We start from the raw sequence: 56,412 nt of genomic DNA, 5'->3' as shown, positions 1-56,412 counted from the left end.
GATCCGCTGGGCGGCCTCGGCGCGACTGGTGGCCTCGAGCTCCTCCATGGCACGGGTCAGCTTGGTGCGCCGATCGTTCATGGTGGCTTCGAAGTCCTGCTGGGTGGCCTTACGCTTGGCCTCGGCCTCCTTGCCCAGACGTTCGACATCGGCCTGGGCGGCCTCGATGATCTTGGCGGAATCGGTGCGCGCGTTGGCGAGGGTCTGCTCGTATTCGATCTCGAGCGCCTCGCGCTTCTCCTTGGTCTCCGCGAGCAGCGACTCGTACTTGCCACGCATCTCGGTGGCCTGCTGCTCGGCGATCGACACCATCTCGGCGGCCTCGGCCTGGGCCAGCGCGCGGACCTCGGACGCCTCGTCCGAGGCGAGGCGCAGCATGCGCGAGATACGGTCGGACATGCCTTCGGCGGTGGTCGGCGGCACGGACAGCCGGTCGACCTCCTTGCGGAGCTCGTCGATCTCGTCCCGCGCGTCTTCCAGCTGGCTGGCGAGATTCCGGGCCTGCGCGGCGGCAGCGTCCCGGTCGGTGGCGGTGACGCGAAGCTCCGCGTCGAAGCGGTCGAAGTAGTTGCGCACCTCGTCTTGCGCATAACCCTTGCGCACAACAGTGAAGGGCAGCGCAACGAAGCGATTGCGATCGGACTCAGGTGACGACATGGCACACAAAATACAGCCTCGAGCGACCGTGTGGAGACTCGACCGTGATTGTGATCTCGCCGAGATTTACCGATCGTATCTCCGTACTAGTGCGTAACATTCGGGTTCGGCTCCACGAGCTCCACCAGCACACCGCCAGCATCCTTCGGATGGATGAAATTGATGCGCGAATCGGCGGTGCCGTGACGCGGGGCGTCGTACAGCAAACGCAGCCCACGCTCGCGCAGGAAGCCCGAAACGGCCTCGATGTCGGTGACCCGGTAGGCCAGCTGCTGCAGGCCCGGTCCACCGCGCTCGATGAACTTGGCGATGGTCGACTCGGGGGTCAGCGGGGCCAGCAACTGCAGGGCGGTCGCGCGGTCGGCGGCGGCGGGGCAGGAGAGCATCGCCTCGACGACGCCCTGGGCCTCGTTCACCTCGCGATGGGTCTCGACCATGCCCAGATTGTCGGTGTACCAGGCGACGGCGGCGTCGAGGTCGGGCACGGCGATGCCCACATGGTCGACGGCGATGACGTAGTCGGCGGGGATGAAGTTCACGTTGGTCACCCCACGAAGTTAGCGCCCACCTGGGTGTGGGGTGTGCGGCCGTGCAAGTTACCGTGGAGTCGCAACCCTTGATGCGTGTCGATGTCCGGATGTGCATCACGGTGAGGTTCGACTCTATGAATGCGAGGCTTTCGTGACGACTTCTGTCATCGTGTCCGGTGCGCGTACCCCGGTCGGTCGGCTCCTGGGCGGTCTGAAGGACTTCAAGGCCTCGGATCTGGCCGGTGTGGCCATCAAGGCGGCGCTGGAGAAGGGTGGCGTGGCCCCCGAACAGGTCGACTACGTCATCCTCGGCCAGGTGCTGCAGGCCGGTGCCGGGCAGCTGCCCGCGCGCCAGGCCGCCATCGCCGGTGGCATTCCGATGGACGTGCCCTCGCTGTTGATCAACAAGGTCTGTCTGTCGGGCATCAACGCCATCGCGCTGGCCGACCAGCTGATCCGCGCCGGGGAGCACGAGATCATCGTGGCCGGTGGCATGGAGTCGATGAGCCAGACCCCGCACCTGCTGCCCAAGAGCCGCGAGGGCTTCAAGTACGGCAACACCACCCTGGTCGACCACATGGCCTACGACGGCCTGCACGACGTGATCACCGACCAGGCCATGGGCCTGCTGACCGAGGACCGCAACGACCTGGACAAGGTGAGCCGCGAGGAGCAGGACGCGCTGGCCGCGGCCTCGCACCAGCGCGCCGCCGCCGCGTGGAAGAACGGGCTCTTCGCCGAGGAGGTCGTGCCGGTGGCCGTGCCGCAGCGCAAGGGCGACCCGGTCTACGTCAGCGAGGACGAGGGCATCCGCGCCGACACCACCGTCGAGTCGCTGGGCAGGCTGCGCCCGGCCTTCCGCAAGGACGGCACCGTCACCGCCGGTACCGCCTCGCAGATCTCCGACGGCGCGGCCGCGGTGATCGTGATGAGCAAGGCCAAGGCCGAGGAGCTCGGGCTGGAGTGGATCGCCGAGATCGGCGCCGCCGGTCAGGTCGCCGGTCCGGACTCGACCCTGCAGGACCAGCCCGCCAACGCCATTCTCGCCGCGTGCGCCAAGGAGGGCATCACCCCGGCGGATCTGGATCTGATCGAGATCAACGAGGCGTTCGCGGCCGTGGGCGTCTCCTCGACCAAGAAGCTGGGTTACGACCCGGAGAAGGTGAACGTCAACGGTGGCGCCATCTCCATCGGTCACCCGCTGGGCATGTCCGGCGCGCGCATCCTGCTGCACCTGGCGCTGGAGCTGAAGCGTCGCGGTGGTGGCGTGGGTGCTGCCGCCCTGTGCGGCGGTGGCGGCCAGGGCGACGCGCTGATCATCCGCGTTCCCGCCTGATTTTCTGTGCCGAAGGGCCCCGGTACCGCTGTGCGGTGTCGGGGCCCTTGGTGTGACCGGTCCAACTACGAGGTGTCGTAGTGAATCCGGCACAATGGGGGCCATGGGTTTCTTCGATCTGCGGTCCACTGCCAGTCGTTTCCGGTTCTTCGCGGTGCTCGAGGCGCTGTCCTGGATCGGTCTGCTGACCGGTATGGCGTTCAAGTACCTGCCCGCGGAGGGCAACGAGATCGGTGTGAAGATCTTCGGGCCGGTGCACGGTGCGATCTTCGTGCTGTTCGTGATCACCGCGCTGCTGACCGCGCGGGAGCTGAAGTGGTCGATCACCACCACGTTGCTGGCGCTGGCGTCGAGCATTCCGCCGCTGTTCACCGTGCTGTTCGAGGTGTGGGCGGTGCGGACCGGTCAGCTCGGTGAGCTGAGCACGGAGGCGAGCAAGACCTCGCCGAGCGCTTCGTGACAAACTGGAAACCGTGACTCGACCCGCTGCCCGTCGTCCTTCGCCCGCCGTCGCCGCCGCTATGTCCGGCGCGGTGGATCTGTCCGCGCTGAAGCAGCCCCCCGCCGCCTCCGGTGGAGGGGCCGCCGCCCCGGGGAACCACACGGTCACCGAGGCGGATTTCGAGGCCAAGGTGATCCGGCGCTCGATGCAGGTGCCCGTGGTGGTCGCGCTGTTCTCGCAGCGCAGCCCGGGCAGCGTCGAGCTGGTCCGCACGCTCGAGCGGTTCGCCGCCGACGACCGCGGCGCCTGGGATCTGGCCGCTGTCGAAGCCGAACCCAATATGAACATCGTCCAGGCGCTGCGTGTGCAGGGCATCCCGACGGTGATCGCGGTGGCGGGCGGACAGCCGCTGGCCGACTTCGAGGGAGCCCAGCCGGAGGCGCAGGTGCGCCAGTGGCTCGACGCGGTGCTCGACGCGACCGCGGGCAAGCTCGAGGGTGACAGCGGCACCGCCGCCGAGCCCGAGGTCGAGGACCCGCGCTTCGTCGCCGCCGAGGACAAGCTGGCCGAGGGCGACATCGCCGGGGCCGAGGCGGCCTACGAGGCGATCCTGGCCGAGGAGCCCGGCAACGAGGAGGCCAAGGCGGCGCTGCGTCAGCTGCGCTTCCTGACCAGGGCCCAGCAGGTCGACCCGGCCTCGGTCGCCACCGCCGACGCCGACCCGTCCAACCTCGACGCCGCGCTCGACGCCGCCGACGTGGAACTGCTCGAGCAGCGTCCCGAGGCGGCCTTCGACCGCATCATCGCGATCGTCAAGCGCACCGCGGGCGACGATCGCACCAGGGCGCGCACCCGACTGCTCGAACTGTTCGAGCTGTTCGACCAGGCCGAGCCCTTCGTGGTCGCGGCCCGGCGCAAGCTGGCCACCGCCCTGTACTGACCCCACCCACCTTCTCGGGCCCGTCTCGGCTGAACCGCCGGGGCGGGCCCGACGTATGTCCTCACCAGACCCCGCGGCACCGGGCCGCGCGCTGACCCGAGGAGTACGTCATGACAGCACTCGACCAGTCGGCCGAGCTCGATCCGGCCGCCGTGGAAGCCTTCGCCGGACGCATGGTCGAGGTGCTCGACCACGCCAGCACGGCCCTGATGATCAGCATGGGCCACCAGGTGGGCCTGTTCGACACCATGGCCGCCCATCCCGGCGCGACCAGCGACCAGCTCGCCGCGACGGCGGGCCTGGACGAGCGGTATGTGCGCGAATGGCTCGGCGCGATCACCACCGCGGGCATCGTCACCTACGACCCGGTCGCCGCCACCTACACGTTGCCGCCCGCGCACGCCGCCGCGCTGACCAGGGCGGCGGGTCCGGACAACCTGGCCAGGGTCATGCAGTTCATCGGGCAGCTCGGTGAGGTGGAGCCGAAGATCGTCGAGCGGTTCCGCACCGGGGGCGGCCTGTCCTACGAGGACTACGGACGGTTCCACGCGCTGATGGCCGAGGAGAGCGCCGAGGTGTTCGACGCCGCGCTGCTCGAGGTGATCCTGCCGATGGCGCCGGGCCTGCCGGATCGGTTGCGCGCGGGCATCGATGTCGCCGATATCGCCTGCGGCAGTGGACATGCCGTGAATCTCATGGCGCGGGCGTTTCCGGCCAGCCGGTTCACCGGTTACGACTTCTCCGCCGACGCGGTGGCGGTGGGCCGGGCCGAGGCGGCGGAGTCGGGGCTGACCAACGCGCGGTTCGTGGAGCAGGATGTCGCGGAATGGGACGCGCCCGAATCCTGTGATCTGATCACGATCTTCGACGCCGTCCACGATCAGGCGCATCCGGCGCGGGTGCTGGCGAACATGGCGCGGGCGCTGCGGCCGGGCGGAGTGTTGCTGATGGTCGACATCCACGCGTCGAGCAAGCTCGAGGAGAATCTGGACCTGCCGCTGGGACCGTTCCTCTACACGGTGTCCACCATGCACTGCATGTCGGTCTCGCTGGGGCAGGGCGGGGACGGGCTGGGCACGGTGTGGGGTGAGCAGCGGGCGCTGTCGATGCTGGCCGACGCGGGGTTCACCGATGTGCGCACCGCGTATGTCGACGGTGATCCGCTCAACACCTATTACGTGGCGCACAAGGCGTGAGCCTCAGTGCGGGGCGGCCAGCCAGACCGCGCTGTTGGGCGCCAGGGTGACCGTGGCCGAGGCGGGGCGGCCGTGCCAGGGCGCCTCCTCGGCGCGGACCCCGCCGAGATTGCCCAGGCCGGAGCCGCCGTACTCCTGGGCGTCGGTATTGAGGACCTCGCGCCAGGAACCGGTGTGCGGCAGGCCGATCCGGTAGTTCTCGTGGGTGGTGCCGGAGAAGTTGAAGACACACGCCACCGCGCTGCCGTCGGAACCCCAACGGAGGAAGGCGAAGACCGAGGCGTGACTGTCGTCGGCCTCGATCCAGGAGTGGCCGCCGGGGGTGGTGTCCTGGCTCCACAGCGCCGGGTGGGCGACATAGGTGCGGTTGAGATCGCCGACCATGGTCGAGACGCCTTGGTGCAGGGGGTTTTCCAGTTCATGCCAGTCCAGGCCGCGGTCGTTGTCCCATTCGCGGAACTGGCCGAACTCCTGGCCCATGAAGAGCAGTTGCTTGCCGGGGTGGGCCCACATGTAGGCGAGCAGGGCGCGCACGCCGCTGGCCTTGGCGAAATCGTCGCCGGGCATGCGGGTCCACAGGGTGCCCTTGCCGTGCACCACCTCGTCGTGGCTGATCGGCAGCAGGTAGTGCTCGCTCCAGGCGTAGACCAGCGAGAAGGTCATCTCGTTGTGGTGCCAGGACCGGTGGATCGGGTCGCGGGCGAGGTAGCCGAGGGTGTCGTGCATCCAGCCCATGTTCCATTTCATGGTGAAACCCAGGCCGCCGACATCGGTGCCGCGGGTGACGCCGGGCCAGGTGGTGGACTCCTCGGCGATGGTGAGCACGCCGGGATGGGCGCGGTGCACGGTGTCATTGAGTTCCTGTAGGAATTCGACGGCCTCGAGATTCTCCCGGCCGCCGTAGATGTTGGGCTCCCAGCCGCCCTCCGGACGCGAGTAGTCCAGGTAGAGCATGGAGGCGACGGCGTCGACGCGCAGGCCGTCGATGTGGAACTCCTCGATCCAGTACGCCGCGTTGGCGACCAGGAAATTGCGCACCTCGTTGCGGCCGAAGTCGAAAACGTAGGTGCCCCAGTCGAGTTGCTCGCCCCGGCGCGGGTCGGGGTGTTCGTAGAGCGGGGTGCCGTCGAAGCGGGCCAGTGCCCATTCGTCGCGCGGGAAGTGCGCGGGCACCCAGTCCAGCAGGACGCCGATGCCCGCGTTATGCAGGTGGTCGACGAACCAGCGGAAGTCGTCGGGGGTGCCGAAGCGGGAGGTGGGGGCGTAGTAGGAGGTGACCTGGTAGCCCCAGGAACCGCCGAAGGGATGTTCGGCGACGGGCAGCAGTTCGACGTGGGTGAAGCCGGTGGCCCGCACGTAGTCGGCGAGCTGTTCGGCCAGTTCACGGTAGGTGAGGCCGGGGCGCCAGGAACCCAGGTGCACCTCGTAGACGCTCAGCGGCGAGTGGATGGCGTCGGTGCGGGCGCGGCGGTCCAGCCAGGCGCTGTCGGTCCACACGTGGTCGGCGCGGGTGACGACCGAGGCGGTGGCGGGCGGGACCTCGGTGGCGAAGGCGAGCGGGTCGGCGTGGTCGACGACGCGGCCGTCGGCACCGTGCACCCGGTACTTGTAGCGCGAACCCGGCTCGACGCCCGGTACGAACACCTCCCACACCCCGGAACCGCCGAGCGCGCGCATCGGCGCCGAGGTGCCGCTCCAGTGGTCGAAATCGCCGAAGACGGTGACGCCGCGGGCATTCGGTGCCCAGACCGCGAAGGAGGTGCCCGCCACCTCGCCGTCGAGGGTGGTGTAGCGGCGCGGATGCGCGCCGAGCACCTCCCACAGCCGGGTGTGGCGGCCCTCGCCGATCAGGTGCAGGTCGAATTCGCCGACAGTCGGCAGGAAGCGGTAGCCGTCGGCGGTGAGCACGGTCGGACCGCCCGGGTATGCCGCGCGCACGCGGTAGTCGTCGATCTCCGGATACGGCAGCACCGCGGCGAACACGCCGTGCCCCAACGACTTCAGCGGATGCTCGGTGCCGCCGACCAGCACGGTGACCGTCTCGGCGTGCGGGCGCAGCACGCGCACCGCGGTGCCGTCGGGGGCTGGGTGCGCGCCGAGCACGGTGTGCGGGTCGGTGTGCGTGCCCGCCGCCAGCAGCATCAGGTCGCGGCGGCGCATCAGAAGCTCCGGCGATAGGCCAGGGGAGCGCGGGCGGCGGCGGGGACGGCGGGCAGGGCCAGGATGTGCGCGACCGCCTTGGCCGGGTCGAGCTGGATGAAATTGCGCTGGCCCCAGTGGTATTCCTCGCCGGTGACCTCGTCGAAGACCACGGGGTGGTCGTGCCATTCGCGGCCGAGGGCGGGCAGGTCGAGAGAGACGTGGCCGTATTCGGTGGCGAAGGGATTCAGGTTGACGATCACCAGCACGGCGTCGCCGGTGGCCGGGTCGATCTTGGAGTAGGCCAGCAGGGCGTCGTTGTCGACGGCGTGGAAGTGGATGCAGCGCAGCTGCTGTAGCGCGGGGTGGTTGCGGCGGATCTCGTTGAGGCGGGTCAGCCACGGTTCCAGTGATTCGCCACGGGCCAGGGCACCGCCGAAATCGCGCGGGCGCAGTTCGTATTTCTCGGAGTCGAGGTATTCCTCGCTGCCGGGACGCACCGCCTCGTGCTCGTACAGCTCGAAACCGGAGTACACGCCCCAGGTGGGGCCGAGCGTGGCGGCGAGCGCGGCGCGGATGGCGAACATGCCCGGTCCGCCGTGCTGGAGGCTCTCGTGCAGGATGTCGGGGGTGTTCACGAACAGGTTGGGGCGGGCCTCGTCGGCCTTGGCGGCCAGCTCGAGACCGAACTCGGTGAGTTCCCACTTGTGCACGCGCCAGGTGAAATACGTGTAGGACTGGCTGAATCCGCGCCGCGCGAGGCCGTAGAGGCGGGCCGGGCGGGTGAACGCCTCGGACAGGAAGATCACGTCCGGGTCGGTGCGGCGCACCTGCGCCAGCAGCCACTCCCAGAAGTCGGCGGGCTTGGTGTGCGGGTTGTCGACGCGGAAGATGGTGACGCCCAACGAGATCCAGTGCCGGATCACCCGCAGCACCTCGGCGTAGATGCCGTCGGGATCGTTGTCGAAGTTGACCGGGTAGATGTCCTGGTACTTCTTGGGCGGGTTCTCGGCGAAGGCGATGGTGCCGTCGGGCAGGGTGGTGAACCACTCCGGATGCGCGGTGACCCAGGGGTGGTCGGGCGCGCACTGCAAGGCCAGATCGAGGGCGACCTCGAGGCCCAGACCGGCTGCGGTGGAGACGAATTCGGCGAAGTCGGCCTCGGTGCCCAGGGCGGGGTGGATGGCGTCGTGTCCACCCTCGGCCGAGCCGATCGCCCACGGCGAGCCGACATCGCCGGGCTCGGTGGTGAGCGCGTTGTTGCGGCCCTTGCGGTTGACCTCGCCGACCGGGTGGATCGGCGGCAGATAGACCACGTCGAAGCCCATACCCGCGATGCGGGGCAGTTCCCGCGCGGCGGTGGCGAAGGTGCCGTGCACGGGACGGCCCTCGGCGTCGCGGCCACCGGTGGACCGGGGGAAGAACTCGTACCAGGAGCCGACCAGCGCGCGGCGGCGTTCCACCAGCACGGTGTGCCCGGTGCCCCGGGTGACCATCTCGCGCAGCGGTGTGGCGCGCAGGATCTCGCCGACCTCGGCGCTGAAGGCGGGGGCGACGCGGGCGGGTAGCTGGTCGTCGGAGCGCAGGGCGGCCGCCGCCGCGCGCAGCCGCTCGAACTGCTTCTTCGGCACCGCCTGGGCGGCCCGGTCGAACAGCGTGGCGCCGATCTCGAGGTCGTTGGCCAGGTCGGCGGCGGACTGGCCGACGGCGAGCTTGGCCTCGACCGCCGAGCGCCAGGTCGCGATCGGGTCGCTCCAGCCCTCGACGCGGAAGGTCCACAGGCCGGGGGTGTGGGGGGTGAAGACGGCGTTGAAGACGTCCGGCTCGTATTCGGGCGCCATCCGGACGCGGGTGATGCGCGAGGAACCGGGCGCGCGCACGGCGAGAGTGGCGGCGACGGCGTCGTGACCCTCGCGCCAGACCACGGCGCGGACCGGGAAAACCTCCCCGACGACAGCTTTAGCCGGTCGCCCGCCGGGAATGGACGGTGCGATGTCATCGATGGCAATCCGGCCGCTCACCTCGCCAACCTACTGCATACCCCCACCGCCGGGCTCGGCGACGACACGCCGCGCACGCCCCGACCCGGTACTGTTCCGCCTGTGAAGGCACTCCGTCGGTTCACTGTCCGTGCCCATCTGCCGGAGCGGCTCGCCGCGCTGGGTGAGTTGTCGACGAACCTGCGCTGGTCGTGGCACGGCCCGACGCAGGATCTGTTCGCCGAGCTCGATCCGCGGCTGTGGCAGGTCGTCGGTCAGGACCCCGTCCGCATGCTGGGCGAGGTACCCGCCGAGCGGCTCGACGCGCTCGCCGCCGATCCCGACTACACCGCCAGGGTCGACGCGCAGGAACGCGGGCTGCGCGATTATCTGGCCCGGCCGCGCTGGTTCCAGGAGCGTGGCGGCGCCGAGGTGGCGGGGATCGCCTACTTCTCGATGGAGTTCGGTGTCACCGAGGTGCTGCCCAACTACTCCGGTGGCCTGGGCATTCTCGCCGGTGACCATCTCAAGGCGGCCTCGGATCTGGGTCTGCCGCTGATCGGGGTCGGGCTGCTGTACCGCTCGGGCTACTTCCGGCAGTCGCTGTCGGCCGACGGCTGGCAGCGCGAGCACTACCCGGCGCTGGACCCGCAGGGCCTGCCACTGAAATTGCTGACCAGCGACGGGTCGCCGGTGCTGATCCACGTGGGCATGCCGGAGGGCCGGGTGCTGCGCGCGCGGGTGTGGATCGCGCAGGTCGGCCGGATTCCGCTGCTGCTGCTGGACTCCGATATCGCCGAGAACGATCCGGAGCTGCGCGCGGTCACCGACCGGCTCTACGGCGGCGACCAGGACCACCGGATCAAGCAGGAGATCCTGGCCGGGATCGGCGGGGTGCGGGCGGTGCGCGCCTACACCCGCGCCCGGGGGCTGCCCGATCCCGATGTCTTCCACATGAACGAGGGCCACGCCGGTTTCCTCGGCGTCGAGCGGATCCGCGAATTCGTCGCGGGCGGACTGGATTTCGACACCGCGCTGGCGGCCGTACGCGCCGGGACAGTGTTCACCACGCACACCCCGGTGCCCGCCGGGATCGACCGGTTCCCGATGCCGTTGGTGCGCAGGTACTTCGGTGGCGCGCACGGTGAACCCGAGTCGGCGTTGCTGCCGGGCCTGTCGGTCGATCGGATCCTGGCCTTCGGGCGGGAGGCCGATCCGTCGGTGTTCAACATGGCGCACATGGGTTTGCGGCTGGCGCAGCGGGCCAATGGTGTCTCGAAGCTGCACGGGGAGGTCAGCCGGGAGATGTTCGCCGCGCTGTGGCCCGGCTTCGACGCGGCCGAGGTGCCGATCGGCTCGGTCACCAATGGCGTGCACGCGCCGACCTGGGCCGCGCGCGAATGGCTCGACAAGGCCCGCGAACTGGTCGGGCCCGAGCTGGTCGAGGAGGCGCGCGGCTGGGAGAAGCTCAGCGATGTCGACCTCGGACAGCTGTGGTCGACCCGCAATGTCCTGCGCGGCGTGCTGATCGAGGAGGTGCGCCGCAGGCTGCGCGCGTCCTGGTTGCAGCGCGGTGCCGTCGAGGCCGAGCTGGGCTGGATCGATGATGTCTTCGATCCCGACGTGCTCACCGTCGGCTTCGCCCGCCGCGTGCCCACCTACAAGCGCCTCACGCTGATGCTGCGCGATCCCGAGCGGCTGCGCGCGCTGCTGCTCGACCCGGAGCGGCCGGTGCAGCTGGTGGTGGCGGGCAAGAGCCACCCCGCCGACGACGGCGGCAAGGCGCTGATCCAACAGGTGGTGCGCTTCGCCGACGATCCCGCCGTGCGCCACCGCATCGTCTTCCTGCCCGACTACGACATGTCCATGGCCCGCTACCTGTACTGGGGGTGCGATGTGTGGCTGAACAATCCGCTGCGCCCGCTCGAGGCGTGCGGCACCTCCGGGATGAAGTCGGCGCTCAACGGCGGCCTGAACCTGTCGATCCGCGACGGCTGGTGGGACGAGCTGTTCGACGGCGAGAACGGCTGGGCCATCCCCACCGCCGACGGTGTGCGCGACGAGCACCGCCGCGACGATCTCGAGGCCGCGGCCCTCTACGAGCTGGTCGAGCGCACCGTCGCCCCTCGCTTCTACGATCGCGACACCGACGGTGTCCCGGTGCGCTGGACCGAGATGGTGCGCCACACCCTGCAGACCACCAGTCCCGAGGTATTGGCCTCGCGGATGGTGCGCGACTACACCGAGCAGTACTACGACCCGGCCGCCGCCGCGTTCGCCCGGGTGGCCGCCGACGACTTCGCCGGGGCCGCCCGGGTGGCCGAGTACCGGCGTCGGATCGAGACGGCCTGGCCGTCGGTGCGGGTGCTCCAGGTGGACAGCTCCGGCCTGCCCGACACCCCCGTGATCGGCGCGGAGCTGAGCCTGCGCGCGCGGGTCGACCTGGGCGGGCTCACCGCCGAGGACGTGGTGGTGCAGGCCGTGCTCGGGCGGGTCTCGCCGGAGGACGACCTGTCCGACACCGTCACCCTGGAGATGGGGCACACCGGCGGCGACGAGGGCGTCCAGCTCTACGACCTCACGGCGCCGGTGCCGCTGTCGGGCGCGGTCGGCTACACCGTGCGGGTACTGCCACGGCATCCGCTGCTGGCCTCGAACGCCGAGTTGGGCGCGGTGGCGGTCGCGGGCGGCTGATCGTGAGCGGGGACACGGGAGACGGGTTGTTCGGTTCAGTGAACTTTCCGCTACCGTTCCTGGGCATCCTTCTTCTCTGAACACCCCGGACTGGAGAGTCATGGCCAGCGATGTCCTCACCCGCGCCCGAGGGCGCGTCGACGGATACTTCGGTATCTCGTCGAGTGGGTCCACCTTCCGCCGCGAGGCGATGGCGGGGACGATCACGTTCCTGGCGATGTCCTATGTGCTGGCGGTGAATCCGTCGATCCTCGGTGACGAGGGCGCCCTGGGCGACAAGGGCATCCCGATGCAGGCGGTGTTCACCGCCACCGCCGTGGCCGCCGTCTTCGGCACGCTGGTCATGGGCATCTGGGCGCGCTACCCGATCGCGCTCGCGCCGGGCATGGGCCTCAACGCTTTCTTCGCCTACACGGTCGTGCTGAGCATGGGCATCCCGTGGCAGGTGGCGCTGTCGGGCACGCTGCTCTCGGGCATCATCTTCTTCATCCTCGCGGTGACCAAGGTCCGCGAGCGCATCCTCAACGCGATCCCGCTGCAGATGAAGTTCGCGGTGGGCGCGGGCATCGGCCTGTTCGTGGCGTTCCTCGGGTTGAAGAACGCGGGCATCGTGGTGAACAGCGAGGCGACGCTGGTCACCCTCGGCGACTTCACCAAGGGCACCACGCTGCTGGCGCTGTTCGGTCTGGTCGTGACCGTGGTGTTCCTGGTGATCGGCTGGCACGGCGCGGTGCTCTACGGCATCGTCGCGACCACCGTGCTCGGCATGGTGACCGGCCTGGTCGGCATTCCTGACGGCATCGCCGAACTGCCCAAGGGCCTGGACCAGACCTTCGGCCAGGCGATCATCCACCTGCCCGACGCCTTCACCGGGCAGATGATCGTCGTGGTGCTCACCATGCTGTTCGTCGACTTCTTCGACGCCTCGGGCACCCTCATCGGCGTCGCCAACCAGGCCGGGCTGCTCAACAAGGACGGCACGCTGCCCCGCGCGGCCAGCGCCCTGGCCGCCGACTCGGTGGGCACCACCGCGGGCGCGATCATCGGTACGTCGACGACCACCGCGTACGTGGAATCGACGGCGGGTGTGTCGGCCGGTGGCCGGACCGGATTGACGGCGGTGACCACGGCGGGCTGGTTCCTCATCGCGATGTTCTGCTATCCGGTGTTCTCGGTGATCGCCGGGTCCAGCGAGGTCACCGCGCCCGCGCTGATCGTGGTGGGCGTGCTGATGGCCCGCGCGCTCGGCGACATCGACTGGCAGCATCTCGAGTACTCGGTGCCCGCGTTCCTCACCGTGATCATGATGCCGCTGACGTACTCGATCGCCAACGGTCTGGCCATGGGCATGATCCTGTATCCGGTGGTCATGGTTGCCAGAGGCCGCGTCAAGGACGTGCATCCGGCCATGTGGGGCCTGATGGTGCTGTTCCTGGCGTACTTCTTCTTCCTCGTCGAATAGGTTAGGCTTACCTCTCCGAAAGTTCGAAGGAGAGATCTGTGAAGCGCTCGCTCGCCGCCGCGTCGATGGCTGTGGCCACTCTGTTCGCCCCGGTCGCCGTGGCCGTCGTCGCCACCGCCCCGGCCGCGATCGCCGCGCCCGCCACTCCGTCGGTCGGCGAGCTGCAGGGCAAACTGCAGGCCGCGCTGAACGGGTCGACCGCCGAGGTCGAGTCCGGTGACGCGAGCGGGCTGACGGTCGTGCGCGACCGGATCTCGGCCATCCCGGGCTACCACTGGGACGTCTCGGGCCCGGTGACGGTCGAGGGCGACACCCTCTCGGCCACCCTCAACAGCCGCCTGGGCGACTACACCTACCCGATTCCGGTGACCTGGAAGGACATCGACGGCACCTGGAAGCTGTCGAAGGAATCGGAGGACACGCTCGTCGGCTACGCGACGATGTCGTACTGATCCCGATGTAGAGAGCAGAGGCCGTCCGGTGGGGCGGCCTTTTGCTTTCGCTGTGACCAGCGACACGCATCCGGCGCCACGGACGTGAAATACCCGGGCCGACAACGAGGTTGACCGGAACAGGCAATCGGACCGCAGTCCGGTTGCGGGCATGTATCGAATCGCAGACGAGGACACGATGACCGACACCGCTACCCGCACCACCACTTCCGGCACGACCACCACCACCCCGGCCCCTGATGCCGCGCTCGCCAGCGATATCGGCCTGCTCGTACTCCGCGTCGGCTTCGGCGGCCTGATGGCCGCGCACGGCGCCCAGAAACTCTTCGGCTGGTGGGGCGGCAAGGGCTGGCGCGACACCGCCGACGGCTTCACCGCCATGGGCTACAACCCCGGCGAGATCTTCGGCACGCTGGCCGGACTCACCGAATTCGCGGGCGGTCTCGCGCTGGTGCTCGGCGTGCTGACCCCGCTGGCGGCGGCCGCGGTGCTGGGCACCATGGTCAACGCCATCAATGTCACCTTCAGCGGTGGTCTGCTCACCGGCAAGGGCTACGAGGTGGCGTTGCTGTTCGCCATTCCGGCGATCACCCTGGCCTTCACCGGCCCCGGCCGGTTCTCGCTGGATCACGGGCGGCCGTGGGCGCGTCAGGGTCTGGTGTGGGGTGTGGGCGCGGTCGCGCTCGGTGTCGGGTCCGGGCTGCTGACGCTGCTGCTGAAGGCCGTGCTCTGAGCTGAGGTTCCCGCGACGGCGGTGTGGTGACCATCGCCGCGCCGCCGTTGTCGTGTACCGGTTGCCGGGAGGTCGCCGCGGTGTCACCGGATGTCGGGGGGACGCACTACCCTCGTCGGCGTGCGGCCCGCGCGGGGCGGGCACGGCATCGTCCGCACAGGGAAAGGGACAGTCGCGATGAAGGCGTACGACCTGGGTTTCGGGGACTCGGCGGACAAGTTGGCGGAGACGCCGGGGGGTGAGCCGATGACGCTGGCCGCGCCGGTGCGGTCGGGGTGGATCGGGAGTGAGGGGCCCGGAATCGATGTGGCGTGTTGGCCGCGCGGTCCGGTCACCGGGCTGCCGATGATGCACGCGCTCACCCTGCGGCTGCCCACCGACTATCAGCGTCGTGGTCCCGGCTTTCCCGCCATCGCCTTCTTCCAGGGGGAGGGGCAGTTCGCCGATGCCACCGACCCCGTCGTTCCCGATGCCGCGTCCGAGGATCCGGTGGCCCGCGAGCTGGTGAGCACCCGGCTGCACCCGGAGCTGCGGATCCTGCACGACGAGATCGGCGGCGCCTTCGCCCTGATCTGGCTCACCGAGGACGAATTCGCCGCGGGTCCTGTCGCGCCGCCCGCCGATGTCCGTCCGGCCGGGTCGCCGGTGGCCAGTGACGAGGGCTGCAATGCCTGGGACGACGTGCATCCCACCGTCGGCATCTGGCTGGCCGAACGCACCGGTGATCCCAACGTGGGCATCCCGCCGGTCGAGTACGAGACCGAGACCCGCTACCAGGACCCGCTCACCGAGGACTCCGGCTGGAACCCGTGGGCCGAGCCACTGTTCGGGCGCTGCCACCTGGGCGGCACGGCCTTCCCCGTGCAGGCCCTGCCCGAGGGGCTGACCGCGTACTACCTGGAGATCGAGGAGATCTCCGGGATGAACTTCGGCGGCGGCAACGCCCAACTCGACCTGGAGTCAGGCGTTTTCGACTGGGCGTGCGGGTAGCGGCACCACCACCAGCGGATCGAGTCCGCGCGAATCCTGTTCGGCCACGGGCTGTTCGATGACGATCGGCTCGAGCGGTGGCGGGGTGCGCCGACGCAGGCCGACCGCGATGCTCACCAGCGTCACCAGATACAGCACCACGTAGATGTTCATCAGCACCTGCGACAGCGGCCACCACGGCGGCAGCAGGAAGGTGCCGACGCTGACCCAGCCCGGCATGTAGGTGTAGGTCCACGCGGCGATCGCGGGGTAGAGGACACCGGCGGCGAGCCACCAGCGTCGCCGGGTCTGGGCGCGGTGGATCAGGTAGACCAGCAGCGGCACGAACCAGACCCAGTGGTGTCCCCAGGAATACGGCGACACCGCGCAGGCGGTGAGCCCGCCCAGCGTCACCGACAGCAGCGGCTCACCCCGGTTCGCCAGCTGCGTGGCGAGCCACAGCGCCACCAGCGCGATCGGTACGGCGATCAGCAGCCACAGCCAGATCGGGGCCGGGCCGTGGATCAGGTGGGCGATCGCGCCGCGCAGGGACTGGTTGGCGGGGTGCACATCCGGGGCGATGCGGCCGGAGTGGAAGAACGTCGAGGTCCAGTACTGGAAGGAATCGCGCGGCAGGATCAGCGCGGTGCCGACGATGGTGGCCAGGAAGGTGAGCGCCGCCGTGGCCGCGGCCCGCCACTGCCGCTGGAACAGGTACTGGGCGATGAAGAAGAGCGGGGTCAGCTTGATGCCCGCGGCGACGCCGACGCCCAGCCCACGCAGACGGCTGTGCTCGCCGCGCGAGAAGTCCCACAGCACCAGCAGCATCAGCCACAGGTTGATCTGGCCGTAGTACAGGGTGGTGCGCACCGGCTCGGCGAAGACGCAGGCCAGCGCGATGAGCGCGCTGATCGTCGCCAGTCGCGGGGTCACCCGGTAGCCGAGCATCCGCCAGCTCTGCAGCACACAGGCGAACAGCACGAGCAGGTTGAGTGTCAGCCAGGTGGTGGTGACGAAGCTCCACGGCACCAGCAGCAGCGGCAGGAAGACCACCGCCGAGAACGGCGTGTAGGTGTAGAGCAGGCCGTAGTGCGTGGGTTCGAGATACAGCGCGCGGCCGTGCCACAGCCGCCAGCCGCCGTCGCGGTAGATGTGGACGTCCAGGCCACCGGCGAGGATGCCGCCGCTGTTCATCCAGGGGTCCATGGTGGTGAACAGCAGCGTCACACCTAGGACGGCGGAACCGAGTAGCAGGATGAGCGTCAGGGTCGTGCGCGGCAGCTCCACGCGTCGAGATCTCTCCGCCACGGCCGTGCTACCGGCCGACTCGCATCGTATGCACGACTAAGAACGTACAACGCCGGGTGGGGGGTGCGCGGCGGCGGCTCGCCTTCGGTAGCCGGAACATATGACTGGCACGGGCGTGCCCGAATGCCGGTCCGTGATAGCGGACCGGCATCGACCTGCGGTGATCAGGCGGCGGGCTGCAGGGTCAGCATGGTGTCGGCACCGTGGTGGAACTCATAGTGGGTTTTGCGCAGCGAGGTCTGAATTCCTTTGTCGTGCAGTTCGGTCCGCAGGTGGTCGATCAGGTCGTCGAGCGGGGCGCCGGTGTAGTCGAGCAGCGGATACACCCGCGCCTCGGTGGTGGCGACGCGGGCCAGCTCCACCAGGGCGGCCAGGTGGAAGTCGGCGTCGAGCCGGTCGGCGTAGCTGAACAGCAGGTGCGAGCTCAGTGCCAGATCGAACGAGTCGTCGGGGCAGGGCAGTGAGGGCAGCGCTCCGGCGAGGTAGCGGTCGGGTGTGCTGCGCACGTCCTGCGCGAAGCGGGCGGCGGCGCCGCGGCGGATCGCGGCGTGCTCGGCGGTGCCGCCGTACCAGTCCCAGCGGTACCGATCGGCGTGCTGGTGGGCCCAGGCCACCGCCCGTTCGGTCTCCGGGGTGGCGCGGGCGGCCAGGTCGTCGGGGGCGGTGGCGTAGATGGGGTCGATCGCGGTCACCTCGGCGCCCAGCGCGCTCGCCTCCGCGGCGAAACTGGCTGCGCCCCCGGGGCAATCGAGAATGCGTCGACCGGAAAGATCGTCGTCGGAGAGTTGGAACATCGCGCGGTACTCGGCCAAAGATCTTGCGCTGACCAGAAATTCACCGAGTACCTCGCCATCGGCGTGGTGCATCATCAGCACACGTTCTCACGAGTCGCGTTCGCCCGGTAGCCAATTCATGGTGCCAACGTTGCGAACCGCAAGGCTCGCCGTGCAAGCTCGCGGATTCAGGCCGACGCGGTGAGCCTGCGCAGCGCCTTGGCCACGACCTCCGGATCGGTGGTCTCCCAGTACGGCGGCAGCGAGGCGCGCAGGTAGCTGCCGTAGCGGGCGGTGGCCAGGCGCGAATCGAGCACGGCGACCACGCCGCGATCGTCGACACTGCGCAGCAACCGGCCGGTGCCCTGCGCGAGCAGCAGGGCCGCGTGATTGGCGGCCACGGTCATGAAGCCGTTGCCGCCGCGCGATTCCACCGCACGCTGTCGCGCGGTGAGCAGCGGGTCGTCGGGGCGCGGGAACGGAATGCGGTCCAGGATCACCAGACTCAGCGACGGGCCGGGCACGTCGACGCCCTGCCAGAGGGTGAGCGTGCCGAACAGCGAGGTCTCCGGATCGTCGGCGAACTTGCGAACCAGCGCGCCCATCGAATCGTCGCCCTGGCACAGCACGGGCGTGTCGAGGCGCTCACGCAGCGCCTCGGTGGCCGCCTTGGCGGCGCGCATCGAGGAGAACAGGCCCAGGGTGCGCCCACCGGCGGCGGTGATGAGCTGTTCGATCTCGTCGAGGTAGGTGGGCGAGAGGCCGTCGCGGCCGGGCGCGGGCAGATGCTTGGCGACGTAGAGGATGCCGGACTTGGCGTGGTCGAACGGCGAGCCCACGTCCAGCGAACTCCAGCGCATCGTCTCGGTGTCGGCGGGGGCGGTGGCGCCGTTGGCCAGCGCCGCGTCGACCTTGCCGCCGGACTGCGCGGGCAGGCCCCAGGTGATCGCCAGCCCGTCGAAGGACCCGCCGATCTGCAGGGTCGCCGAGGTGAGCACGACGGTGGCCGCGCCGAACAGCCTGCTGCGCAACAGCCCACCCACCGACAGCGGTGCCATCCGCAGGGTGCGCCGGGCCACGCCGCGCACCTCGTCGGCGGAGAGCCAGATGACATCGCGGCGCGCGGCCGGATCGGTTTCCTCGAAGGCGGTGAGCGCGCGCACCGCGGCATCGTGCACGTCGTCGAGCGCGGCCACGGCCATGGTGCGGGCGGCGGCGTTGTCGGGGTCGTCCTGGGTTTTCACGGAGCCCTGCGGGGCGAGCTCGGTGCGCGCGTTCCAGGCGGCGTCGCGCACCAGCGCCAGGACCGGGGCGATGCCGTCGGGCAGGTGGTCCCAGCGCGCGGCGGGCAGGTCCTCGATGGCCTGGTGGAAGGCCTCGGCGGCGCCCTCGAGCCGGTCGACCTCGCGTTCGTCGATGAGTTTGGCGCAGCGGCGGGCGGCGGCGCTGATGGCGGTGGCGGCCAGTTCGGCGGTGGCCACCCCGGTGACCCGGTCGACCAGTTCGTGCGCCTCGTCGATCACCACCACATCGTGTTCGGGCAGCACCTGGATGCCGCTGATGGCGTCGATGGCCAGCAGGGCGTGATTGGTGACCACCACGTCGGCCTGCGCCGATTCGGCGCGCGCCTTCTCGGCGAAGCAGTCCTGGCCGAACTGGCAGCGCGACTTGCCCAGGCACTCGCGCGAGGACACGCTCACCTGCCGCCAGGCACGATCGCTGACGCCGGGCGCGATCTCGTCGCGGTCGCCGGTCTCGGTGTCGGAGGCCCACTCGTTGAGGCGCTGCACCTCGCGGCCCAGGCGGGAGATGGCGAAGGCGTCGAAGAGTTCGGCCTCGCCGCCGGTGTCCTCCGGGATGACGCTGTTGATCTTGTTCAGGCACAGATAGTTGTTGCGGCCCTTGAGGATCGCGAACTGCGGCGCGCGCCCCAGCGGCTTCTTCAGCGCGTCGGCCAGGCGCGGCAGATCGCGGTCGACCAGCTGACGTTGCAGCGCGATCGTCGCGGTGGAGACCACCACCGTGCGGCCCGTGCGCACCGCGTGGCGCAGGCTCGGCACCAGATAGGCCAGCGACTTGCCGGTGCCGGTGCCCGCCTGCACGGCCAGGTGTTCCTTGGTGTCGATCGCGTGGTCGACCGCGGCGGCCATGGCGGTCTGACCGGTGCGTTCCTTCCCACCCAGGGCACGCACAGCGGTGACGAGCAGGTCGGTGACGGGAGGAAGTTCGGGCACGCAGGCAGCTTAGACCGCGCCGCCGACAGGTTTTTCCGGTCTTCAGTACTCGCGGACGAAGTCGTCCGGGTGGGCGCGGACGTAGTCCAGGACGCGCTGTTCGAAGTCTTCGGGCTCGTTGATGTCGTAGATCTCGTCGGGGTCCTCGGCGCGGTCGCCGGTGGGGCGGCGGATCTGGGCGGGGTTGGCCAGGACCTGGTGTTCGTCTTCCCAGAAGCGGTCCAGGGGGTCGTCGGGGGAACTGGGGGAGGTGTCGCGGGCGGCGAGGACGGCGGCGGCGGCCAGGCGGGGCATGCCCGCGGCGCGCAGACCTCGGGTGGCCCAGGGGAGTTCGGCGCGGCGGGTGCGCAGGTAGCCGCTGAAGCCGGAGTCCAGGACGGTGGTGTGCAGGCTGGTCAGGGCCAGCAGGTGGGTGAAGGCGGGCGGGAGCTGGGCGAAGGCGCCGACGCCGAGGCGCTGGAGGTCGTCGGTGGCGGGGTTGGACCAGAAGACGAGTTCGGCGGCGTCGTGGATGTTGTCGAGCCCGGCCAGCGCGGTGGTCAGGGTGGCGCGGGTGTGGGCCGGGAATCGATAGTCCATGGGGGAAGTATCGACTCCGGCGTGGTTCAGGACGCGGGCGCGTCCACGATGTCGACGCCCGCCGCGCGGAGCTTGTCCAGGGCCGTGCGGGTGGTGTCGGGGGCGACGCCCGCGGTGAGGTCGAGCAGGACGCGGGTGTCGAAGCCCGCGGCGCGGGCGTCCAGGGCGGTGGCGCGCACGCAGTGGTCGGTGGCGATGCCGACCACGTCGACGCTGTCCACGCCACGGGCGCGCAGCCAGTCGGTCAGCGTGGTGCCGTCGGGCGCGGCGCCCTCGAAGCCGGAGTAGGCGGCGGTGTACTCGCCCTTGTGGAAGGTCTCCTGGACGGCGGTGGTGTCCAGGTTCGGGTGGAAATCGGCGCCCGGTGTGCCGACACGGCAGTGCGGGGGCCAGGAGTCGACGTAGTCGGGAGTGTCGGAGAAATGCGCGCCCGGGTCGATGTGCCAGTCGCGGGTGGCGACCACCGCGGCGTAGTCGGTCGCCGCGAGATGTTCGCTGATCGCGGTCGCGATGGCGGCCCCGCCCGCGACGGCCAGCGCGCCACCCTCACAGAAATCGTTCTGCACGTCCACGATCACCAAGCCGCGCGTCATACCGGTCCCTCCACTGTCTCTCACTCCCATTGTCCTCAGCCCAGGAAGGTCGTGGGGATCGCGGGCTCGCCCGCCGAGAGCTTCAGGCCCTCCCACGGCAGGCTGACCAGCCCGCGCGCGACCAGCTCCCGGCTCTGCGCCAGCGTGGCCACCCCGTCGACGATCTCGCCCTTGCGCACCAGCGGCACCTGCAACTCGCGCACCTGGAATCCGGCGGTGTCGGGCGTTTCCCCGGCGGCGGGATAGACGATCTCCTCCACGACGGTGCCGGTGGCGCGCGCGAGCCGCACCGCCTTCTTGGTGCCCCCGCGCGACTCCTTGTGACTCGAGCGCTTGGCCACCGGGACGCCCTCGACCTCGACCAGCTTGTAGACCATGCCCGCGGTCGGCGCGCCCGAACCGGTGACCAGCGAGGTGCCCACGCCGTAGACGTCCACCGGCTCGGCGCGCAGCGCGGCGATGGCGTACTCGTCCAGGTCGCCGGAGACCACGATCCTGGTCCCGGTGGCGCCGAGCCCGTCGAGCTGGTCGCGGACCTGGCGGGCCAGCACACCGAGATCGCCGGAGTCGATGCGCACACCGCCCAGTTCGGGACCGGCCACCTCGATGGCGGTGGCCACGCCCCGGGTGATGTCGAAGGTGTCGACCAGCAGGGTGGTCGACACGCCGAGCGCCTCGACCTGGCTGCGGAAGGCGGCGGCCTCGTGTTCGCCGTCGGCGCCGGAGTGCAGCAGGGTGAACGCGTGCGCGCTGGTCCCCGCGCCCGGCACGCCGAAGCCGCGCACCGCCTCGAGATTGGAGGTGGCGTCGAAACCGGCCAGGTAGGCCGCGCGCGAACTCGACGGCGCGGCCAGCTCGTGGGTGCGCCGCGACCCCATCTCGATGGTCCGGCGTCCGGCGGCGGCGCTGACCATGCGGGCGGCCGCCGAGGCGATGGCGCTGTCGTGGTTGAAGATCGACAGGGCCAGCGTCTCGAGCAGGACGCACTCGGCGAAACTGCCGCGTACCGACAGGATCGGCGAGCCGGGGAAGTACAGCTCGCCCTCGGCGTAGCCGTCGATGTCGCCGGTGAAGCGATACTCGCGCAACCAGTCGACGGTGGCCGGGTCGAGGAATTTCGCGACCACCGCCAGCTCGTCGGGACCGAAGCGGAACTCGCGCAGCGCGTCGAGCAGCCTGCCCGTCCCCGCGACCACGCCGTAACGGCGGCCGTTGGGCAACCGCCGGGCGAACACCTCGAAGGTGCAGCGCCGGTGCGCGGAACCGTCGGCCAGGGCCGCGGCCAGCATGGTCAGCTCGTACTGGTCGGTCAGCAGCGCGGTGCTGGCGGACGCGTCACGGTGGGGCACACGAGAAACTGTAGTCACCGGGTGTTGTTTCCGGCGGCGCTCGTCGTACCCTGGGGTTTATGGCCGTGTGCAATTCCGTTCGAGCCGATCCCGTGAACGCCGTCCTCTCGGCGCCACAGGCTACGCCGGAGGCTGTCGAGCACGCCGAGATCCTGGAGGCCGAGGACCGGCCCTGGGTCACCGTCGTCTGGGACGATCCGGTCAACCTCATGCACTACGTCACCTACATCTTCCAGAAGCTGTTCGGCTACAGCAAAGCCAAGGCGACCGAGTTGATGCTGCAGGTGCACAACGAGGGCAAGGCGGTGGTGTCGTCGGGCTCGCGCGACAAGATGGAACAGGACGTGCGCAGACTCCACGCCGCGGGCCTCTGGGCAACCATGCAGCGCGACGACTGAGTACCGTGGCCCTGTGCGCAAGTGGAGCCGGAAGAACTCGCTGAGTGGCCTGAAGCTTCGATCCGAGATGGACGAGCACGAGGCCACGGTGTTGCGCTCGCTGATCGGGGCCGTCTCCGGCCTGCTCAGCGACCGGGCCAACGAGGCCCCCGAGGACGAACTCGCCGCCCTCACCGGGCTGCGCACCGGCAATTCCACCCCACCCGACGACCCGCAACTGCTGCGTCTGCTGCCCGATTTCCATCGCGCCGAGCCCGGCTCGCCCGACGCCAAGCGCGCCGATCTCAACAGCGCGCTGCGCAGCCTGCACGAGCCGGAGATCATCGACGCCAAGCTCGCCGCGGGCCGCACCGTGCTGGAGAGCTGTCCGGAGACCGGCGGCAAGATCGTGCTCACCCCCGAGCAGGCCGACGCCTGGCTGGCCGCGCTCACCGACGTGCGTCTGGCGCTGGGCACGCTGCTCGACATCGACGACGACACGCCCGAACATTTCGAGCCGGAAGATCCGCGCGCGCCGCATCTGGACGTCTACCACTGGCTCACCTGGATGCAGGACTCGCTGCTGCAGGCGCTGGCCCCCTGATGCGCAGCGCGCCGGGTCCCCGCAACGCGATCACCGATGTCGCGGGGGTGCTCGTCGGGCACTGTCAGCGCCTCGATCCCGCGGCCACCCTGGGCTCCGGCGCGGCGACGGGATGCACTGTGATCCGCGTGCCCGGCGGCGCGACGGCCGCGGTCGACGTGCGCGGCGGCGGTCCCGGCACCAGGGAGACCGACCTGCTCGACCCGGCCGCCACCGTTCGGCAACTGCACGCCATCCTGCTCACCGGCGGCAGCGCCTACGGCCTGGCCGCCGCCGACGGCGTCATGCGCTGGGCCGAGGAACACGGCGAGGGCATCCCGATGGACCCGGCCGATCCGAGCCGGGTGGTGCCGATCGTGCCCGCCGCGGTGATCTTCGACCTGCCGGTCGGGGACTGGACCATCCGACCCACCGCCGACGACGGTTTCCGCGCGGCCGAGGCGGCGTCGGTGGAGTTCGCGCGCGGGACCGCGGGCGCCGGGGTGGGCGCGCGGGCGGGGGCGCTCAAGGGGGGAATCGGTTCGGCGAGTGTGATTCTCGGCGAGGGGCCGGGGGAGGGGATGACGGTGGGCGCGGTGATCGTCGCCAATCCGGTCGGCTCGGTCGTCGACCCGCGTACCGGACTGCCCTGGGGCACCGGGACCGACGGGCCGGAGTTCTTCGGGCTCGCGCCGGGCACCCCCGAACAGATCGCGGCGCTCAACGCCCTGCCCGTGAAGGGCACCGTGCTCAACACGACCATCGGTGTGGTGGCCACCGACGCCGCCCTCGACCCGGCCGGGTGTCGACGCCTGGCCACCACCGCGCACGACGGGCTGGCGCGCGCGATCCGGCCGGTGCACTCGCCCCTCGACGGCGACACGCTGTTCGCCCTCGCCACCGGCGCGAAGCAGGCCCCCTCGGTCCCGCTGCCGCCCGCTTTTCCGTCGGATCTGCCGCTGCTCGACCAGCTGTGCACCGCCGCGGCCGTCGTGGTCGAACGCGCCGTGGTCGACGCGGTCCTGCGCGCCACCTCCCTCGCCGACATCCCCGCCTACCGCGACCTGTTCACCTCCTGAATCGGACCGGCGTGCGCGTCGCCCGGAATACCCGAATAGGGTGAGTGGTTGTCGGGACTGGTGCTCGACACCGCTGGAACAGGATGTGGAAAGGGCCGACAAGTGCTGGTGATCAGGGCCGACCTCGTGGACGCCATGGTGGCGCACGCCCGCGCCGACCACCCCGACGAGGCCTGCGGGATCATCGCCGGACCCGAGGGCAGCGACCGCCCGGAACGCTTCGTGGCCATGGTCAACGCCGAACGCTCGCCCACCTTCTACCGGTTCGATTCCGGCGAGCAGCTGAAGGTCTGGCGCGCGATGGACGACGCCGACGAGACCCCGGTCGTCATCTACCACTCGCACACCGCCACCGAGGCCTACCCCAGCCGCACCGACATCTCCTACGCCTCCGAGCCCGACGCGCACTACGTGCTGATCTCCACCCGCGATCCGGAGCGCCACGAGCTGCGCAGCTACCGCATCCTCGAGGGCGAGGTCACCGAGGAGCCGGTGCGCGTCGTCGAGTCCTACGACGCCTGAACCCCACCGAACCAAGACATCACCGAGGAGTCACCATGCCGGTCACCGTGTCCATCCCCACCATCATGCGTGGTCTCACCGGAGGCGAGAAGCGCGTCCAGGGCGAGGGCGCGACCCTGTCCGCGCTGATCGACGACCTCGAGGCCAACCACCCCGGCCTGGCCGAGCGTCTGCTCTCCGGCGGCAAGCTCAACCGCTACGTCAACATCTACGTCGACGACGAGGACGTGCGCTTCGCCGGTGGCCTCGACGCCGAGGTGCCCGCCGACGCGTCGGTCACCATCCTGCCCGCCGTGGCGGGCGGCGTCTGATCCCGTGGCCCGCTACGAATCGCTGATCGCGACCCTGGGCAACACGCCGCTGGTCGGGCTCAAGACGCTGTCGCCGCAGTGGGACGGCGAGAACCACGTGCGTCTGTGGGCCAAGCTCGAGGACCGCAACCCCACCGGCTCGGTCAAGGACCGGCCCGCGCTGCGGATGATCGAACAGGCCGAGGCCGACGGGCTGCTCACCCCCGGCTGCACCATCCTGGAGCCGACCAGCGGCAATACCGGGATCTCGCTGGCCATGGCCGCCAAGCTCAAGGGCTACCGGATCGTGTGCGTGATGCCGGAGAACACCTCGGTGGAGCGGCGTCAGCTGCTCACCATGTTCGGCGCCGAGATCATCGACTCGCCCGCCGCCGGTGGCTCCAACCAGGCCGTCGCACTGGCCAAGCAGATCGCCGCCGAGAACCCCGACTGGGTGATGCTCTACCAGTACGGCAACCCGGCCAACGCCCTGGCTCACTACGAGACCACCGGTCCCGAACTGCTGACCGACCTGCCCGAGATCACCCACTTCGTGGCCGGACTCGGCACCACCGGCACCCTCATGGGCACCGGCCGCTACCTGCGCGAACAGGTCCCCGACATCGAGATCGTGGCAGCCGAGCCGCGCTACGGCGAACTCGTCTACGGGCTGCGCAACATCGACGAGGGCTTCATTCCCGAGCTCTACGACGAGAAGGTCCTCACCACCCGGTTCTCCGTGGGGCCCTACGACGCGGTCAAGCGCACCAGGGAACTGGTCGGCGAGGAAGGCATCTTCGCCGGGATCTCCACCGGCGCGATCCTGCACGCGGCCCTGGGCATCGGTAAGAAGGCGCTGAAGGCGGGTAAGCGGGCCGATATCGCGTTCGTGGTGGCCGACGGCGGCTGGAAGTACCTGTCGACCGGCGCCTACGACGGGACCTTGGAAGACGCCGAGGAAAGGCTCGAAGGCCAGCTCTGGGCCTGAGCCGTTTCGGTACGCTCGGATCAGTGGGCTTGTTCGACGGTCCCCTGCCGGAGTGGAGGCGATGGCGTTGAGTGGTGGTGTCGGGGCGTCGTTCGATCCGGAGCGGATCGCGGGGTTGCAGGGGCGGTCGGCGGTGCCCGCGCGTCGCAGGGCGACGTGGGTGCAGGCGGCCGTGGTGATCCTCGGGTTCGTCGGGGCGCTGTATGTGATCGAGGGGATCGACGTGATCCTGTCGCACGATCAGCCGCCGGGGACGCTCAATCAGCTCGACGGGGCGGGGATCGAGCCGCGGGCGATCGGGGGGTTGGACGGGATTCTGTGGGCGCCGCTGTTGCACGGCGGGTGGGATCATCTGCTCGCCAATACGCTGCCGCTGCTGGTGCTCGGGTTCGTGGTGCTGCTGTCGGGGATCGGGCGGGGGATCGCGGCGACGGCGATCATCTGGGTGGTCGCGGGGGTGGGCACCTGGCTCACCGCGTCGTCGGGGAGTGTGCACCTGGGGGCGTCGTCGATCGTGTTCGGTTGGCTGACGTATCTGATCTGTCGCGGCTGGTTCGCGCGCGATGTGGGGCAGATCGTGGTGGGGCTGGTGATCTTCCTGATCTACGGCTCGATGCTGTGGGGTGTGCTGCCCAGCGACCCCCGAATTTCTTGGCAGGGACATCTTTTCGGGGCGGTGGGTGGAGTGCTGGCGGGCTGGGTACTCTCATCAGATGAACGTCGACGCCGCCGTGGAGCATCGGTCGGCCGCGCAGCACCAACGCGGTAGCCGGGGATCCGGTCTGGGAATTGGGGGGATCCTGCAGTGAGCACCAGCACGTCGTGGCAGCATGAGGGTATGCGCCTTACCGTCCTCGGGTGCTCGGGCAGCGTGTCCGGCCCGGACTCCCCAGCGTCGGGTTACCTGCTGACGGGCCCCGATATGCGGCCGACCGTCATCGACTTCGGCCCCGGGATCTTCGGCGCGCTGCAGAAGCATCTCAACCCGGGTGACGTCGACATCTTCCTCACCCACCTGCACGCCGACCACTGCCTCGACCTGCCCGCGCTGCTGGTCTGGCGCCGCTACCACCCCAACCCGCCCTCCGGCCGGGCCCTGGTGCGCGGCCCGTCCGACGCGGCCCTGCGCATCGGCAACGCCTCGGCCGAGATCGGCGGCGAGACCGACGACTGGTCCGACGTGATCGACTCGCAGGCGTGGGTGGAGAACACCCCGATCCCGTTCGGCCCCGGCCACACGGTCGAGGCGCGGCGCATGTACCACCCGCCGGAGTCCTACGGTCTGCGCATCACCGCCGCCGACGGCCGCGTGTTCGTCTACACCGGCGACACCGCCATGTGCGATGCCGTCGTCGAGCTGGCCCAGGGTGCCGATGTGCTCATGGCCGAGGCGTCGTGGACCCACGATCCGGCGAATCGTCCTCCCGGCATCCATCTTTCGGGGACCGAGGCCGGGGAGATCGCCACCCGCGCGGGCGCCAAGGAACTGCTGCTCACCCACATCCCGCCGTGGACCTCGCGCGAGGACGTCATCGCCGAGGCGAAGGCCGCCTTCGCCGGACCCGTGCACGCCGTGTCACCGGGCGAGAGCTTCGATCTCTAGACCACGTCCACGCCCGCGCCCCGTCGACGGGGCCGGTGCCCCTACACTATGCGCGTGTCGAGACGAGCCGATGGCAGAGCGGATGACGAACTCCGCGAAGTGAAGATCACCCGGGGATTCACCTCGCACCCGGCGGGGTCGGTCCTGGTGGAATTCGGGCAGACGCGGGTGATGTGCACCGCGAGCGTCACCGAGGGGGTGCCGCCGTGGCGCCGGGATTCCGGGCTGGGCTGGCTCACCGCCGAGTACGCCATGCTGCCCGCCGCCACCCACACGCGTAGCGGCCGCGAGTCGGTCAAGGGCAAGGTGGGTGGGCGCACCCAGGAGATCAGCAGGCTGATCGGGCGTTCGCTGCGGGCCTGTATCGACCTGGCCGCGCTCGGCGAGAACACCATCGCCCTGGACTGTGATGTCCTCCAGGCCGACGGCGGCACCCGCACCGCCGCCATCACCGGCGCCTACGTGGCCCTGCACGACGCGGTGACCTACCTGGCCGCCGCGGGCAAACTGGCCGACCCGCAACCGATCTCGTGCATGATCGCCGCGGTGAGCGTCGGCGTGGTGGACGGCCGGGTACGCCTGGACCTGCCCTACGAGGAGGACTCGCGCGCCGAGGTCGACATGAACGTGGTCGCCACCGACACCGGCACCCTGGTCGAGATCCAGGGCACCGGCGAGGGCGCCACCTTCCCGCGCTCGACCCTGGACAAGCTGCTGGACTCGGCCCTGGCGGGCTGCGAGCAGCTGTTCGCCGTGCAGAAACAAGCCCTGGCGCTGCCGTACCCGGGCACCCTGCCCGAGCCCGCGACCTCGAAGAAGTAGCCGTGGCCGTGCGTGTGCTGGTGGCCAGCCGAAATGCCAAGAAGCTGAAGGAACTGCGCCGCATCCTCGACGAGGCGGGCGTGGCCGGGATCGAGCTGGTGAGCCTGGCCGACGTGCCGCCCTACGAGGAGGCCCCCGAGACCGGCGCCACCTTCGAGGAGAACGCGATCGCCAAGGCCCGTGACGGTGCCGTGGCGACCGGATTGCCCTGCGTGGCCGACGATTCCGGCATCGAGGTGGACGCCCTCAACGGCATGCCGGGCGTGCTCTCGGCGCGCTGGTCGGGCAGCCACGGTGACGACGCCGCCAACAACGCCCTGCTCCTGGGCCAGCTCGGCGACGTCCCCGACGAGCGGCGCGGCGCCGCCTTCGTCTCCACCTGCGCCCTGGTGCTGCCCGACGGCACCACCACCGTGGTCCGCGGCGAATGGCCCGGCAGCATCGCTCGCGCCCCGCGCGGCGCGGGCGGCTTCGGCTACGACCCACTGTTCCTGCCCGAGGGCGGCACCGGTTCGGCCGCCGAACTCACCCCCGCCGAAAAGGACGCCGTCTCCCACCGGGGTCGCGCCCTCACCCAGCTCATCCCCGCGCTGGCGGCCCTGGCCTAGCGCCGGATCGAGATCACCACGCTCTGGTGGCGGGCCGATGTCGCCGCCGGGGCGTGGTGACCAGATGACGAACGCCGCCACTCCGGGAACGGAGGGCGGCGTTTCGGCGTGAGGGTCAGAGGTTGTAGCGGTTCTTCACGTCGTTGGCGTTGCGGTGCTCGACGAAGAAGGACAGGAACGGGATGGTGCCCGCGATGAGGGTGCCCACCGTGCGGCCGATCGGCCAGCGCACCTTCACCGCGAGATCGGCGGTGACGAGCAGGTAGGCGAAATACACCCAGCCGTGCACGACGGCGATCCAGCTCGGGGTGTCGACGCCGAAGCCGTACTTGGCGACCATCTCGAAGGTGAGCAGCAGCAGCCACAGGCCGGTGACCCAGGCCAGCACCCGGTAGCGCAGCAGCGCCGAGGCGATCTTGGCGGTGCTCGCGCCGCCCGCGGGCGCGCCGGAGTCCTTCTCCAGCGACGGGGCGGTGGTGTCGTTGTCGGTCACCCGGCGTTCCTCTCTGGGGCACGCAGACCGGCCGAGCGGACCTGCGCGTCGATGTCGCTGGCGTGCAACCCCGCCAGGTACTGGTTGTAGGCGACCGTCTCCGGGTCGTCGGCGGCGGCGGCGGTGGGCCGTTCGGGCAGGATCCCGGCGGGGATCTCGCGCGGTGCCTCGGCCGCGCGCTTGCGCGGTCGCTCGTCGGCGGGCGCTTCGGCCTCGCGTTCGAGCCGGACGAACCGCACATAGGCGAACACCGCGAAAGCCGCGAACAGCGGCCACTGCAGCGCGTAACCGAGATTCTGGCCGGTGCCCGAGGACGACTCGAACCGCTCCCACTGCCACCAGGCCAGCGCGAGGCACCCCAGCGCGACGACGATGACCAGCGCGATCAGAGCCGGTCGGTTGTGCGCCGGACGGGGCGAAGAAGCGGACACGCGCTCCACGGTACCCGCCTACTACAGGGTGCGTAGGACCAGGTAGGGCCTCAGAACTTGTAGGTGACGCCGGTCATCCGCTCGGATTCCTCCCACAGCCTGCGCTGTAGTTCGCGATCGCGGGAGATGGCGCTCGACGGGCACGCCTCGACCGGGCCCTGCGACTGCATCCACTTGTTGGGGCCCCAGTAGACGGTCGGGTCGGCGGCCGGTTCGGTGGCGGCGAAGAGGGTGGAGTGCGCGGCCCGGTGCGGCGGGTGGCCGATGAGCTTGATGAACGGCTTGCTCACCCGGTCCAGCGGGGTCTCGGTGCGGGCGAACAGGTCGGTCGCCGAGACGCCGGGGTGCACGGCGTAGGACTTCTTGGCCGAACCCGCCTCGGTGAGCCGGTGCTGCAGTTCGCGACCGAACATGAGGTTGGCCAGCTTGGCCTGGGCGTAGGCGAGATTGCGCTGGTAGCGGCGGTGCTCGTAGTTGAGGTCGTCGATCCAGAGCTTGGGAGTCTGCTTGTGGGCGATGGAGGCCAGGGTCACCACGCGGTCGCCGAGGCGGTCCAGCAGCAGGGCGGTGAGCGCGTAGTGGCCCAGGTGGTTGACGCCGAACTGGGTCTCGAAGCCGTCGGCGGTGCGCGAGAACGGGATGTTCATCAGGCCCGCGTTGTTGATGAGGACGTCGAACTCGCCCTGCTGTTCGGCGAAGGCGCGCACGGAAGCCAGGTCGGCCAGGTCGAGCGTGGCCACGCGGACGTCACCGGGGATGGCCTCGGCGATCGGCTGGGCCTTGGCCGCGTTGCGGCAGGCCATGATCACCGTGGCGCCCTTGCCCGCCAGTACACGGGTGGTTTCGGTACCGAGGCCGCCGTTGGCCCCGGTGATCACGAACGTGCGCCCGCTCTGGTCCGCGATATCAGTGGGTTTCCATGCCATGCACCGACCTTACTCTGGAGTAAGATAGGAGGGAAGGGGGGTCAGCCGAGCAGTCCGGCCAGTGCGCCCGCGCAGCGGGGCCTGCGCAGTTTGGTCATCGCCTTGGCCTCGATCTGCCTGGCCCGTTCCCGGGAGACGCCCAGCTCGGACCCTACCTCCTCCAGCGTGCGCGCCTCGCCGCGATCGAGGCCGAAGCGCAGCCGGATGACGGCGGATTCGCGGTCGGTCAGCCCGGCCATCGCGGCCTCGACATAGCCGCGCAGCATCTGCCCGGCCACCACGTCGGCGGGGGCGGGCGCGGTGTCGGGCAGCAGGGCGCCCAGTTCGGTGTCCTCGCCGATCGGGGCGTGCAGCGACACCGGCTCGGCTTCCAGGCGCAGCATCGTCTCCACCTGGGCGACGCTGATCTCCGCCGCCACCGCCAGCTCCTCGACGGTGGCGGGTCTGCCCAGTCGCTGGGCCAGCTCGCGGCGCACCCGGATCACCCGGTGCAGCACATCGGCGACATTGGCGGGCAGCCGGATGGTGCGGCCCTGGTCGGTGAGCGCGCGCCCGATCGACTGCCGGATCCAGTAGGTCGCGTAGGTCGAGAGCTTGAGCCCGCGCTCGTGATCGAACTTCTCCACCGCGCGGATCAGGCCGAGGGTGCCCTCCTGGATCAGATCCAGCAGCGACATGCCGGTATTGGTGGGAAAGCGCCGCGCGATGGAGACGACCAGGCGCAGATTCGCGCGCACCATCTGGTCCTTGGCCCGCAGACCCGCCCGCTCGGCGCGGTGCAGCTCCGCGCGCCGCGCGGCGGTGGGTTCGATGCCCGCGGCGGCGTTGTCGTCGAGTTCGGCACGCGCCGCGGCCCCGGCGGCGATGCGGGCGGCCAGCGCGTACTCCTGCTCGGGGGTGAGCAGGGGAGTGCGGGCGATCGCGGTGAGGTAGTCGCGGACGGAATCGGCGGTGACGTTCAAGGGAGCTCCGTTCGATACGGCGAGATCGTGGTGGGCCGGAAGGGCGGGCGGGACCGTGCGCGGTCCCGCCCGCCGGGTGTTCAGCGTCCCGGAATCCGCAGCGGGCGACGCACGGTCGTGGACCGGGTCTGCGCCCCGCGGATGACCGGCCCCGCGTTCCGGCGCCGTGTGCCCGGGAACTGCGGGGCGGCCTGGCGGCGCTGCTCGGTGGTGGGCCGCGCGCGGAAGGTCGTCTGTCCGGCCATATCGGCTGCTCCTTCGGTGGTGGTGCGGGTGTCGCTCGCGGCGACGAACACAAACTTAGAGTCGACATAAAAATATGTCAAGAACAATTTTGGGACGACTTCAGCTACGCTTGCTGGCATGACCACACAGGGGCTCAGAGCCAGGAAGAAACAGCAGACCAAGGAGCAGATCTCGCATCGGGCGACCGAACTGTTCCTCGAGCGGGGGTTCGACAAGGTGACCATCGCCGAGGTCGCCGCGGCCGCCGACGTCGCCAAGATGACCGTCACCAACTACTTCCCCCGCAAGGAGGACCTCGCGCTGGACCTCGGCCCGGTCTTCACCGGACAGCTCGCCGCCGTCGTGCGCGACCGGGCGCCGGGGGAGTCCGCGCTGACCGCGTTGCGCGCCGCCTACCTCTCCTCGGTCCAGGCCCAGGACCCGGTGATCGGCTTCAGCGGACGCCCCTTCGCCGCGATGATCACCGAGAGCCCCGCGCTGGTGGCGCGCCTGCGCGAATTCCACGACGTGCGCGAGGCCGCGCTCGCGCGGGCGCTCGCCGAGGAGACCGGCGCCGCCGACGACGACATCACGCCCCGGGTCGCGGCGGCGCAACTCGCCGGGGTGCACCGGGTGCTCTTCGAGGAGATCCTGCGCCGTCTGCTGGCCGGTGAATCCGGTGACGACATCGCCGCCGCGCTGCGTGACTACGCGCGCACCGCCTTCGACGCGCTCGAACCCGGCCTCGGTTCCTACGCCGTGCGCTGACATCGCGGCCGGATTGCTGCCGTGTCACTGGACTCCGTGACCGAGGGGGAAAGCCCATACTGGGGCAATGCCGGAGGGTGTTGCCGTAGCCGATCCCGTCGAGCCGATGAGCCGCGCCAAGATCAATGTCATCTTCGCGACGGTGGTGCTCGGCATGCTCATGGCGGCCCTCGACCAGACCATCGTCTCGGCCGCGCTGCCCAGCATCGTGGCCGATCTCGGCAGTGCCGGGCACATGGCGTGGGTCGTCACCGCGTACCTGCTCGCCGAGGCGGTGGCCACCGCCCTGGCGGGCAAGCTCGGTGACCTGTTCGGCCGCAAACTGCTCTTCCAGATCAGCGCGATCATCTTCATCGCCGGGTCGGCGCTGGCCGGTGTCGCGGGCGGGATGGCCGTGCTGGTCATCGCGCGTGGCATCCAGGGGGTGGGCGCGGGCGGTTTGATGGTCACCTCCATGGCGCTCATCGCCGACACCATTCCGCTGCGCGAACGCGGCAAGTACCAGGGCGCGCTCGGCGCGGTGTTCGGCGTGACCACCGTCGTGGGGCCCACTCTCGGTGGGCTGTTCACCGACCACGCGAGCTGGCGGTGGTGCTTCTACGTCAATGTGCCGATCGCCATCGTCATGGTGCTCATGGCGGCGCGCACGCTGCCGCGGCTCAAGGCCGTGCAGCGGCCGGTGGTCGACTATCTCGGTATCGGTCTGATCGCGCTGGGCGTCTCGTCGCTGATCCTGGCGCTCGAGTTCGGCGGCAACGAGTTCGCGTGGCTGTCCTGGCAGATCATCGGGCTGTTCGCGCTGGCCGCGGTGCTGATCTACTGGTTCGTCGCGGTGGAGAAGCGGGCCAGCGATCCCATGCTGCCCATGCGGTTGTTCCACAGCCGGGTGTTCACGGTGTCCTCGGTGCTCAGTTTCATCGTCGGCTTCGCCATGCTCGGCTCGATGACCTATCTGCCCGCCTACCTGCAATACGTCGACGGTGCCTCGGCCACCGAATCCGGCGTGCGCACCCTGCCGCTGGTCGTCGGCCTGTTCGTCACCTCGGTGTTCTCCGGGCAGGTGGTCGGGCGCACCGGGCAGTACCGGTATTTCCCGATCGTGGGCATGGCGGTGATGGCGATCGGGCTGGGGCTGATGTCGACGATGGGTCGCGACACCAGCGCCTGGCTGGAATCGCTGTACATGCTGATCCTCGGCTCCGGGCTCGGGCTCTCGATGCAGGTGCTCACGATCGTCGTGCAGAACACCGTGCCCTACGCCGACCTGGGCACCGCCACCTCCGGTGTCACCTTCTTCCGCACGCTGGGCAGCGCGTTCGGCACCGCGGTGTTCGGCACGCTCTACTCCAACCAGAGCCAGTCCGCGCTCGCCGAGGCGATGCGGGAGGCGCCGGGGGTGCCGCCGAACGCGGTGGCCGATCCGAAGGCGTTGCGCGAGCTGCCGTTGGCGCAGGCCAGGCCGATCATCGACGCGTACGCGGACTCGATCGACTACGTCTTCCGCTGGGTGGTGCCGGTGGCGCTGATCGGTTTCGTGGTGGCCTGGTTCCTGCCGCAGGTGCGATTACGCGACAGCGCCCGCCACGGTGCCGCCGATGTCGGCGAGGGTTTCTCGGTGCCCGACTCGCACGACCGGTTGGTCCAGCTGGAACGCTCGGTGGCCGCGACGGTGCGCCGGGCCAGGGCGAAGGGCCCGATCATGCCCGAGATCGTCGCCGCCTCCGGCAGCACCCTGGCCCCCGACACCGCCTGGGCGCTGGCCCAGATCTACCTCGCCGACAAACAGGGCCACCCCGCCGCCGTCCACGCCATCGCCTACCGCCACCGCGTCCCGGTCGAGATCCTGCTCCCCGTCTTCCGTGGCGCCGTCGACGACGGCCTGCTCACCGCCGACGGCGGCACCCTCACCCTCACCGAATCCGGCACCGCCGAGGTCGACGAACTGCGCGCGGGCTGGCGCCGCTGGCTCGGCGACCGCCTCGACGACTGGAACTCCGACGACCCCACCGACCGCGCCCTCCTCGACCAGGCCCTCACCAACATCGCCGCCAAACTCCTCGACCAGGGCGCCGACGACAACCTCACCGTCAAAACCTGACCCGTGCCACAGTGGATTCCCGTGGGACACAACGACAACGCCGCACACACCCTCCGCGCAATGGCCAGCCTGGCGACCCCGATGGCCCTGCGGGTCGCGGTGACACTCGGCCTCCCGGACCGCCTCGCTGACACCCCCGCCGCCGCGGCCGCCCTGGCCCCCGAACTCGCCGTCGACCCGATCGCCCTCGAACTCCTGCTCGGCCACCTCGCGACCCTCGGCATCGTGGAGCCGACCCCCGCGGGCTACCGCACCACCGCGTTCGGCGCGCACCTCGGCATCGCCGAGCCCTTCACGAACATCCTGCTGCGCCTGGACTCGGCCGCCGGACGCGCCGAGTTGGCCTTCGTCGAACTCGCGCACAGCATCGCCACCGGTCAGGCGGCCTATCCGCGCCGCTACGGGCAGGACTTCTGGGCCGATCTCGCCGACTCGGCCGACCTGCGGGCGTCCTTCGATCGGCAGATGGGTCTGCGGTTCCTGGATCAGGCGCCGCGACTGGCGGCCGGGTTCGACTGGTCGCGGTTCGCGACGGTGGTAGATGTCGGAGGGGGCCGGGGTGACCTGCTCGCCGCGATTCTGCGCGCGCATCCTCGGGTGCGCGGCCACCTGGTCGACCTCGCGCCCACCGCGGCGGCGGCCGGGAGCGGCGGATCGAGGAGTTCGCGGCGTTGGCCACCGCGCATGGGCTGGTCCTGGACGCGGTGGTGGATCTGACCGAGCAGCGCTGCCTGCTCGAATTCCGACCCGGCGTTGCTGATAACCCCGCTGGACACTCCTTGCCCGGCGATTACTCGTAGACGTATATTCGTAGACGAGTAAGGAGGTGGGTGTGGCGACCAAGCGCAAGGTGAGCAATCTGCTGGCGCTGGCCGTGCTGTCGGTGATCGTGCAGCGGCCGATGCATCGCTACGAGATCGCGGCGACGCTGCGGGCCCACGGCAAGGACCGGGACATGGACATCAAGTGGGGTTCGCTCTACACGGTGGTCCAGAACATGGCCAAGGCCGGATTCCTCGAAGTGGTGGGCAGTGAGCGGGAGGGCGCGCGGCCGGAGCGGGTGATCTACCGGATCACCGACGCGGGCCGGGCCGAGATGGCCGACTGGACCAGGGAACTGCTCTCCTCGCCCGAACCCGAACATCACCGGTTCACCGCCGGACTGTCCATCCTGGCGGTCCTGCCGCCCGACGAGGTGATCGACCTGCTCGGCACCCGGATCGCCACCCTGACCCGCACCATCGACACCACCAGAACCGAGCTGGACGCGCTCGCGGGCACCCTGCCCCGACTGTTCCTGGTCGAATCCGAATACGGCCTGGCGATGCTGGAGGCCGAGCGCGCCTGGGCCGATGCCCTGCGCGAGGAACTGCGCACCGGCACCTTCGACGGCCTCGACACCTGGCGGCAGTGGCACGCCGACGGCATGCCCACCGACCGGATCCCCGACCTCGGCGAAAGGGGGAGCGACTAGCGACGCCCCGAAGACCCCGGACCCGGTGGCGTGCGGCAACACCCCACCGAGCCCGGCGAAACCGTCCCGACACCGTGCTCGCACGGAAAAAACCACGCGCACCCGGCCTCGAGGCAGGCACCCCCAGGATAACCGGGTGACGCGGACCCAGATCTGGAGATCACCCATGTCCCGAACCCGCACCGCGCTGATCATCGGCGGTGGCATCGCCGGACCCGTCACCGCCACCGCCCTGCTCCGGGCAGGCATCGATGCCCACATCCACGAGGCCTATTCCGGCCCGTCGGAGGGCATCGGCTCCGGCCTGGCCCTCGCACCCAACGGGCTGGCCGCCCTGGACCTGCTCGACATGGGCGAGGCCGTGCGCCGCATCGCCCTGCCGGTCGCGCACATGCGCCTGGCCGTCGGCGGCCGCGAACACGTGCTGCCGACCCTCGCCGACCAACCCCCGCTCCAGGCCGTCGACCGGGGCGAACTGCACCGCACCCTGCACGACCACGCCGTCGCGGCCGGAGTGCCGTTCTCCTACGACAAGCGGCTGACCCACGTCGAGGAACACCCCGACGGCGTGACCGCCCACTTCACCGACGGCACCACCGCCACCGCCGACGTCCTCATCGGCGCCGACGGCATCCGTTCCACCGTGCGCGGCATCATCGACCCGAAGGCGCCCGGACCCGACTACACCGGCATGCTCGGCTTCGGCGCGCAGATCGACTGCGAGCTGGATCTGCCCGACGACACCATGGTCTTCGCCTTCGGCGCCCGCGCCTACTACCTCTACTGGAAGCACGCCGACGGCCGGGTCACCTGGGGCGCGAACCTGCCCAGCAAGCAGTACTACTCGCTGACCGAGGCCCGCGCCGTCCCGGCCGAGCACTGGCTGCGCGTCCTGCGCGAGACCTACGCCCCCGACACCCCCGGCGGCGAATTCGCCCGCCGCACCACCGCCGCGAACCTGGAGACCACCGGCGCCCTGCACATCATGCCGCCGGTCCCGCACTGGTACCGCGACCGGCTCGTGCTGGTCGGCGACGCGGTCCACGCCCCGTCCAACAGTTCCGGCCAGGGCGCCTCGCTGGCCATCGAGAGCGGCGTCCAACTGGCCCGCTGCCTGCGCGACATCGACGACCCCACCCGCGCCTTCGCCGCCTACGAACGGCTGCGTCGCGCCCGGGTCGAGGACATCGCGGCCCGCGCGGCCAAGATCAACCACAGCAAGACCCCGGGCCCGGTGGCCCGCAAGGTGATGAACGCGCTGATGCCGCTCATGGTCCGTACGGTCATGAACCCGGAGAAGACCATGGGCGCCGAACGCCGCTATCGCATCGACTGGGACGCGCCGGTCCAGGACGAGGTGGCCCCGGCGCGCTGAGCCGCCCTACCGTTCGGCGGGCGCCGGAACCGGTGGCGTGACCGGTGCCCGCTGAACCCGCACCACGGTGAACACCGTGACGCACACCGCCAGCCAGATCAGCCCGATCGTCCACCCGGCCAGCACATCGCTGAGCCAGTGCACGCCCAGATACACCCGCGACAACCCGACCGCGATCGGGAAGAGCACCGCCAGCACGGTCGCGCCCACACGCGCCCACCGTCGCCGCAGCCGGGGGATCAGGGTGATGGCCACGATGCCCACCACCACCGTGCTGCCCAGGGTGTGCCCGGACGGATACGACAGGCTCGGTTCGTAGACCATGCGCGTGAGCTCCGGCGGCCGATTCCGGCCGACGAGCTGCTTGATCACCACCACCAGCAGCCCGGCGCCCAGCGAGGTGATCGCGACCAGCGCCGCGCAGGCCCAGTGTCGCTGCCAGAGGAACAGGCAGACGGTGACCGTGGCCAGCACCGTCATCGACAGAGTGTCACCGAGATCGGTGATCACCCGGGCTATCGAGGTGAGCGGTTCGCCGCGGTGCGCGATCATCCAGTCCAGGACGCGGGCGTCGAGGCGGGTGACGGCGGCGCCGCTGTCGACCTGCCAGGTGAGCACCGCGACCACGATCGCGGCGGCCGCGACGAGGACCGCGGTGAGCGGTACCCGGCGGCCCAGCGCGGACCAGGCGATCTCGTCGGGCGGGGGACGTCGAGAGGCGATCGGCATAACTACCAGATTGCCAGCTGCGCGGATCAGGCCTCGAAAACGACGGTGTTGCCCGCCACGTCGCGGGTTCCGGCGACCTTCTTGATCGCCTTGACCAGGTCGGCGACGGTGTCCCAGGTGCGTGGGGGTTCGGCCTCGATATTGCCGATCGTGTACCAGGTGTCGGTACCCCGATAGCGGACGAGACCCTTGCCGGTGTCGTCGAGCATGACATCGAGCTCGCCGGACACCGTCCCTTCCTCTTCGGTCATGACGGCGCTCTCGGCGGTGATCTCGATGGACTCGCTTATTTGAACTCTCCTCGACGAACGCAGTCATCGACTGCGGTGCGCAACGCGGTGTGCTCGGCGGTATCAACGGTCAACGCGTATTTTATCTTCACTTTGACGTAGTGCTCGACATAGGCGCACCGGAAGTTGCCCGGCGGCAGGTAGTTCGCCGGGTCCTGATCGCCCTTGGACCGGTTGGCCGAGGGGTCGGCGGCGACCAGGTTGAGCGAGTCGTTGGCGATGCGGCGGCGGGTGTCCTCGTCGCGATCGGCCGCGCCGGAGCGCCACGCCTCGGCCAGCGCCACAATGTGTTCGGCGTCGACCTTGGACGGATCGGTGATGAATTTGTACGGGCCGAGCTGCCCGGTCTTCTTGTCGATGAAGCCGTAGTGGTCCTGCCAGCCCGCGCCCGCGGGCACGGTCAGGTCGCAGGTCTTGGGGTCCAGGGTGACCTTGCCGGTGGCGTCACGCAGCATCATCACCTCGCGACTGGTGCACTTGGTGTACTGGGCGAGGTCCCCGCCGAAGCCGTGTTCGGGCTTGTTGGTGTCCCAGTGCGGGAACTTCTCGCGGGTGTAGCCGGTCATCGGACCTTCCTTGGCGACAACGAGCTTGGCGACCAGATCGCCGATCTCCTTGCCCGACACCGTCGCCGCGCCCGCCGAACCGGGGCCGGGCACGGTGGGACTCACCTTGTCCAGCAACGTGTTCGCGACCGTGAGCGCGATGGCGAAGATCGCTGCGGCGGCCAGCGCCAGCACGGCCTTCCCGATCGGGGAACCGCTGATCGAGGACCATTTCATGCCCGTACCACCCACATGCTTCGTCGAGAGATGAACCGGCACAACCTATCGGCCGCACCCGGTGGAGTCGAGCGCGACGCGCGCGCCTCGATAGCGTTCGCCTATCGAGTGAGGTGACCCCCCGGAATCACCGGGCAAACAGATGGTGACGCATTTCACCTCAATCCGCCAGTGATCCGGCCTCCGGCGGAATTCCGGTGTCCAGGAAGCGGATCAGGCGGGCGACGCGCGCGGCGTGGTCGGCGCAGCGCTGGAACTGACTGCCCAGCAGGGCGAGGTCGATCGCGGCGCCGGTGTCGACCCCGGCCGCCGGTGCGGTGAGTGCGGTGCGCAGCTCGGCGCACAGGGTGCTCATGGCCTCGGCGTCGCTGCCGTCGTCTTCGACGAACCGGCCACCGGCCACCGACGAACTCACCCGCGCAACGCATTCCGCGGCGAGGGTGCCCATGGCCACCAGCGCGGCGAGCACCGGCGCGGGCGCGACCGCGCCCGGATGGGCTCGATACACGTACTGCCCAGCGGTTTCCGCGCGTCGACCGATGCGCGAGAGTTCCCCGGCGATCTGGATCGCGGTCACCACATGCCGCAGATCGCGCGCGACCGGCGCCTGGAGGGCGAGCAGCGCCATCGTGCGAGTCTCGCAGGCGGCGAACATCTCCTGGAGTCGCTCGTCGAGCGCGAAGACCTCGTAGGTCGCCGCGAGATCGGCCTCGGCCATCGCCTCGGTGACCCGCTCGGTCGCGTCGTGGGCCAGGCGCGACATCAGGGTGAGCTCGTTGGACAACTCGACGAGCTCGAGGGTGAACTGGGTCCGCACGCGCTGAATTGTTCCCCATCGTGGCGCGTCGAGGGAATCCATCGAGCGAATCCGTGATCTCCGGGCAATTCGGACACACCTGGAAGGATGGAGATCATGATTGCCGCGTTGACGACCAGATGGACCCTGTACGTGCCCATACTCGCCGCCCTCGTGCTCGCACTCAGCTGGGGGCGTTCCATTCCGGGATTGATCGTCGCGCTGGTGAGTCTGGCGCTGGTCGGCGCCGTGCTCGCGGCGGTCTATCACGCGGAGGTGGTGGCCCATCGGGTCGGGGAACCGTTCGGCTCGCTGGTGCTGGCCGTGGCGGTGACCGTGATCGAGGTGGCGCTGATCGTCACGATGATGATCTCCGGTGGCGAGAAGGCGGCCTCGCTGGCCCGCGACACCGTCTTCGCCGCGGTGATGATCACCTGCAACGGCATCTTCGGTCTGGTGCTGCTGGTCGGCGCGCTGCGCAGGCGCGTCGCGGTGTTCAATTCCGAGGGCACCGGCGCCGCCCTGGCGACCGTGGCCACGCTGGCGACCCTGAGTCTGGTGTTGCCCACCTTCACCACCAGCAAACCCGGCCCGGAGTTCTCGGTCGCCCAGCTGGCCTTCGCCGCGGTCGCCTCGCTGCTGCTCTACGGCCTGTTCGTGATGGTGCAGACAGTGCGTCACCCCGACGACTTCCTGCCCGTGGAAGACGGTGGCGCCGTCGACGACGAGGACGACCCGCACGGCGCGCGGCCGTCCAAGAGGGCCGCGCTGAGCAGCCTCGGGCTGCTGGTCCTCGCCCTGGTCTGCGTGGTCGGCCTGGCCAAGGTCGTCTCGCCGACGCTGGAGTCGGCGGTGAACTCCGCCGGGCTGCCGCAGTCGGCGGTCGGCGTGGTGATCGCCATGCTGGTGCTGCTGCCCGAGACGCTGGCCGCGGTGAACTCCGCGCGCCGCAACCGTGTGCAGATCGGCCTGAACCTGGCGCTGGGCTCGGCCATGGCCAGCATCGGCCTGACCATCCCGGTGATCGCGATCGCGACCATCTGGCTGAGCGGGCCGCTGGTCCTGGGCCTGGGCGCCACCCAGATGGTGCTGCTCGCGCTGACCGTCGCGGTGGGCACGCTGACGATCGTTCCCGGCCGCGCGACCCTGCTGCACAGTGGCGTCCACCTGGCGTTGTTCGCCGCGTTCGTGTTCCTGGCCGCCAGTCCGTAGCTGAAGTGTTGCGGATCACAAGGGGTCGTTAGCTGTCATCGAAACGCTCTGAAAGAGACGAGGGTCACTACCCGGAAATTTTGTTGTGACGCAGAGTACCGGTTAGCTTGCTGGAGTTGGCACCGACGCCGAAGCCAGAGAGTGCGGTATGAAAACCACCATCCGCCGCGCTTCGCGAGTGGGCCGGGGGCATCCCTGATGTCCACCGATCTGCATTCCGCGAAGCCGGATTCCGCTAGCCAGATCGTCCGCAAGAATTTCACCGACACGGTCGTGTCGTCGTTGCGGACCTTCGGTCGCGCGGTCGACCTCGCCCAGGAGTCGGTCACCGGGACGGTCACCGATGTCGTTCGCCGCCAGTTCCAGTGGCGCGAGACGCTGGTGCAGGCCTGGCGCCTGATCACCGTCACCGCCATCCCCGCGATCCTGATGGCCATCCCGTTCGGGGTGATCGTCTCGATCCAGGTCGGCAACCTGATCCACAGCCTGGGCGCGGACTCCATGCTCGGCGCCACCGGCGGTCTGGGCGTCATCAAGCAGGGCGCCCCGATCGCGACCGGCTTCCTGCTCGGTGGCGCCGGTGCGGCGGCCATCGCGGCCGACCTGGGCGCGCGCACCATCCGCGAGGAGATCGACGCGCTCAACACCATGGGCATCAGCCCGGTGCACCGGCTGGTCATCCCGCGCATGATGGCGATGCTCCTCGTCGCCCCGATGCTCAATGTGCTGATCATCTTCGTCGGCGTACTGGCCGGATACGCGGTCGCCGTGGGCGGCCAGGGCGTGACCCCGGGCAGCTACTGGTCGACCTTCGGCTCCTTCGCCACCGCCGGTGACGTGTGGGTCTCGCTGCTCAAGGCGCTGATCTTCGGCTTCCTGGTCGTGGTCATCTCCTGCCAGCGCGGCCTGGAGGCCAAGGGCGGCCCGCGCGGTGTGGCCGACGCGGTCAACGCGGCGGTGGTGCTCTCGGTGGTCTCGATCGCGATCGTGAACCTGCTCGCGACCCAGATCAGCGCCATGTTCCTGCCGACGAAGTTGGCGTGATGGCTGCTTCCTCCTACATCCCCACCTCGCTGCACTGGCTGCGCAAGCCCGCGCGCCTGGGTCGCAAGATCACCTCCGCGGGCGAATCGCTCGGCTTCGTGGCCGTGTTCGTCTGGCAGGTGCTGTCCTCGGTGCCGCTCACGCTGCGCCGCTACCGCGACGAGACGCTGCGCGCGGTCACCGACATGACCTGGGGTCGCGGCTCGATCATCGTCGGCGGCGGCACCGTGCCGATGATGATCGTGCTCGGCCTGGTCATGGGCGCCTCGGTCGGCGTGGAGTCCTTCGCCTCGCTCGACATGCTCGGCATGGGCCCGGTCACCGGCGTCATCTCGGCCTACGCCACCACCCGTGAGCTGGCCCCGATCGCGGCGGCCATCGGCTTCGCCGCCCAGGCGGGCTGCCGGATCACCGCCGAGATCGGCTCGATGCGCATCTCCGAGGAGATCGACGCCATCGAGGCGCTGGGCCTGCGCTCGGTGCCGTTCGTGGTGACCACCCGCGTGATCGCGGGCGCCATCGCCATCGTGCCGACCTTCCTGATCGCGCTGATCCTGTCCTACGGTGCCTGCCGCGGGCTGCTCACGATGGTCTACGGGCAGTCGGCCGGTGTCTACGACCACTACTTCTTCCAGTTCATCTCCGGATTCGACATGATCGCCGCGGTGATCAAGGTCGCCGTGTTCGGCACCGTCGTGATCCTGGTGCACAGCTATTTCGGATTCTTCGCCACCGGTGGCCCCGAAGGCGTCGGTATCGCCTCCGGCCGCGCGGTCCGGGCCAGCTCGGTGGCGATCGTCGCCATCGACATGGTGCTGTCGATCGTGCTGTGGGGCTTCAACTCGGCGATCAGTTTTACGGGGTGAGGTAGTGCCGAATTACGGAATGCCCGGCGTCGCGGCCGATCGCAGGACCTCCCGGCTGACCGGGGCGGTCATCCTCGGCATCATCGCCGCGGTCGTGCTCGCCACCGTCGTCTACAACAATGTGAAGACCGAGGACGGCCTGCGCATCGCGCTGCACACCGAACACCTCGGTGACGGCATCAGCGCGGGCAGCCAGGTCCGCATCGACGGTGTCACCGTCGGCGAGGTCGCCGAGGTGGCCCCCGGCGAGCGCGGCACCCAGCAGATCTCGCTGCTGCTCGACGCCGAGCGCCTGCACGGCATCGACGACAGCCTCGCCGTCGACTACGCCCCCACCAACCTGTTCGGCATCGCCGAACTGGAACTGCGGCGCGGCACCGGCGGCGCGCCGCTGCGCGAGGGCGCGGTCCTCGACCTCACCGGCGCCAACTCCGGCCGCGTCTACGACGCCACCATGAGCGCCATCCTGCGCAGCCTGTCGCAGGTCGGCATGACGGTGACCAGTCCGCAGATGGCGACCGTGGTCTCCCAGCTGGCCGCCGACTTCAAGGCGTTCACCCCGCTGGTGCAGGCGCTGATCACCGTCGCCAAGACCATCGCCGACAACCAGGACGTCGCGCCCTCGGAACTGTTCGGCAGGCTCGGGCCCGCCTTCGAGGGCGGCGGCCAGTTCGCCGGTGCCACCATGCAGGTGATCGACGCCCTCAGCGAGATCAAGGTGACCCAGGTCGACAAGGACCGCTACGACATCGGCGTCGGCGTGATCGGCGGCAGCATCCTGCCCGCCCTGACCACCACCGTGAACACCGCGGGCGGCCACTTCGCCGAGACCACCGACATGCTCGCGCCCATGCTCGCCGCGCTGGCCCAGATGTCACCCAACCCGGCACAGACCGGCGCCGACCTGCGCGCCCTGCTCACCAACCTGCTCGGCGCCATGCCCGTGGGTCCCGACGGCCCGGTGCTGAACCTGGACGTCGAGCTCGCCGGGGTCCCGGCGCTGGCGGTGCCGCTGTTCGGAAAGGACGGTGCGCGATGAAGATTCGTGGCGTAGCGCTGCGCCTCGGCGCCTTCGCACTGGTGATGGTCGCGGTGCTCGGACTCGTGTTCACCCTGATCAAGCGTCCGGTCTCCGGTGACACCCAGGCCCACGACGCGCTGTTCACCGACGCCAACGGCCTCAAGGTCGGCAACGACGTGCGCATGTTCGGTGTACAGGTGGGCAAGGTCGAGAAGATCAGCCTCGAGGGCGACAAGGCCAAGGTCCACCTCACGGTCAAGACCGACACCCCGATCTACGACAACAGCACACTGGCCATCCGCTACCAGAACCTCACCGGCCAGCGCTACATCGACCTGCAGCAGGCGACCGTGCCCGGCACCCGCATCGCCGCCGACGCCCGGATCGGCGCGAACATGACCGTCCCGTCCTTCGACGTGACCAGCCTGTTCAGCGGTCTGAAGCCGGTCCTGGCGACGCTCTCGCCCGAGGCGATCAACCAGTTCACCGCCAGCATGCTGGCCGTCATCGAGGGTGACGGCAGCGGCCTGGGCCCGGCGCTCACCGCGATCGACCAGCTCGCCAGCTACGCCGAGGACCGTCAGCAGGTGGTCAGCACGCTGATCCGCAACCTGTCCACGCTCTCGGAACGCCACGGCGGCCAGGTCGGTCATCTGCTGCCGCTGCTGGCTCGGCTCACCGACATCTTCGAGGCCATGCAGCGCAATATCGGTGGCGTCGCGCAGTTCGCGATGACCGCGCCCTCGGTGCTGGGCCCGGTCGACCGGATGCTGGCCTCGCTCGGCCTGACCGAGGGCGGCGGCGCCGATGTCGACGCGCTGATCGCGAACCTGTTCCCGAATCCGCAGCAGGCGGTCGAGGTCTTCGGGCAGCTGCCCGGGCTGCTGGCCGGTTTCGACGCCTCGCTCTCGCGCGGGTTCACCGACTTCACCCCGCACTGCGGCAAGGGTGCCGCCGAGGTACCCGAGCCGCTGCGGGTGCTGATCGCCGGACAGAAGGTCACGATATGCAACGCCTGACGAAGTTCTTCTCCGGCGACCGCCCGATCCTCGACGAAGGCGCCAAGCGCGCGCGGGAACTACGCCTGGGCATCATCGGCCTCGCGCTGGTGGTGCTGTTCATGGTCGGCGCGGGCATCGTCTACGTGGTGCCGCTGGGCAAGCACACCTACACCGCCGAACTCAGTGAGGCGCAGTCGGTGCGCGAGGGCGACGACGTGCGCCTGGCCGGGATCTCGGTCGGCAGCGTCACCTCGCTGGAGCTCGAGCCGGACAAGGTGATCATGCGCTTCACCGTCGACAACGACGTGTTCGTCGGCGACCAGACCTCCCTCGACATCCGCATGCTCACCGTGGTCGGTGGCCACTACGTCGCGCTGTATCCCGCGGGCTCCGCGCCGCTGGGCGAGACCGCCATCCCCGCCGACCGGATCCGCCTGCCCTACAGCCTGATCGAGACCTTCCAGGACGCCACCACCCCGCTGGCCACCGTCGACGGCGACACCGTCCGCAAGAACCTGGCCGCGGCCAACGACGCCATCGCCAACTCCCCGGAGGCGCTGCGCGGCACCCTCGACACCGTCGGCAAGTACGTCGACATGCTCGACCGCCAGCGCTCGCAGGTCTCGCGCTCGATCGCCATCCTCGACGAGTACATCTCCATGTACGACGGCGCCAAGTCCGACCTGGGTCGGCTGATGGACAACGTCAACCTGCTCGAGGACCTGCTGCTGAGCCGCAAAGCCGAACTGGCCGAAGCGGTCCGGCTGCTCACCTCGGTGGTCGGCAGGCTCGCCGGACTCGCCCCCTCTTGGGACTCCACCCTGAAGCCGCAGGCCCAGGCCCTGGCCGACGCGCTGCCCAAGCTGCAGGAACTCGGCGGTCAGCTCGAGCCGCTGCTCGGCACCGTCGGCTCCCTGCAGACCAAGCTCACCGAGCTGGGCGCGGGCGTGGTCGTCGACCAGTCCGGCACCCAGGTGTGCGTGCCGCTGCCCGGGAAGGACTGCTGATGCTGAAACGACTGCTCGGCTCGCAGGCGTTCATGTCCGTCGCCGGAGTCGGCGTGCTGGTGGCGCTGGTGGCGGCGGGTTACTTCGTCGCCTTCGATCCGCTGAAGAAGACCGAATCCTATTGCGCGATCATGCCCGACGCGATCGGGCTCTATCCCGGCAACCACGTCACCATGCGCGGCATCGATGTCGGTGAGGTGACCGCGGTACGCAACCAGGGCGCCACGGTCCGTGTCGATTTCGAGGTCGACGCCGACCATCCGGTCCTGGCCGACGCCTCGGCGACCACGGTGGCCTACTCGGTGGCCGCCGACCGCAACCTGGCCGTGCTCAGCAGCGGCAAGGAGACCCGCGAGTTCGGCCCCGGCTGCATCACCAAAACCCTGACGCCCAAGAGCATCACCGAGACCCTGACCGCGCTGGCGAGCCTGTCCGAGCAGCTCTCCGGTGGCGAGGCCGGTCAGCCGACCGCGCTGGTCGACGGCCTGGCCGCGCTGGACCGCGCCACCGTCGGCACCGGCCCCACCGTCAACGAACTCGTGCACAAACTGGGTTCGGCGATGAGCCAGCCCGACGCCGACATCGGCCATCTGGCCGGTCTCTTCGACGCCTTCGCCTCGGTCTCCAACCGCGTCGCCGCCAACTGGGGCGATCTGCAATCCATGCTGACCCGTCTCGCGCCGCTGCTGAGCCAGTCCTCCGACGACCTGCTCGGCCCGGCGACCGACCTCTTCGACGGTCTGCGCGAATTGCTGCCCATGCTCAACGACTTCGCCACCATCCTCGGCGACCCGCTGATCGGCGCGCTCGACGGCGCCGTCCCGCTGGTGAAGTTGTTGCGCGCCAACGCCGGATCGATCGGCGAGATCGTCGCCAAGACCCCGGCGCTGGCCACCGCCCTGCGCGGCGTCACCGAGGGCACCGCCATCACCTACGCCCCGCCGCGGGTGGCGCTGCCCACCGGCGAGGCCGACCAGGTGTGCGCCGCGGTGAACGCGCTCGTCCCCGGCCAGTGCGCCGACCCGGCGCAGGGCCTGACCGATATCAACCTCGCGCAGGTCGTGCTGGGAATGGCAGGTGCTCGATGAACAGGCGAAAGACCGTGCGACACAGCATGATCGCGGCACTGCTCGCGGCCGGGCTCGCCGTCGGCGGCTGCGGCTTCGACCCCGCCGAGGTGCCGGTGCCCGGCGCCACCCTCAGCGGCCCCACCTACCGGGTGAACATCGAGTTCAGCAGCGCGCTGAATCTGCCCGCGAAATCGAAGGTGATCGCCAACGGCGCCGAGATCGGCATCGTGGAGGGTGTGCGGGTGGTCCAGCCCGCCGATGCCCCGGCCGGTCGCGGCGGATACGTCATCGTCGAGGCCGACATCCGCGATTCGGTGCAACTACCCACCTCCACCATCGCCGAACTGCGCCAGGACACCATCCTCGGTGACATCCACCTGTCGCTGACCACCCCGAAGGACGGCTTCGGCCAACTGCTGCGCGACGGCGGCACCATCGGCATCGACCACACCAAACCGCCGGTCCAGCTCGAGGACACGATGGCGACGATGGCCCTGTTCGTGCAGGGCGGTGCCATCGGTCAGCTCCAGGAGATGATCGGCCGGGTCAACTCGGTCATGCCGCAGGACCCGAAGGAGACCGCGCGCATCTCCGCGGTCATGGGCGCCGACGCCGCCGACCTGGCCGCCAACCTCGACCAGGTCGACCTGCTGGTCAACGGCCTCGCCTCCAATGCCGAGGTGATGGTCGGCATCGGTCCCGAGCTCACCAACATCCTCACTCCCGAGGCCGTCACCGCGCTCAACGGCACCGCCGACTCGATCGCCAAGACCATGAAGATCTTCGACGCCCTCGGCCCGGTCGGCTCCTCGCTGACCTGGCTGACTCCCGTCGCCGAGTCCGGTGACGCGGCCGTGGCGGCCTTCCTGCCGCTGGCCACCGGCGGCGCGCCCGACTCGCGCACGCCGAGCAACATGGCCCTGCTCAGCACCCTGCTGCAGGAGCGGGCGCTGCCGTTCGCGCGGAATCCGCAGGTGAACGTCACCGGCGTGCGGGTCTCCGAGGAGGAACGGGTCGAGCAGATCGTCACCGCCCTGCGGATGATCGGAATGGTGCGATGAAGATCGGTGCCCTGACCTCGCTGGGCGGCATCGCCGCCATCACCGTGCTCGGCGCGAGTTACCTGACCTTCGGCGTGGTGCGGGTCGACCCGTTCGCCGACTACACCGAGGCCTCGATCGAACTGGCCAACTCCGGCGGCCTCAGCGTCGGCTCGCCGATCCTGCTGACCGGCATCGAGATCGGCAAGGTCACCGCGGTCGACACATCCGCGGCCGGACGGGTGCAGGTCGGGTTCCGCTTCGGCGCCGAGCACAAGGTGCCGATGAGCAGCGTCGTCACCATCGAGCACCTGTCCTCGCTGGGCGAGCCGTACGTGCAGTTCGTGCCGCGCGGCGCCGACGGGCCCTTCGTCGCCGACGGTCAGCACCTGGCGGGGGAGAACGTGCGCACCCCGATGTCGATCCCGGAGGTCGCGCGGCTGGTCACCAAGACCGTCGAGCAGCTCGACCCCACCGTCGTCGGTTCGCTGGTCGACACCCTCGGCACGGCCATGACCGGCACCGAGAACGTCATCCCGGAGCTGGCCAGGGCCGGTGACCTGCTCGCCGCCGCCATCATGAGCCGCGCCCCCGCCATCGCCGAACTGCAGAACAACTTCGAATACGTCTCCGGTGACATCGGCTGGGCCGGTCCGGCCACCTCGGCCGCCGCGCCCGAGTTCGTCCGGCTGGCGCACGTCATCGACCAGTTCGTCGAATCGGTCGGCCGGGTCAGCGCCGCGGGCGGCGACCCGGAGATGTACCTGCGCGACGGCGGCCTGGTGCCGTTGCTGCAAGAGCTCACCGCCAAGCTCGACGAGCTCGGCCCGGAACTCTCCGCCCTGCTGCCCGGCCTGCGCCCGCTCACCGAATCGGTGACCGCCACCGGCCCGCAGCTCGACCTCAGCGCCCTGGTCGCCCAGGCGCTGCACAACACCGACGCCGACGCGGTGAAGGTTCGGGTCGCGATCAAGTAAACATCTGGCAACCACTGGATATAGGTATTCGCCCTGGCCAGTGGTTGTCGGTTGCGGTGCGGCCATCATCGAGCAACCGTGCGGTAGCCTGCTGGACGAGGGGGAGTCCTGGTCCGCGGTCGAAGGCGGTGCGATGGCAGAGAGCAGCGAAGCCCCCGAGCAGGAATCCGGGCGCAGTACTCGAACGATCGCGATCGCGGCGGTGCTGGCCGCGCTGTTGGCGCTCGTCGTCGCCCTCGGTCTGCTGCTGCGCGCCGGTCAGGGCGACGAGAACGATCCGGTCAACCCGATGCGCGGCAACAGCGGCCTGCCGGTCTCCGGCGACGAGGCCGCCGACGCCACCGATGTCGGCTTCGCCCCGCCCTGGCCCGCGCGCCGCGTCGGCGGCAACTGCTCGGCGGGCGGCATCGTCGCGCACTGGCGCGTCGAGAACGACGGCAGCTGGCAGTGCACGGTCACCACCCCCGACAACCCCGCCCCCGTCACCGCCCCCGCCGCCCCACCACCGGGCGAGCCAGCCCCGCCCGCTCCCGGACCCGCCCCGGCCCCCGCGCCGGAACCGGCCCCGGTCGAAGCCCCCGCGCCTCCGCCACCCCCCGCGCCCGAACCACCGCCCCCACCCGCCTACGAGCCGCCGCCGGTCTACAACCCGCCACCCCCACCGGAACCCGAACCCGCGCCAGAGCCTGCCCCCGCGCCCGCCCCGGCTCCGCCGCCACCCCCGCCCGCCATCCAGCTCCCGTTCCCGCTGCCGCCGATCCTGCTCCCCCCGGCCGCCGCCGTCCTCGGCTGACATCCCGCCCACACCCAGCCCACGAGCGTCCTGACCGGCGGGTCGGCCTTCGGGGACCGCCCGGATCCGTGAGACTGGTCGGTTATGGACCAGTTGGTGCTCACTCTGGTGATCCTGCTCGCGGCCGTGCTCGCCGAGTCCTTCGGTGACCGGATCGGCGTCGCCCCGTCGATCCTGATGACGGTCTTCGGTTGCGTGCTCGCGGTGATCCCGGCGGTGCCGAGTCTCAACATCCCGCCCGAACTGATCCTGCCCCTGGTGCTGCCCCCGCTGCTCTACGCCGCCGCCCGCCGCACCTCCTGGCGGCAATTCGCGGAGAACTGGCAGATCATCGCCCTGCGCGCGGTCGGCCTGGTGATCGTCACCGCCATCGCGGTCGCCGCGGTCTTCCACGCCTGGAACCCGGCCGTCGCGGTGGCCGCCGGGGTGGTGCTCGGCGCGCTGGTCGCCCCGCCCGACCCGGTCGCGGCCACCTCCATGGCGGGCCGCCTCGGCCTGCCGCGTCGCCTGATCGTCACCCTGGGCGGCGAGGGCCTGTTCAACGACGTCACCGCGATCGTCATCTACACCGTCGGCATCCAGGCCGTGGTCACCGGCCTGTTCTCACCCTGGCACGCGCTGGGCGACTTCGTGCTGGCAGCGGTGGTCGGGCTCGGCGTCGGCCTGGCGCTGGGCTGGCTCGGTAGCAAGTTCACCCGGTATCTCGACAACGCGACCGGCCAGGTGGCGCTGACCCTGCTGCTGCCCTTCGCCGCCTACGGCCTGGCCGAGCACTGGGAGGGCTCGGCGGTGCTCGCGGTCCTGGTCTGCGCGCTGTATCTCACCGACGCGGTCACCGAGATCGTCGATCGCGAATACCGCCTGGTCGCCGACTCCTTCTGGGACATCACCGAAATGCTCATCACCGGTTTCGCCTTCGCGCTGATCGGCCTGGAACTGCGCGTCGTCATCGACACCACCGGCGCCGACTGGCCCGAGCTGGCCGGGATCACCGTCGCGGTGATCGCGGTGGTGGTGCTGTTGCGGCTGGTCTGGCTGCTGGTCACCTGGCTGATCAGCATGAAACTGTGGCGCTACACCGACGAGCCGTTCACCTGGCGCGAGGTGATCGTCACCTGGTGGGCGGGCATGCGCGGGGTGGCCACCGTCGCGCTGGCGCTGGCCGTCCCGTTCACCATCGACTCCGGCGCCGATTTCCCGGCCCGCTCGGAGATCCTCTTCGTCGCCTTCGCCGTGGTCCTGTTCACCCTGCTGGTGCAGGGCCCGACGCTGCCGCTGGTCGTGCGGATCACCGGCGTGCACGCCGACACCCGTGAGGAACGCGCCGTCGAACAGGCCCTGTGGACCCGGGTCCTGCACGCCGAACTCGCCGAACTCAAGCGCATCGCCGCCCGCGACGACCTGCCCGACGACGTCTACGAGGACCTGCGCGACGCCCTGCGTCACCTCTCCGCCAAGGCCGACCCCGAGGCCGCCGACGCCGACGCGAAAGCCACCCTGGAGAAGGAACGCGCCCTGGCCTCCCGCATGCGCGGGGTCCGGCTGGCCGTCGTCGAGGCGGGCCGCCGCGAAGCCCAGGCCGCGCGCCGCGAGCCGGGCATCCCGCCCGATGTCGTCGACCGGGTCATCCGCAGACTCGATCTCGGCCCGGCGCACTGACGCCGCTCAGCCGCCGAGGGTGTCGGTGAGCATGCCGATCGCGTAGGTGATCGCCATGGCCAGCGCCCCGCCGATCACCACCCTCGGCACGGCCCGCCGCCGCAGGCTGCCACCGAGGCGGGCACTGAGCGAGCCGGTCAGCGCCAGCGCCACCAGCACCGCCGCGAACGTCACCGGCACCCGCCAGGCGGCGGGCGGGATCGCGATGGCCAGCAAGGGCAGCAGCGCACCGCAGGTGAACGCGACCGCCGAGGAGATCGCCGCCGCCCACGGATTGGTCAGCTCGCGCGGGTCCAGCCCCAATTCGGCTTCGGCATGCGCGGTGAACGCGTCGTGCGCGGTGAGCTCTTCCGCGACGACACGCGCCGTCGCCGGGCTCAACCCCTTCGCCTCGTAGATCCCCGCCAACTCGACCAATTCGGAGTTCGGATCGTCGGCCAACTCGCGCCGTTCCTTGGCCAGCAGGGCCTTCTCCGAATCGCGCTGGGTGCTCACCGACACGTACTCACCGGCCGCCATCGAGATCGCGCCAGCGACCAGTCCCGCGATGCCCGCGGCGAGGATCGTCCGGGTGTTCCCGGTGGTCGCGGCGACACCGACCACCAGTCCGGCCGTGGACACGATGCCGTCGTTGGCGCCGAGCACCCCGGCGCGCAACCAGTTCAGTCGCGCGGCGAAACTCTCGCCGTGCGGTTCGTGGGGATGGGCGGTCGTCGACGGATCCGGCACCCGGTCAGCCTAATCCGGCACCGACTCCGGCCCAGCGGGCCGCGCCGCGACCACCGCCTCGCAGCGCTGATTCACGAAAGCCCGCAGATACCCGGCGGATTCACGCACATACATCCACGTCCAGTACTTCGCACCCGCGCCGGTCGCCGCGGCCACCATGGTCAACTCGCCGTCGAAACACTTGCCCACCAGGAGCCGTGCGCGCGAGAGCTCCGGCGTGGAGGTCACCACGATGAGATGACGCCACCCGTAGATCGTCGCGCGCCGCACGATCTCGCGCGCCTCGCCGTCGATGCGCGCGGCATCGGGCACGAAGCACGAGACCCGGACCGGCAACCGCCCACCGCAGTACCGATCCATCCGCGGATCGTCGGGATCATCGCCGAGCGAGATCAGCACCTCCGCGGCCATCCCGTGCTCGGCCAGCGCCACTCCCACCTCGAAGCGCTCGTCGAGCCCACCGCTCAACACCACCACGGCATCGGCGGGCCGCACCGGATCACGCTGCGGTGCCACATACACCGGCAGTCCCGCGATCGCGGCCGCCGACGCGGTGACCAGTGCGCCCAGGAGCAGCCACCCGGTGCGCCGGAGAATCGACACCGCCCGACGATAGGCGAAACCACGCTCTTCTGTCCCCGCCTCGGTCCGGGCACACTGGACGCCATGACCGACTCCGCCGTTGCCCCCGAACACCTCGACGTCGTCATCGTCGGCGCAGGACTGTCCGGCATCGGGGCCGCCTATCGGCTGCAGACCGAACACCCGCACCGCAGCTACGCGGTGCTCGAGGCCCGCGCCGATCTCGGCGGCACCTGGGACCTGTTCCGCTACCCGGGCATCCGGTCCGATTCGGACATGTTCACCCTCGGCTACCCGTTCAAGCCGTGGCGCGCGGCCAAATCCATCGCCGACGGCGCCGCGATCCTGGACTACATCCGCGAGACGGCCCGGGAGAACAGCATCGACAAGCGCATCCGCTACGGCTCGCGGGTGATCGGCGCCGACTGGTCCTCCGCGCGGGCGCGCTGGCAGCTCACCATCGCCCACGAGGGCCCCGACGGCCCCGAGCTCAGCACCCTGACCTGCGGTTTCCTCTACGCCTGCGCGGGCTACTACGACTACCAGCAGCCGCACGACCCCGTTTTCGCCGGTCGCGACGACTTCGCGGGCACCATCGTGCACCCACAGTTCTGGCCCGCCGATCTGGATGTGCGCGGCAAGCGGATCGTGGTCATCGGCAGCGGCGCCACCGCCGTCACCCTGGTTCCGTCGCTGGCGGCCGAGGCCGAACACGTCACCATGCTGCAGCGCACGCCCACCTGGATCAGCGCGGTCCCCGGCCGCGACAAGCAGGCCGACAAGATCCGCGACCTGCTCCCCGCCGGGTTGGCCCACCGGGTGATCCGCGTCAAGAACATCCTGTTCAACATCGGTTTCTACCAGTACTGCCGCCGTCGCCCGGCGGCCGCGCGCAAGCTGCTCATCGGCCTGACCACCCGCATCCTCAAAGACGACCAACTCGTCGCCGAGCACTTCACCCCCGACTACGACCCCTGGGACCAGCGCCTCTGCGCCGCCCCCGACGCCGACTTCTTCAAGGCGATGAAGAAGGGCAAGGCCACCGTGGTCACCGACCACGTCGACACCTTCGTCCCCGAGGGCATCCGCCTGGCCTCTGGCACCACACTGCCCGCCGACATCGTCGTCACGGCCACCGGCCTGCGGCTGCTCGCCTTCGGCGGCATCGCCCCCTCGGTCGACGGCAAGCCCGTCGCGCTCGACGAACAGTTCGTCTGGCAGGGCGCCATGCTCACCGGCCTGCCCAATTTCGCGATCTGCGTCGGCTACACCAACGCCTCCTGGACCCTGCGCGCCGACCTCACCTCCCGCCTGGTCTGCAAGGTCCTGGCCCACCTCGACCGCACCGGCAGCGACGCCGTGGTCCCACAGCCGCAATCCACCCCCACGCCGCGTCCCCTGCTGGACCTGAACGCGGGCTACATCCTGCGGTCCATCGCGGCGTTCCCCCGCCAGGGCGACAAGCATCCGTGGCGGGTCCGCCAGAACTACCTGCTCGACCTGCTGCTGATCGCGCGCACCGACCTCGCCAAGACCCTGCGCCCGGTCAAGCGCGTGCGCGAGTTCACCCGCAACGGGTGAGGCGGGGCCGCTCCCGTCTTCCTACCGTCGGTATGTGCCGTGTGGCACGTGGCGTTGACCCGACGGGAAAGGCCCAGCGATGACAACCCAGAATCAGCACCCGGTTCGCGACGGAATCGCGGCCGGAACCTCCATCGGGGCAGGCATCCTGCTCGCGGTGGTCGGTGTTCTCCAGATCCTCCAGGGAATCGCGGCGGTGGCCAACGACGATCTGATCGTCGTCGGGCCCGCATACACCTACCAGTTCGACCTGACGGCCTGGGGATGGTGGCACATCGTGCTCGGCGCGATCGCGGTGATCGTCGCGATCGGCCTACTGGCCGGGCAGACCTGGGGTCGGGTGTCGGCCATGGTGATCGCGGCGCTGTCGATCATCGCGAACTTCCTGTGGCTGCCGTACTACCCCTGGTGGTCGATCCTGATCATCGTGATCGACATCGTGGTCATCTGGGCGGTCGCCACCTGGCGCCCCCACCAGTACTGACCTCCCCGTTCTCGACCGGACGCCGCTCCCACTCCGGGGGCGGCGTTTCCGGTGGACGGCCAGCGAGATGGTGCGAAAGCCGCTCACCGAGAGCGGCCAGCTCGATCTTCTGCGGCTCGTCGAGCCCGTCGAGCACCAGCGCCCGCACCGCGATCAGGTACTCCGGCGTCGCCGCCACCACCTTGGCCAGCCCGCTCTCGGTGAGCACCGCGTCCACCCCGCGCCCCGCCTCCGCCGTCTCCCGCCGCGCCCAGCCCACCCGCTCGAGCTTGGACACCACATGCGAGAGCCGCGACATCGACCCGTGCCCCCGCGCCGCCAAGGCGCTCAGCCGCATCCGGTGCTCGGGCGCCTCCCGCAACAGCGCCAGCACCCGGTACTCGAAATGGGTCACGCCGAATTCCCGCTGCAGCCGGGAGTCGAGGGCACTGGGCACCCGCATCGCCAGCGTGAGCACGGCGCTCCAGGCGCGACGCTCGATCGAGTCGAGATCGTCGATCACCTCGGCCTCCCTTCGACCATGTAGTTAGCTACAAAATTGCTGAATGTCGGCAAACTGTATATCGGCGGGTGGTCGGTGTCTACGTGTGACGGATCATGTCGGCAGGTAGACGGCGCAATCCGCCGCGCGGATTCGCTGGACGAATGATCAGTTGCCAACCGATCGCCATCTGCTCGGCGGGTGACCGCCGCCGGGGGAGCGACTGCCCGCAGTGGCCGTCGGGCGCGCGCGACCTGGGCAAATACCGGATTTTCCAGG

At 70.0% G+C, this 56,412-nt stretch carries 59 protein-coding genes (1 of these 59 only partly in view); 37 read left to right on the top strand and 22 right to left on the bottom strand.

All coding sequences use genetic code 11. The annotated features are described in order from the left end of the window. Both QC180_RS29485 and mce read right to left on the bottom strand, forming a co-directional pair. Window positions 1-657 carry the 5' portion of a coiled-coil domain-containing protein gene (locus QC180_RS29485; protein WP_278266136.1) on the bottom strand. Its footprint begins 351 nt before the window's first position, so the window shows 657 of its 1,008 coding nt (coding positions 1-657); it begins with the start codon at window positions 655-657; the stop codon falls past the left edge of the window. Window positions 658-743: 86 nt separating this feature from the next. Beyond that, window positions 744-1,205, bottom strand: a complete 462-nt coding sequence (gene mce / locus QC180_RS29480; RefSeq protein WP_278266135.1) for a methylmalonyl-CoA epimerase — start codon at window positions 1,203-1,205, stop codon at window positions 744-746. A gap of 133 nt (window positions 1,206-1,338) precedes the next feature. Between mce and QC180_RS29475 the strand changes: the two genes are divergently transcribed. The 4 genes from QC180_RS29475 to QC180_RS29460 all read left to right on the top strand — a co-directional run bounded on the left by QC180_RS29475 (window position 1,339) and on the right by QC180_RS29460 (window position 5,101). Then, window positions 1,339-2,523 carry an acetyl-CoA C-acetyltransferase gene (locus QC180_RS29475; protein WP_278266134.1) on the top strand — a complete coding sequence of 395 codons (1,185 nt, stop codon included), beginning with the start codon at window positions 1,339-1,341 and terminating at the stop codon, window positions 2,521-2,523. A gap of 103 nt (window positions 2,524-2,626) precedes the next feature. After that, the gene (locus tag QC180_RS29470) at window positions 2,627-2,983 is read left to right on the top strand and encodes a DUF3817 domain-containing protein (protein ID WP_278266133.1); all 357 of its coding nucleotides are present in this window, start codon (window positions 2,627-2,629) and stop codon (window positions 2,981-2,983) included. Between the two features lie 61 nt (window positions 2,984-3,044). Next, window positions 3,045-3,905 carry a tetratricopeptide repeat protein gene (locus tag QC180_RS29465; protein WP_278266141.1) on the top strand — a complete coding sequence of 287 codons (861 nt, stop codon included), beginning with the start codon at window positions 3,045-3,047 and terminating at the stop codon, window positions 3,903-3,905. A 110-nt stretch (window positions 3,906-4,015) separates the two neighbouring features. Continuing rightward, complete coding sequence (locus QC180_RS29460; RefSeq protein ID WP_278266132.1) at window positions 4,016-5,101, top strand: class I SAM-dependent methyltransferase; 1,086 nt, start codon at window positions 4,016-4,018, stop codon at window positions 5,099-5,101. A gap of 3 nt (window positions 5,102-5,104) precedes the next feature. Here the strand turns inward: QC180_RS29460 and glgB are convergent, their stop codons facing one another. Together glgB and QC180_RS29450 are read right to left on the bottom strand one after the other, a co-directional pair. Continuing rightward, window positions 5,105-7,261, bottom strand: coding sequence for a 1,4-alpha-glucan branching protein GlgB (gene glgB, locus QC180_RS29455; protein ID WP_278266131.1), 2,157 nt, complete (start codon window positions 7,259-7,261; stop codon window positions 5,105-5,107). Further along, window positions 7,261-9,261, bottom strand: coding sequence for an alpha-1,4-glucan--maltose-1-phosphate maltosyltransferase (locus tag QC180_RS29450; RefSeq protein ID WP_278266130.1), 2,001 nt, complete (start codon window positions 9,259-9,261; stop codon window positions 7,261-7,263). The genes glgB and QC180_RS29450 overlap by 1 nt, the downstream gene beginning before the upstream one ends. Window positions 9,262-9,342: 81 nt before the next feature. Here QC180_RS29450 and glgP point away from each other — a divergent pair, with 81 nt between their 5' ends. The 5 genes from glgP (at window position 9,343) to QC180_RS29425 (ending at window position 15,550) form a co-directional block, all read left to right on the top strand. Then, complete coding sequence (gene glgP / locus QC180_RS29445) at window positions 9,343-11,913, top strand: alpha-glucan family phosphorylase (protein ID WP_278266129.1); 2,571 nt, start codon at window positions 9,343-9,345, stop codon at window positions 11,911-11,913. Between the two features lie 100 nt (window positions 11,914-12,013). Then, window positions 12,014-13,375 (top strand): NCS2 family permease, encoded by a 1,362-nt coding sequence (locus QC180_RS29440; protein ID WP_278266128.1) that lies wholly within the window; start codon window positions 12,014-12,016, stop codon window positions 13,373-13,375. Between the two features lie 38 nt (window positions 13,376-13,413). Further along, entirely contained in the window at window positions 13,414-13,827 is a 414-nt protein-coding gene (locus QC180_RS29435; RefSeq protein WP_278266127.1) for an MTB12 C-terminal domain-containing protein, read from the top strand. A 178-nt stretch (window positions 13,828-14,005) separates the two neighbouring features. Beyond that, the gene (locus QC180_RS29430; protein WP_278266126.1) at window positions 14,006-14,560 is read left to right on the top strand and encodes a DoxX family protein; all 555 of its coding nucleotides are present in this window, start codon (window positions 14,006-14,008) and stop codon (window positions 14,558-14,560) included. 177 nt (window positions 14,561-14,737) lie between these two features. Beyond that, window positions 14,738-15,550 carry a hypothetical protein gene (locus QC180_RS29425; RefSeq protein ID WP_278266125.1) on the top strand — a complete coding sequence of 271 codons (813 nt, stop codon included), beginning with the start codon at window positions 14,738-14,740 and terminating at the stop codon, window positions 15,548-15,550. Here the strand turns inward: QC180_RS29425 and QC180_RS29420 are convergent. The 6 genes from QC180_RS29420 to QC180_RS29395 all read right to left on the bottom strand — a co-directional run bounded on the left by QC180_RS29420 (window position 15,521) and on the right by QC180_RS29395 (window position 22,365). Continuing rightward, complete coding sequence (locus QC180_RS29420; RefSeq protein ID WP_278266124.1) at window positions 15,521-16,816, bottom strand: glycosyltransferase 87 family protein; 1,296 nt, start codon at window positions 16,814-16,816, stop codon at window positions 15,521-15,523. The two genes, QC180_RS29425 and QC180_RS29420, sit on opposite strands and share 30 nt — an antisense overlap. Before the next feature lie 185 nt (window positions 16,817-17,001). Next, complete coding sequence (locus QC180_RS29415) at window positions 17,002-17,706, bottom strand: class I SAM-dependent methyltransferase (protein ID WP_278266123.1); 705 nt, start codon at window positions 17,704-17,706, stop codon at window positions 17,002-17,004. 92 nt (window positions 17,707-17,798) lie between these two features. Continuing rightward, complete coding sequence (locus QC180_RS29410; RefSeq protein WP_278266122.1) at window positions 17,799-19,844, bottom strand: ATP-dependent DNA helicase; 2,046 nt, start codon at window positions 19,842-19,844, stop codon at window positions 17,799-17,801. 42 nt (window positions 19,845-19,886) lie between these two features. Continuing rightward, window positions 19,887-20,423: a DMP19 family protein gene (locus QC180_RS29405; protein ID WP_278266121.1), complete on the bottom strand. Its 537-nt coding sequence runs from the start codon at window positions 20,421-20,423 to the stop codon at window positions 19,887-19,889. Between the two features lie 26 nt (window positions 20,424-20,449). Continuing rightward, window positions 20,450-21,016, bottom strand: a complete 567-nt coding sequence (locus tag QC180_RS29400) for an isochorismatase family protein (protein WP_278266120.1) — start codon at window positions 21,014-21,016, stop codon at window positions 20,450-20,452. A gap of 35 nt (window positions 21,017-21,051) precedes the next feature. Beyond that, the gene (locus QC180_RS29395; RefSeq protein ID WP_278266119.1) at window positions 21,052-22,365 is read right to left on the bottom strand and encodes a nicotinate phosphoribosyltransferase; all 1,314 of its coding nucleotides are present in this window, start codon (window positions 22,363-22,365) and stop codon (window positions 21,052-21,054) included. A 59-nt stretch (window positions 22,366-22,424) separates the two neighbouring features. On the opposite strand from QC180_RS29395, the gene clpS reads away from it, so the two are divergent. From clpS to rdgB, 10 genes are all read left to right on the top strand, one after another. Continuing rightward, window positions 22,425-22,763: an ATP-dependent Clp protease adapter ClpS gene (gene clpS / locus QC180_RS29390; protein ID WP_278266118.1), complete on the top strand. Its 339-nt coding sequence runs from the start codon at window positions 22,425-22,427 to the stop codon at window positions 22,761-22,763. Between the two features lie 13 nt (window positions 22,764-22,776). Further along, entirely contained in the window at window positions 22,777-23,346 is a 570-nt protein-coding gene (gene aosR, locus QC180_RS29385; RefSeq protein ID WP_278266117.1) for an oxidative stress transcriptional regulator AosR, read from the top strand. Continuing rightward, the gene (locus tag QC180_RS29380) at window positions 23,346-24,404 is read left to right on the top strand and encodes a P1 family peptidase (protein ID WP_278266116.1); all 1,059 of its coding nucleotides are present in this window, start codon (window positions 23,346-23,348) and stop codon (window positions 24,402-24,404) included. Before aosR ends, QC180_RS29380 begins: the two co-directional genes overlap by 1 nt. 102 nt (window positions 24,405-24,506) lie before the next feature. After that, a complete protein-coding gene (locus tag QC180_RS29375) occupies window positions 24,507-24,926 on the top strand; it encodes a M67 family metallopeptidase (protein ID WP_278266115.1) in 420 nt (139 codons plus the stop codon). Window positions 24,927-24,961: 35 nt separating this feature from the next. Further along, window positions 24,962-25,237: a MoaD/ThiS family protein gene (locus tag QC180_RS29370; RefSeq protein ID WP_278266114.1), complete on the top strand. Its 276-nt coding sequence runs from the start codon at window positions 24,962-24,964 to the stop codon at window positions 25,235-25,237. 4 nt (window positions 25,238-25,241) lie between these two features. Continuing rightward, the gene (locus QC180_RS29365) at window positions 25,242-26,204 is read left to right on the top strand and encodes a PLP-dependent cysteine synthase family protein (protein ID WP_278266113.1); all 963 of its coding nucleotides are present in this window, start codon (window positions 25,242-25,244) and stop codon (window positions 26,202-26,204) included. 61 nt (window positions 26,205-26,265) lie between these two features. Beyond that, complete coding sequence (locus tag QC180_RS29360; protein WP_278266112.1) at window positions 26,266-26,973, top strand: rhomboid family intramembrane serine protease; 708 nt, start codon at window positions 26,266-26,268, stop codon at window positions 26,971-26,973. Between the two features lie 69 nt (window positions 26,974-27,042). Next, on the top strand, window positions 27,043-27,807 hold the full coding sequence (locus tag QC180_RS29355; RefSeq protein ID WP_278266111.1) for a cyclic nucleotide-degrading phosphodiesterase: 765 nt from the start codon (window positions 27,043-27,045) through the stop codon (window positions 27,805-27,807). 54 nt (window positions 27,808-27,861) lie between these two features. Continuing rightward, entirely contained in the window at window positions 27,862-28,629 is a 768-nt protein-coding gene (rph, locus tag QC180_RS29350) for a ribonuclease PH (RefSeq protein WP_278266110.1), read from the top strand. A 2-nt stretch (window positions 28,630-28,631) separates the two neighbouring features. Then, a complete protein-coding gene (rdgB, locus tag QC180_RS29345; RefSeq protein WP_278266109.1) occupies window positions 28,632-29,237 on the top strand; it encodes an RdgB/HAM1 family non-canonical purine NTP pyrophosphatase in 606 nt (201 codons plus the stop codon). 115 nt (window positions 29,238-29,352) lie between these two features. Here the strand turns inward: rdgB and QC180_RS29340 are convergent, their stop codons facing one another. The 5 genes from QC180_RS29340 to QC180_RS29320 form a co-directional block, all read right to left on the bottom strand. Then, window positions 29,353-29,700 (bottom strand): DUF3817 domain-containing protein, encoded by a 348-nt coding sequence (locus tag QC180_RS29340; RefSeq protein WP_278266140.1) that lies wholly within the window; start codon window positions 29,698-29,700, stop codon window positions 29,353-29,355. Window positions 29,701-29,726: 26 nt separating this feature from the next. Then, window positions 29,727-30,161, bottom strand: a complete 435-nt coding sequence (locus QC180_RS29335) for a transcriptional regulator (protein WP_278266108.1) — start codon at window positions 30,159-30,161, stop codon at window positions 29,727-29,729. A gap of 50 nt (window positions 30,162-30,211) precedes the next feature. Then, window positions 30,212-31,087, bottom strand: coding sequence for an oxidoreductase (locus tag QC180_RS29330; protein ID WP_278266107.1), 876 nt, complete (start codon window positions 31,085-31,087; stop codon window positions 30,212-30,214). Between the two features lie 41 nt (window positions 31,088-31,128). Next, complete coding sequence (locus QC180_RS29325) at window positions 31,129-32,049, bottom strand: sigma-70 family RNA polymerase sigma factor (RefSeq protein WP_278266106.1); 921 nt, start codon at window positions 32,047-32,049, stop codon at window positions 31,129-31,131. 80 nt (window positions 32,050-32,129) lie between these two features. After that, entirely contained in the window at window positions 32,130-32,294 is a 165-nt protein-coding gene (locus QC180_RS29320) for a hypothetical protein (protein ID WP_278266105.1), read from the bottom strand. A 118-nt stretch (window positions 32,295-32,412) separates the two neighbouring features. Between QC180_RS29320 and QC180_RS29315 the strand changes: the two genes are divergently transcribed. The 5 genes from QC180_RS29315 (at window position 32,413) to QC180_RS29295 (ending at window position 37,989) form a co-directional block, all read left to right on the top strand. Further along, window positions 32,413-33,042: a TetR/AcrR family transcriptional regulator gene (locus QC180_RS29315; protein ID WP_278266104.1), complete on the top strand. Its 630-nt coding sequence runs from the start codon at window positions 32,413-32,415 to the stop codon at window positions 33,040-33,042. A 67-nt stretch (window positions 33,043-33,109) separates the two neighbouring features. Then, window positions 33,110-35,140 (top strand): MDR family MFS transporter, encoded by a 2,031-nt coding sequence (locus tag QC180_RS29310; RefSeq protein ID WP_278266103.1) that lies wholly within the window; start codon window positions 33,110-33,112, stop codon window positions 35,138-35,140. 60 nt (window positions 35,141-35,200) lie between these two features. After that, complete coding sequence (locus QC180_RS29305) at window positions 35,201-35,857, top strand: methyltransferase (RefSeq protein ID WP_278266102.1); 657 nt, start codon at window positions 35,201-35,203, stop codon at window positions 35,855-35,857. 115 nt (window positions 35,858-35,972) lie between these two features. Next, the gene (locus QC180_RS29300; protein ID WP_278266101.1) at window positions 35,973-36,614 is read left to right on the top strand and encodes a PadR family transcriptional regulator; all 642 of its coding nucleotides are present in this window, start codon (window positions 35,973-35,975) and stop codon (window positions 36,612-36,614) included. 166 nt (window positions 36,615-36,780) lie between these two features. Then, the gene (locus QC180_RS29295) at window positions 36,781-37,989 is read left to right on the top strand and encodes an FAD-dependent oxidoreductase (protein ID WP_278266100.1); all 1,209 of its coding nucleotides are present in this window, start codon (window positions 36,781-36,783) and stop codon (window positions 37,987-37,989) included. Between the two features lie 6 nt (window positions 37,990-37,995). Here QC180_RS29295 and QC180_RS29290 read toward each other — a convergent pair whose 3' ends face one another. The 4 genes from QC180_RS29290 to QC180_RS29275 form a co-directional block, all read right to left on the bottom strand. Beyond that, entirely contained in the window at window positions 37,996-38,718 is a 723-nt protein-coding gene (locus QC180_RS29290) for a phosphatase PAP2 family protein (RefSeq protein ID WP_278266099.1), read from the bottom strand. Between the two features lie 26 nt (window positions 38,719-38,744). After that, a complete protein-coding gene (locus tag QC180_RS29285; RefSeq protein ID WP_278266098.1) occupies window positions 38,745-38,969 on the bottom strand; it encodes a hypothetical protein in 225 nt (74 codons plus the stop codon). A gap of 35 nt (window positions 38,970-39,004) precedes the next feature. Next, window positions 39,005-39,790: an HNH endonuclease family protein gene (locus tag QC180_RS29280; protein WP_278266097.1), complete on the bottom strand. Its 786-nt coding sequence runs from the start codon at window positions 39,788-39,790 to the stop codon at window positions 39,005-39,007. Between the two features lie 160 nt (window positions 39,791-39,950). Beyond that, window positions 39,951-40,607 carry a phosphate signaling complex PhoU family protein gene (locus tag QC180_RS29275; RefSeq protein WP_278266096.1) on the bottom strand — a complete coding sequence of 219 codons (657 nt, stop codon included), beginning with the start codon at window positions 40,605-40,607 and terminating at the stop codon, window positions 39,951-39,953. An 87-nt stretch (window positions 40,608-40,694) separates the two neighbouring features. On the opposite strand from QC180_RS29275, the gene QC180_RS29270 reads away from it, so the two are divergent. The 11 genes from QC180_RS29270 to QC180_RS29220 all read left to right on the top strand — a co-directional run bounded on the left by QC180_RS29270 (window position 40,695) and on the right by QC180_RS29220 (window position 52,276). Continuing rightward, window positions 40,695-41,798, top strand: coding sequence for a calcium:cation antiporter (locus QC180_RS29270; RefSeq protein WP_474646559.1), 1,104 nt, complete (start codon window positions 40,695-40,697; stop codon window positions 41,796-41,798). 198 nt (window positions 41,799-41,996) lie between these two features. Further along, complete coding sequence (locus tag QC180_RS29265) at window positions 41,997-42,842, top strand: MlaE family ABC transporter permease (protein ID WP_278266094.1); 846 nt, start codon at window positions 41,997-41,999, stop codon at window positions 42,840-42,842. Then, complete coding sequence (locus QC180_RS29260; protein ID WP_278266093.1) at window positions 42,842-43,708, top strand: MlaE family ABC transporter permease; 867 nt, start codon at window positions 42,842-42,844, stop codon at window positions 43,706-43,708. Before QC180_RS29265 ends, QC180_RS29260 begins: the two co-directional genes overlap by 1 nt. Window positions 43,709-43,712: 4 nt before the next feature. Then, complete coding sequence (locus QC180_RS29255) at window positions 43,713-44,747, top strand: MlaD family protein (protein WP_278266092.1); 1,035 nt, start codon at window positions 43,713-43,715, stop codon at window positions 44,745-44,747. Then, entirely contained in the window at window positions 44,744-45,748 is a 1,005-nt protein-coding gene (locus tag QC180_RS29250) for an MlaD family protein (protein WP_278266091.1), read from the top strand. The genes QC180_RS29255 and QC180_RS29250 overlap by 4 nt, the downstream gene beginning before the upstream one ends. Beyond that, on the top strand, window positions 45,736-46,737 hold the full coding sequence (locus tag QC180_RS29245; protein WP_278266090.1) for an MlaD family protein: 1,002 nt from the start codon (window positions 45,736-45,738) through the stop codon (window positions 46,735-46,737). Before QC180_RS29250 ends, QC180_RS29245 begins: the two co-directional genes overlap by 13 nt. After that, window positions 46,737-47,825, top strand: coding sequence for an MlaD family protein (locus QC180_RS29240; protein ID WP_278266089.1), 1,089 nt, complete (start codon window positions 46,737-46,739; stop codon window positions 47,823-47,825). Before QC180_RS29245 ends, QC180_RS29240 begins: the two co-directional genes overlap by 1 nt. Then, window positions 47,822-48,868, top strand: a complete 1,047-nt coding sequence (locus QC180_RS29235; RefSeq protein ID WP_278266088.1) for an MlaD family protein — start codon at window positions 47,822-47,824, stop codon at window positions 48,866-48,868. Before QC180_RS29240 ends, QC180_RS29235 begins: the two co-directional genes overlap by 4 nt. Further along, entirely contained in the window at window positions 48,865-49,824 is a 960-nt protein-coding gene (locus QC180_RS29230; protein ID WP_278266087.1) for an MlaD family protein, read from the top strand. The genes QC180_RS29235 and QC180_RS29230 overlap by 4 nt, the downstream gene beginning before the upstream one ends. Window positions 49,825-49,957: 133 nt before the next feature. Beyond that, window positions 49,958-50,617 carry a hypothetical protein gene (locus QC180_RS29225; RefSeq protein WP_278266086.1) on the top strand — a complete coding sequence of 220 codons (660 nt, stop codon included), beginning with the start codon at window positions 49,958-49,960 and terminating at the stop codon, window positions 50,615-50,617. Window positions 50,618-50,701: 84 nt separating this feature from the next. Next, window positions 50,702-52,276, top strand: a complete 1,575-nt coding sequence (locus QC180_RS29220; RefSeq protein ID WP_278266085.1) for a Na+/H+ antiporter — start codon at window positions 50,702-50,704, stop codon at window positions 52,274-52,276. 6 nt (window positions 52,277-52,282) lie between these two features. On the opposite strand, the gene QC180_RS29215 is transcribed toward QC180_RS29220, so the two are convergent. Both QC180_RS29215 and QC180_RS29210 read right to left on the bottom strand, forming a co-directional pair. Next, a complete protein-coding gene (locus QC180_RS29215) occupies window positions 52,283-53,005 on the bottom strand; it encodes a VIT1/CCC1 transporter family protein (RefSeq protein ID WP_278266084.1) in 723 nt (240 codons plus the stop codon). Window positions 53,006-53,014: 9 nt separating this feature from the next. Then, the gene (locus QC180_RS29210; RefSeq protein ID WP_278266083.1) at window positions 53,015-53,608 is read right to left on the bottom strand and encodes a YdcF family protein; all 594 of its coding nucleotides are present in this window, start codon (window positions 53,606-53,608) and stop codon (window positions 53,015-53,017) included. Window positions 53,609-53,671: 63 nt separating this feature from the next. Between QC180_RS29210 and QC180_RS29205 the strand changes: the two genes are divergently transcribed. Together QC180_RS29205 and QC180_RS29200 are read left to right on the top strand one after the other, a co-directional pair. Then, entirely contained in the window at window positions 53,672-55,168 is a 1,497-nt protein-coding gene (locus QC180_RS29205) for a flavin-containing monooxygenase (protein WP_278266082.1), read from the top strand. A 79-nt stretch (window positions 55,169-55,247) separates the two neighbouring features. Beyond that, window positions 55,248-55,652 carry a DUF7144 family membrane protein gene (locus tag QC180_RS29200; RefSeq protein WP_278266081.1) on the top strand — a complete coding sequence of 135 codons (405 nt, stop codon included), beginning with the start codon at window positions 55,248-55,250 and terminating at the stop codon, window positions 55,650-55,652. Here the strand turns inward: QC180_RS29200 and QC180_RS29195 are convergent. Then, window positions 55,612-56,154 carry a MarR family winged helix-turn-helix transcriptional regulator gene (locus tag QC180_RS29195; protein ID WP_278266080.1) on the bottom strand — a complete coding sequence of 181 codons (543 nt, stop codon included), beginning with the start codon at window positions 56,152-56,154 and terminating at the stop codon, window positions 55,612-55,614. The genes QC180_RS29200 and QC180_RS29195 overlap by 41 nt on opposite strands. Window positions 56,155-56,412 lie beyond the last annotated feature (258 nt).

Source organism: Nocardia anocheti, assembly GCF_029675105.1.
GTDB lineage: Bacteria > Actinomycetota > Actinomycetes > Mycobacteriales > Mycobacteriaceae > Nocardia.
This window is presented reverse-complemented; position numbering and strand designations above follow the sequence as displayed.

Excerpts from the sequence above, each read along its gene's own strand:
- QC180_RS29470 (WP_278266133.1), top strand. The coding sequence starts at position 2,627 with ATGGGTTTCTTCGATCTGCGGTCCACTGCCAGTCGTTTCCGGTTCTTC.
- QC180_RS29465 (WP_278266141.1), top strand. The coding sequence starts at position 3,045 with ATGTCCGGCGCGGTGGATCTGTCCGCGCTGAAGCAGCCCCCCGCCGCC.
- QC180_RS29460 (WP_278266132.1), top strand. The coding sequence starts at position 4,016 with ATGACAGCACTCGACCAGTCGGCCGAGCTCGATCCGGCCGCCGTGGAA.
- glgB (WP_278266131.1), bottom strand. The coding sequence starts at position 7,261 with ATGCGCCGCCGCGACCTGATGCTGCTGGCGGCGGGCACGCACACCGAC.
- QC180_RS29440 (WP_278266128.1), top strand. The coding sequence starts at position 12,014 with ATGGCCAGCGATGTCCTCACCCGCGCCCGAGGGCGCGTCGACGGATAC.
- QC180_RS29430 (WP_278266126.1), top strand. The coding sequence starts at position 14,006 with ATGACCGACACCGCTACCCGCACCACCACTTCCGGCACGACCACCACC.
- QC180_RS29425 (WP_278266125.1), top strand. The coding sequence starts at position 14,738 with ATGAAGGCGTACGACCTGGGTTTCGGGGACTCGGCGGACAAGTTGGCG.
- QC180_RS29415 (WP_278266123.1), bottom strand. The coding sequence starts at position 17,706 with ATGATGCACCACGCCGATGGCGAGGTACTCGGTGAATTTCTGGTCAGC.
- QC180_RS29405 (WP_278266121.1), bottom strand. The coding sequence starts at position 20,423 with ATGGACTATCGATTCCCGGCCCACACCCGCGCCACCCTGACCACCGCG.
- QC180_RS29400 (WP_278266120.1), bottom strand. The coding sequence starts at position 21,016 with ATGACGCGCGGCTTGGTGATCGTGGACGTGCAGAACGATTTCTGTGAG.
- clpS (WP_278266118.1), top strand. The coding sequence starts at position 22,425 with ATGGCCGTGTGCAATTCCGTTCGAGCCGATCCCGTGAACGCCGTCCTC.
- QC180_RS29380 (WP_278266116.1), top strand. The coding sequence starts at position 23,346 with ATGCGCAGCGCGCCGGGTCCCCGCAACGCGATCACCGATGTCGCGGGG.
- QC180_RS29370 (WP_278266114.1), top strand. The coding sequence starts at position 24,962 with ATGCCGGTCACCGTGTCCATCCCCACCATCATGCGTGGTCTCACCGGA.
- QC180_RS29360 (WP_278266112.1), top strand. The coding sequence starts at position 26,266 with ATGGCGTTGAGTGGTGGTGTCGGGGCGTCGTTCGATCCGGAGCGGATC.
- QC180_RS29355 (WP_278266111.1), top strand. The coding sequence starts at position 27,043 with ATGCGCCTTACCGTCCTCGGGTGCTCGGGCAGCGTGTCCGGCCCGGAC.
- QC180_RS29330 (WP_278266107.1), bottom strand. The coding sequence starts at position 31,087 with ATGGCATGGAAACCCACTGATATCGCGGACCAGAGCGGGCGCACGTTC.
- QC180_RS29320 (WP_278266105.1), bottom strand. The coding sequence starts at position 32,294 with ATGGCCGGACAGACGACCTTCCGCGCGCGGCCCACCACCGAGCAGCGC.
- QC180_RS29315 (WP_278266104.1), top strand. The coding sequence starts at position 32,413 with ATGACCACACAGGGGCTCAGAGCCAGGAAGAAACAGCAGACCAAGGAG.
- QC180_RS29310 (WP_278266103.1), top strand. The coding sequence starts at position 33,110 with ATGCCGGAGGGTGTTGCCGTAGCCGATCCCGTCGAGCCGATGAGCCGC.
- QC180_RS29305 (WP_278266102.1), top strand. The coding sequence starts at position 35,201 with ATGGCCAGCCTGGCGACCCCGATGGCCCTGCGGGTCGCGGTGACACTC.
- QC180_RS29295 (WP_278266100.1), top strand. The coding sequence starts at position 36,781 with ATGTCCCGAACCCGCACCGCGCTGATCATCGGCGGTGGCATCGCCGGA.
- QC180_RS29290 (WP_278266099.1), bottom strand. The coding sequence starts at position 38,718 with ATGCCGATCGCCTCTCGACGTCCCCCGCCCGACGAGATCGCCTGGTCC.
- QC180_RS29285 (WP_278266098.1), bottom strand. The coding sequence starts at position 38,969 with ATGACCGAAGAGGAAGGGACGGTGTCCGGCGAGCTCGATGTCATGCTC.
- QC180_RS29280 (WP_278266097.1), bottom strand. The coding sequence starts at position 39,790 with ATGAAATGGTCCTCGATCAGCGGTTCCCCGATCGGGAAGGCCGTGCTG.
- QC180_RS29270 (WP_474646559.1), top strand. The coding sequence starts at position 40,695 with ATGGAGATCATGATTGCCGCGTTGACGACCAGATGGACCCTGTACGTG.
- QC180_RS29265 (WP_278266094.1), top strand. The coding sequence starts at position 41,997 with ATGTCCACCGATCTGCATTCCGCGAAGCCGGATTCCGCTAGCCAGATC.
- QC180_RS29260 (WP_278266093.1), top strand. The coding sequence starts at position 42,842 with ATGGCTGCTTCCTCCTACATCCCCACCTCGCTGCACTGGCTGCGCAAG.
- QC180_RS29250 (WP_278266091.1), top strand. The coding sequence starts at position 44,744 with ATGAAGATTCGTGGCGTAGCGCTGCGCCTCGGCGCCTTCGCACTGGTG.
- QC180_RS29245 (WP_278266090.1), top strand. The coding sequence starts at position 45,736 with ATGCAACGCCTGACGAAGTTCTTCTCCGGCGACCGCCCGATCCTCGAC.
- QC180_RS29240 (WP_278266089.1), top strand. The coding sequence starts at position 46,737 with ATGCTGAAACGACTGCTCGGCTCGCAGGCGTTCATGTCCGTCGCCGGA.
- QC180_RS29235 (WP_278266088.1), top strand. The coding sequence starts at position 47,822 with ATGAACAGGCGAAAGACCGTGCGACACAGCATGATCGCGGCACTGCTC.
- QC180_RS29230 (WP_278266087.1), top strand. The coding sequence starts at position 48,865 with ATGAAGATCGGTGCCCTGACCTCGCTGGGCGGCATCGCCGCCATCACC.
- QC180_RS29225 (WP_278266086.1), top strand. The coding sequence starts at position 49,958 with ATGGCAGAGAGCAGCGAAGCCCCCGAGCAGGAATCCGGGCGCAGTACT.
- QC180_RS29220 (WP_278266085.1), top strand. The coding sequence starts at position 50,702 with ATGGACCAGTTGGTGCTCACTCTGGTGATCCTGCTCGCGGCCGTGCTC.
- QC180_RS29205 (WP_278266082.1), top strand. The coding sequence starts at position 53,672 with ATGACCGACTCCGCCGTTGCCCCCGAACACCTCGACGTCGTCATCGTC.
- QC180_RS29200 (WP_278266081.1), top strand. The coding sequence starts at position 55,248 with ATGACAACCCAGAATCAGCACCCGGTTCGCGACGGAATCGCGGCCGGA.